At 43.7% G+C, this 57,671-nt stretch carries 47 protein-coding genes (2 of these 47 running past the window's edge); 6 read left to right on the top strand and 41 right to left on the bottom strand.

Going from position 1 to position 57,671, the window contains the following annotated elements; translation table 11 throughout:
* Positions 1-248 carry the 3' portion of a polysaccharide deacetylase family protein gene (locus tag EBB54_RS13710; protein ID WP_125127822.1) on the top strand. Its footprint begins 622 nt before the window's first position, so 248 of the gene's 870 nt are visible here — the last part of the coding sequence; the start codon falls outside the window, past its left edge; the stop codon is at positions 246-248.
* 87 nt (positions 249-335) lie between these two features.
* On the opposite strand, the gene EBB54_RS13715 is transcribed toward EBB54_RS13710, so the two are convergent.
* The 4 genes from EBB54_RS13715 to EBB54_RS13730 all read right to left on the bottom strand — a co-directional run bounded on the left by EBB54_RS13715 (position 336) and on the right by EBB54_RS13730 (position 5,861).
* A complete protein-coding gene (locus EBB54_RS13715) occupies positions 336-1,766 on the bottom strand; it encodes an MATE family efflux transporter (protein ID WP_125130796.1) in 1,431 nt (476 codons plus the stop codon).
* A gap of 236 nt (positions 1,767-2,002) precedes the next feature.
* Positions 2,003-3,499: an L-arabinose isomerase gene (araA, locus tag EBB54_RS13720; RefSeq protein ID WP_125127823.1), complete on the bottom strand. Its 1,497-nt coding sequence runs from the start codon at positions 3,497-3,499 to the stop codon at positions 2,003-2,005.
* 20 nt (positions 3,500-3,519) lie between these two features.
* The gene (locus EBB54_RS13725; protein WP_125127824.1) at positions 3,520-4,224 is read right to left on the bottom strand and encodes an L-ribulose-5-phosphate 4-epimerase; all 705 of its coding nucleotides are present in this window, start codon (positions 4,222-4,224) and stop codon (positions 3,520-3,522) included.
* 35 nt (positions 4,225-4,259) lie between these two features.
* Positions 4,260-5,861: a xylulokinase gene (locus tag EBB54_RS13730; protein WP_125127825.1), complete on the bottom strand. Its 1,602-nt coding sequence runs from the start codon at positions 5,859-5,861 to the stop codon at positions 4,260-4,262.
* A 155-nt stretch (positions 5,862-6,016) separates the two neighbouring features.
* Here EBB54_RS13730 and EBB54_RS13735 point away from each other — a divergent pair, with 155 nt between their 5' ends.
* Positions 6,017-6,883 carry a helix-turn-helix transcriptional regulator gene (locus EBB54_RS13735; RefSeq protein ID WP_125127826.1) on the top strand — a complete coding sequence of 289 codons (867 nt, stop codon included), beginning with the start codon at positions 6,017-6,019 and terminating at the stop codon, positions 6,881-6,883.
* Between the two features lie 8 nt (positions 6,884-6,891).
* Here the strand turns inward: EBB54_RS13735 and EBB54_RS13740 are convergent, their stop codons facing one another.
* The 5 genes from EBB54_RS13740 to EBB54_RS30550 all read right to left on the bottom strand — a co-directional run bounded on the left by EBB54_RS13740 (position 6,892) and on the right by EBB54_RS30550 (position 12,147).
* Entirely contained in the window at positions 6,892-8,085 is a 1,194-nt protein-coding gene (locus tag EBB54_RS13740; protein WP_004073778.1) for a dicarboxylate/amino acid:cation symporter, read from the bottom strand.
* 260 nt (positions 8,086-8,345) lie between these two features.
* Positions 8,346-9,266: a translation elongation factor Ts gene (tsf, locus tag EBB54_RS13745; protein WP_004073776.1), complete on the bottom strand. Its 921-nt coding sequence runs from the start codon at positions 9,264-9,266 to the stop codon at positions 8,346-8,348.
* Positions 9,267-9,360: 94 nt separating this feature from the next.
* On the bottom strand, positions 9,361-10,101 hold the full coding sequence (gene rpsB / locus EBB54_RS13750; protein WP_004073775.1) for a 30S ribosomal protein S2: 741 nt from the start codon (positions 10,099-10,101) through the stop codon (positions 9,361-9,363).
* 371 nt (positions 10,102-10,472) lie between these two features.
* Positions 10,473-11,693, bottom strand: a complete 1,221-nt coding sequence (locus tag EBB54_RS13755) for a coiled-coil domain-containing protein (protein ID WP_004073773.1) — start codon at positions 11,691-11,693, stop codon at positions 10,473-10,475.
* A 301-nt stretch (positions 11,694-11,994) separates the two neighbouring features.
* Positions 11,995-12,147: a hypothetical protein gene (locus tag EBB54_RS30550; protein ID WP_243127665.1), complete on the bottom strand. Its 153-nt coding sequence runs from the start codon at positions 12,145-12,147 to the stop codon at positions 11,995-11,997.
* 135 nt (positions 12,148-12,282) lie between these two features.
* Between EBB54_RS30550 and EBB54_RS13760 the strand changes: the two genes are divergently transcribed.
* Positions 12,283-14,142, top strand: a complete 1,860-nt coding sequence (locus EBB54_RS13760) for an IS1634 family transposase (RefSeq protein ID WP_125127827.1) — start codon at positions 12,283-12,285, stop codon at positions 14,140-14,142.
* A gap of 250 nt (positions 14,143-14,392) precedes the next feature.
* On the opposite strand, the gene EBB54_RS13765 is transcribed toward EBB54_RS13760, so the two are convergent.
* From EBB54_RS13765 to EBB54_RS13810, 10 genes are all read right to left on the bottom strand, one after another.
* Positions 14,393-14,917 (bottom strand): hypothetical protein, encoded by a 525-nt coding sequence (locus EBB54_RS13765; protein WP_125127828.1) that lies wholly within the window; start codon positions 14,915-14,917, stop codon positions 14,393-14,395.
* A 2-nt stretch (positions 14,918-14,919) separates the two neighbouring features.
* Positions 14,920-15,489 carry a DUF4430 domain-containing protein gene (locus EBB54_RS13770; RefSeq protein ID WP_125127829.1) on the bottom strand — a complete coding sequence of 190 codons (570 nt, stop codon included), beginning with the start codon at positions 15,487-15,489 and terminating at the stop codon, positions 14,920-14,922.
* Positions 15,490-16,059: 570 nt separating this feature from the next.
* Complete coding sequence (locus EBB54_RS13775) at positions 16,060-17,559, bottom strand: glutamate synthase subunit beta (protein ID WP_125127830.1); 1,500 nt, start codon at positions 17,557-17,559, stop codon at positions 16,060-16,062.
* Positions 17,560-17,571: 12 nt separating this feature from the next.
* Positions 17,572-22,107 (bottom strand): glutamate synthase large subunit, encoded by a 4,536-nt coding sequence (gene gltB / locus EBB54_RS13780; RefSeq protein ID WP_125127831.1) that lies wholly within the window; start codon positions 22,105-22,107, stop codon positions 17,572-17,574.
* 363 nt (positions 22,108-22,470) lie between these two features.
* On the bottom strand, positions 22,471-23,154 hold the full coding sequence (locus tag EBB54_RS13785; protein ID WP_162307134.1) for an SGNH/GDSL hydrolase family protein: 684 nt from the start codon (positions 23,152-23,154) through the stop codon (positions 22,471-22,473).
* A 63-nt stretch (positions 23,155-23,217) separates the two neighbouring features.
* A complete protein-coding gene (locus tag EBB54_RS13790) occupies positions 23,218-25,152 on the bottom strand; it encodes an ADP-ribosylglycohydrolase family protein (RefSeq protein ID WP_125127833.1) in 1,935 nt (644 codons plus the stop codon).
* The gene (locus EBB54_RS13795) at positions 25,142-26,872 is read right to left on the bottom strand and encodes a hypothetical protein (protein WP_125127834.1); all 1,731 of its coding nucleotides are present in this window, start codon (positions 26,870-26,872) and stop codon (positions 25,142-25,144) included. Before EBB54_RS13795 ends, EBB54_RS13790 begins: the two co-directional genes overlap by 11 nt.
* Positions 26,873-26,919: 47 nt before the next feature.
* Positions 26,920-27,759: a carbohydrate ABC transporter permease gene (locus EBB54_RS13800; RefSeq protein ID WP_125127835.1), complete on the bottom strand. Its 840-nt coding sequence runs from the start codon at positions 27,757-27,759 to the stop codon at positions 26,920-26,922.
* Between the two features lie 2 nt (positions 27,760-27,761).
* Positions 27,762-28,646: a carbohydrate ABC transporter permease gene (locus tag EBB54_RS13805; protein WP_125127836.1), complete on the bottom strand. Its 885-nt coding sequence runs from the start codon at positions 28,644-28,646 to the stop codon at positions 27,762-27,764.
* A gap of 87 nt (positions 28,647-28,733) precedes the next feature.
* On the bottom strand, positions 28,734-30,068 hold the full coding sequence (locus tag EBB54_RS13810; RefSeq protein WP_125127837.1) for an ABC transporter substrate-binding protein: 1,335 nt from the start codon (positions 30,066-30,068) through the stop codon (positions 28,734-28,736).
* 179 nt (positions 30,069-30,247) lie between these two features.
* Here EBB54_RS13810 and EBB54_RS13815 point away from each other — a divergent pair, with 179 nt between their 5' ends.
* Positions 30,248-31,006, top strand: a complete 759-nt coding sequence (locus EBB54_RS13815) for a response regulator transcription factor (RefSeq protein ID WP_125127838.1) — start codon at positions 30,248-30,250, stop codon at positions 31,004-31,006.
* 154 nt (positions 31,007-31,160) lie between these two features.
* The gene (locus tag EBB54_RS13820) at positions 31,161-32,954 is read left to right on the top strand and encodes a sensor histidine kinase (RefSeq protein ID WP_125127839.1); all 1,794 of its coding nucleotides are present in this window, start codon (positions 31,161-31,163) and stop codon (positions 32,952-32,954) included.
* A 234-nt stretch (positions 32,955-33,188) separates the two neighbouring features.
* Here the strand turns inward: EBB54_RS13820 and EBB54_RS13825 are convergent, their stop codons facing one another.
* The 21 genes from EBB54_RS13825 to EBB54_RS30780 form a co-directional block, all read right to left on the bottom strand.
* Positions 33,189-33,440 carry a hypothetical protein gene (locus EBB54_RS13825; RefSeq protein WP_125127840.1) on the bottom strand — a complete coding sequence of 84 codons (252 nt, stop codon included), beginning with the start codon at positions 33,438-33,440 and terminating at the stop codon, positions 33,189-33,191.
* 36 nt (positions 33,441-33,476) lie between these two features.
* The gene (locus tag EBB54_RS13830) at positions 33,477-33,719 is read right to left on the bottom strand and encodes a hypothetical protein (RefSeq protein ID WP_125127841.1); all 243 of its coding nucleotides are present in this window, start codon (positions 33,717-33,719) and stop codon (positions 33,477-33,479) included.
* Positions 33,720-33,797: 78 nt separating this feature from the next.
* Positions 33,798-34,994 carry a DegT/DnrJ/EryC1/StrS family aminotransferase gene (locus EBB54_RS13835; RefSeq protein ID WP_330554515.1) on the bottom strand — a complete coding sequence of 399 codons (1,197 nt, stop codon included), beginning with the start codon at positions 34,992-34,994 and terminating at the stop codon, positions 33,798-33,800.
* A gap of 733 nt (positions 34,995-35,727) precedes the next feature.
* A complete protein-coding gene (locus EBB54_RS13840) occupies positions 35,728-36,309 on the bottom strand; it encodes an acyltransferase (RefSeq protein ID WP_125127842.1) in 582 nt (193 codons plus the stop codon).
* The gene (locus EBB54_RS30175; protein WP_154677792.1) at positions 36,287-36,460 is read right to left on the bottom strand and encodes a hypothetical protein; all 174 of its coding nucleotides are present in this window, start codon (positions 36,458-36,460) and stop codon (positions 36,287-36,289) included. The genes EBB54_RS13840 and EBB54_RS30175 overlap by 23 nt, the downstream gene beginning before the upstream one ends.
* Positions 36,453-37,589: an alginate O-acetyltransferase AlgX-related protein gene (locus EBB54_RS13845; RefSeq protein ID WP_243127879.1), complete on the bottom strand. Its 1,137-nt coding sequence runs from the start codon at positions 37,587-37,589 to the stop codon at positions 36,453-36,455. Before EBB54_RS13845 ends, EBB54_RS30175 begins: the two co-directional genes overlap by 8 nt.
* Before the next feature lie 468 nt (positions 37,590-38,057).
* Positions 38,058-38,813 carry an MBOAT family O-acyltransferase gene (locus tag EBB54_RS31185; RefSeq protein ID WP_243127666.1) on the bottom strand — a complete coding sequence of 252 codons (756 nt, stop codon included), beginning with the start codon at positions 38,811-38,813 and terminating at the stop codon, positions 38,058-38,060.
* 418 nt (positions 38,814-39,231) lie between these two features.
* Positions 39,232-40,866: an asparagine synthase-related protein gene (locus EBB54_RS13855; protein WP_162307135.1), complete on the bottom strand. Its 1,635-nt coding sequence runs from the start codon at positions 40,864-40,866 to the stop codon at positions 39,232-39,234.
* Positions 40,867-40,964: 98 nt separating this feature from the next.
* A complete protein-coding gene (locus EBB54_RS13860; RefSeq protein ID WP_125127845.1) occupies positions 40,965-42,767 on the bottom strand; it encodes an aminotransferase class I/II-fold pyridoxal phosphate-dependent enzyme in 1,803 nt (600 codons plus the stop codon).
* A 22-nt stretch (positions 42,768-42,789) separates the two neighbouring features.
* Positions 42,790-43,686 (bottom strand): glycosyltransferase, encoded by an 897-nt coding sequence (locus EBB54_RS13865; protein ID WP_162307136.1) that lies wholly within the window; start codon positions 43,684-43,686, stop codon positions 42,790-42,792.
* Positions 43,683-44,825, bottom strand: coding sequence for a glycosyltransferase family 4 protein (locus tag EBB54_RS13870; RefSeq protein ID WP_125127847.1), 1,143 nt, complete (start codon positions 44,823-44,825; stop codon positions 43,683-43,685). Before EBB54_RS13870 ends, EBB54_RS13865 begins: the two co-directional genes overlap by 4 nt.
* A 20-nt stretch (positions 44,826-44,845) precedes the next feature.
* Positions 44,846-46,066: a CDP-glycerol glycerophosphotransferase family protein gene (locus EBB54_RS13875; RefSeq protein WP_162307137.1), complete on the bottom strand. Its 1,221-nt coding sequence runs from the start codon at positions 46,064-46,066 to the stop codon at positions 44,846-44,848.
* A 14-nt stretch (positions 46,067-46,080) separates the two neighbouring features.
* On the bottom strand, positions 46,081-47,490 hold the full coding sequence (locus tag EBB54_RS13880; protein WP_125127849.1) for a lipopolysaccharide biosynthesis protein: 1,410 nt from the start codon (positions 47,488-47,490) through the stop codon (positions 46,081-46,083).
* Between the two features lie 37 nt (positions 47,491-47,527).
* Positions 47,528-48,667, bottom strand: coding sequence for an N-acetyl sugar amidotransferase (locus tag EBB54_RS13885; protein ID WP_162307138.1), 1,140 nt, complete (start codon positions 48,665-48,667; stop codon positions 47,528-47,530).
* Between the two features lie 2 nt (positions 48,668-48,669).
* Entirely contained in the window at positions 48,670-49,698 is a 1,029-nt protein-coding gene (locus EBB54_RS13890) for a glycosyltransferase (protein ID WP_162307139.1), read from the bottom strand.
* A gap of 423 nt (positions 49,699-50,121) precedes the next feature.
* Entirely contained in the window at positions 50,122-51,222 is a 1,101-nt protein-coding gene (locus EBB54_RS13895; RefSeq protein WP_125127852.1) for an EpsG family protein, read from the bottom strand.
* Between the two features lie 34 nt (positions 51,223-51,256).
* Positions 51,257-52,582, bottom strand: coding sequence for a nucleotide sugar dehydrogenase (locus tag EBB54_RS13900; protein WP_125127853.1), 1,326 nt, complete (start codon positions 52,580-52,582; stop codon positions 51,257-51,259).
* A 31-nt stretch (positions 52,583-52,613) separates the two neighbouring features.
* Positions 52,614-53,702, bottom strand: a complete 1,089-nt coding sequence (locus EBB54_RS13905) for a Gfo/Idh/MocA family protein (protein ID WP_125127854.1) — start codon at positions 53,700-53,702, stop codon at positions 52,614-52,616.
* A 3-nt stretch (positions 53,703-53,705) separates the two neighbouring features.
* Complete coding sequence (wecB, locus tag EBB54_RS13910) at positions 53,706-54,827, bottom strand: non-hydrolyzing UDP-N-acetylglucosamine 2-epimerase (RefSeq protein ID WP_243127667.1); 1,122 nt, start codon at positions 54,825-54,827, stop codon at positions 53,706-53,708.
* Positions 54,828-54,865: 38 nt separating this feature from the next.
* Positions 54,866-55,060: a hypothetical protein gene (locus tag EBB54_RS13915; RefSeq protein WP_148099360.1), complete on the bottom strand. Its 195-nt coding sequence runs from the start codon at positions 55,058-55,060 to the stop codon at positions 54,866-54,868.
* Positions 55,061-55,074: 14 nt separating this feature from the next.
* Positions 55,075-55,365: a hypothetical protein gene (locus EBB54_RS30780; protein WP_148099361.1), complete on the bottom strand. Its 291-nt coding sequence runs from the start codon at positions 55,363-55,365 to the stop codon at positions 55,075-55,077.
* 165 nt (positions 55,366-55,530) lie between these two features.
* Between EBB54_RS30780 and EBB54_RS13920 the strand changes: the two genes are divergently transcribed.
* Complete coding sequence (locus EBB54_RS13920) at positions 55,531-55,860, top strand: hypothetical protein (RefSeq protein ID WP_125127856.1); 330 nt, start codon at positions 55,531-55,533, stop codon at positions 55,858-55,860.
* A 125-nt stretch (positions 55,861-55,985) separates the two neighbouring features.
* Here the strand turns inward: EBB54_RS13920 and EBB54_RS31910 are convergent, their stop codons facing one another.
* On the bottom strand, positions 55,986-57,671 hold the 3' portion of the coding sequence (locus EBB54_RS31910; protein WP_125127857.1) for an NAD-dependent epimerase/dehydratase family protein. The gene runs 489 nt beyond the window's last position; 1,686 of the gene's 2,175 nt are visible here — the last part of the coding sequence; its start codon lies beyond the right edge, outside the window; it ends in the stop codon at positions 55,986-55,988.

The raw sequence follows: 57,671 nt of genomic DNA on the forward strand, positions 1-57,671 counted from the left end.
ACCTGCAGATGGCAAAGGAGCTTGGATATCAGACGTTTTTCTGGAGCCTGGCCTATGTGGACTGGTACGAAAATGACCAGCCCACAAAGGAGGAAGCTTTTGATAAGCTGCTTGGGCGGATTCATCCGGGAGCCATCGTCCTGCTCCACAGCACGTCAAAAACCAACGCCGGGATTCTGGATGAGCTTCTCACCAAATGGGAAGAAATGGGATATACCTTCCGTTCACTGGACCAGATTGCTTCGTGACACAAAAAGAAGCCGGCATGGCAGGATTCTCCGCCTGAGGCTGGCCGCATAAGAAATTTCCTGTTAGGTAAAAAAACTGCCGGCAGCTTAATAGCATGCCGGCAGTTTTCTGCCTTTTTTTCTTTTTTTCACTTCCACCCGCTCCGTCTTCGGCGTTTCCTCCTGGGAAACTCCTGCGAACCGTTTCATATCATGCTTCATGATATAGAAATACATCCCGATCAGCAGCGCGCCTGCGCTCACCCAGGCCGCAGGACCCGCGAAGCAGACCCCGGCATAGCTTCTCTGGCTGGAAGCGATCCAGGAAGTGATCCCTCTTGCGGCCAGCTCTACGATCCCTGCCGTCATAGGCAGAAGTCCGTATCCCATCCCCTGAATGCCGTTCCGGTAGATATTCACCACCGCCAGCGGGATGAAGAAAATCCCGGTACATCTCAGGTAGGTGCCCACCAGCCCCAGAACTTCCGTCACGTTCTCGGACAGGAACAGGTAGGTCATATATTTTCCGCCGGTCAGAATCCATGCTCCCACCGCTACGGAGTAAACTGCAGAGATCAGCGTCGCCGCCTTAAATCCCTGGCGAATCCTCTGCACCTTGCCTGCACCCATGTTCTGCGCGCAGTATGTGGCCATGGTAGTTCCCAGTGCCACATACGCCTGGGTCACCACCTGCTCAATCTTGCTCGCCGCCGTAAATGCCGCTACCGCCGTGGAGCCCAGCAGATTCAATGAGGTCTGAACCATCATGGTCCCCACCGCCGTAATCGAATACTGCAGAGCCATCGGAAAGCCCACCCCGAGCTGCATCTTCAGCAGGGAAGCCCTTGGCCTAAAGTCCTCCTTTTCCATACGCAGCAAGGGAACCTTCTTTACGATATAAAGGAGACAGAGCACTCCCGATACCCCCTGGGCCGCCACCGTGGCATAGGCCGCTCCGGCCGCTCCCAGATTGAAGCCCACGATCAAAAGCAGATCCAGCCCGATGTTCAAAATCGCGGACAGAATCAGGAAGTACAGCGGGATCTTGCTGTTTCCAAGGGCACGCAGCACGCAGGCCAGAAGGTTATACAGCATCTGGGCAAAGATCCCCGCGCAGATGATCATGATATACGCATAGGCATCCGCGAATATATCGGAGGGTGTCTGCATGAATCTCAGCAGCGGCTTCATAAATGCCATGCTCAGTATGGTCAGCACCACCGAAACCAGTCCGGAAAGAATTGCCGCACCGCCTACGGTCTGCCGCATTGCCTTCATGTCACCGGCGCCGAACTTCTGAGCCGTCAGCACCGTAAAGCCTGCGGTCATGCCCAGAACAAAGCCGATGATCAGGAACATGATCGTACCCGTGCTGCCCACTGCCGCCAGGGCTTTCGTCCCTACGAATTTTCCTACAATAATCGTATCAGCCATATTATAAAACTGCTGAAACACATTTCCAATGAAGATCGGAAATGTAAAATTTAAAATGGTTTTTGCCGGATTTCCGGTTGTCATGTCCTGCTGCAATGTTTTCATCATTCATCCTCCTTTTCATATAATGCGCAGACGTCTTCTGTTTTCCATCAGAGAACCTGCGCACCCTTTTTTTACTGACTCGAACAGTCGGCATGCCTCCTGTTCTGACTTTCAAAAAGTGCATGGGTTCTATTATATGAAAGAAGGACTCTATATTCAATAAGGAAAACTCACAAAAATGCAGAACTTTTCAAACCTAAATCTGAAAAAATCACCATAGCAGGACAGCGGCTAAACTATTTTCTGTACGCCAGCGCGTTCCAGCGCAGCTCATTTTTTAACTGCCGGATGGTGGTGTCCTTGTCGATGTAAACCGCCTCAATTCCCATGGCTTCCGCCCAGTCTCCCATCTGCTCTGCCGTCAGGTCGAAGGAGAATGCGGTGTGGTGGGCGCCGCCTGCCAGTATCCATGCCTCTGCCCCGGTCTTAAGATCCGGCTTAGGCGTCCAGAATGCGGTTGCCACCGGAAGCTTGGGCATGGGCTTCTCCACCTTCTTGCAGTCCACCTCGTTGATGATGAGCCGGAAACGCTCGCCCAGGTCGATCAGAGACGCGGCAATCCCCGGTCCGGTTTTGGATGTAAATACCAGACGCGCCGGATCCTCCCGGTTTCCCATGGACAGCGGCTGTTCCTTGATGCTGATGGGGCCCTCCGCGATGCTCGGGCAGACCTCCAGCATGTGCGCCTGCAGGATTCCTTCTTTTCCGGGAACCAGGTTGTAGGTATAGTCTTCCATAAAGGAGGTGCCCTTCGCGTCCTTCATGCCCTGGGTCATGATCTTCATGATGCGCACCATGGCCGCGGTCTTCCAGTCCCCTTCTCCGCCGAAGCCGTAGCCCTTTTCCATAAGGCGCTGGATCGCCAGCCCCGGAAGCTGCTTCAAGCTGCCCAGATCCCCGAAATGGGTGACAATGGCCTGATAGTTCTTTTCTTTGAGAAAACGCTCGAACCCAATCTCGATCTCCGCCTGCACCGCCGCATGCTTACGAAATTCTTTTTCGTCCCGGCCCTCCAGGAGGATCTCATATTTGCTGTAATATTCTTCCACCAGGGCATCCACGTCCGCCCTGGACACGGCATGAACCGCCTCCGCGATCTCATTCACCGGATAGGCGTCCACTTCCCAGCCGAAGCGGATCTGCGCCTCCACCTTGTCCCCCTCGGTGACCGCCACGTTGCGCATGTTATCCGCGATCCGCATCACCCGCACATGGCTGCTCTCAACCACGCCTATGGCCGTGCGCATCCAGGAACCGATCTTCTTCTGGACGTCTTCATCGTCCCAGAAGCCCACTACCACCTTGCGCTCCACGCCCAGACGGCTGAATATATGGCCGTACTCCCGGTCTCCGTGGGCAGACTGGTTTTCATTCATAAAGTCCATGTCAATGGAGTCGTAGGGGATCTCCTGGTTAAACTGGGTGTGCAGGTGAAGCAGAGGCTTGCGGTACTCCTGCAGCCCCAGAATCCAGGATTTTGCCGGGGAAAAGGTATGCATCCAGGTGATGACCCCGGCGCAGTTTTCATCTGTGTTGGCCTCGTTGAAGGTTCTTCGGATCAGCTCATTTGTAATCAGGGTCGGCTTCCAGACTACCTCATAGGGCAGCCTGCCCGAAGCATTGAGTGCCTCCACAATGATGCGGGAATGCTCCGCCACATGGGCAAGGCATTCGTCCCCGTAAAGATCCTGTGATCCGGTGCAAAACCAAAATTGATATGCTTTTTGTTCCATGATAACTCTGTCCTCCTGAATTATGATTCTACGCTCTGTCCGTAATAGGCATTGGCGCCATGTTTACGGTAATAATGCTTGTCCTGCAGTTCCTGGGGTGCCGGGGCGATCTCCGGGTTGAGGTGTTCGCAGCGGAACGCCATCTTCGCCACCTCCTCCAGCACCACCGCATTGTGGACGGCCTCATGGGCGTCCTTTCCCCAGGTAAATGGCCCGTGGTTCTTGCAGAGTACGGCGGGAACCGCCAGATAATCCTTGTTCCTGCGCTGAAATTCCTCGGCAATGAGAATCCCGGTATTCCGCTCGTAAGCCTCCTCGATCTCTTCCTTTGTCAGGCTGCGGGCGCAGGGAACCTCCCCGTAAATATAATCCGCATGGGTCGTTCCGTAACAGGGAATATCCCTGCCAGCCTGTGCCCAGCTTGTGGCCCAGGAGGAATGGGTATGTACGATCCCGCCCACCTTCGGAAACCGCTTGTAAAGGATCTGATGTGTAGGGGTATCGGAGGAAGGATTGTATTTTCCCTCCACTTTATTTCCCTCCAGGTCTACCACCACCATGTCCTCCGGCTCCAGACGACCGTATTCCACGCCGCTGGGCTTAATGACAAACAGCCCCGATTCCCGGTCAATGGCGCTGACATTCCCCCAGGTAAATGTGACAAGCCCGTATCTCGGCAGAAGCATGTTCGCTTCATACACCTGCTCTTTTAATTGTTCCAGCATTTTGTAATCTCTCCCTTTCTGTTCTTTTTTTCCTGTCAGCGCAGGCTCTCAACCGCCGCGCGCTCAATCGGAAGTCCGGCCTTATAGCGTACCATAAACTCCTCGAATCCGGCTGTATCTTTTGCATCCGGTGAAATGCTTTCGCCCTCTTCCCCGTGGAAGACCTTCTGTGCCAGATATTCTGCAAGGGTCTCGTCCCCTTCCTTATTCTTCATATAGGAAGCCAGAAGGGCCATGCCCCATGCCCCGCCTTCTCCGGCCGTCTCCATCACGAACACCGGGGTATCAATGGACGCTGCCATGACCCGCTGCCCTACGCCTTTTGTCTTGAACAGCCCCCCGTGTCCCAGCATTTTGTCAAGCTGCACATGCTCTTCCTTTGTCAGGATGTCCATCCCCGTCTTCAAAGCCCCCAGGGAAGTAAAGAGATGTACCCGCATAAAATTGGAAAGCTGGAATTTGCTGTCCGGCCTGCGCACAAACAGGGGCCGCCCCTCTTCGAACCCGGTAATGTGCTCCCCGGAAAAATAGTTGTACGCCAAAAGTCCTCCGCAGTCCGGATCTCCTTCCAGTGCCTTGTTATAAAGGGTTCCGAACAATGTATTCATATCCACCTTTGTGCCGAAGGCTTCCAGACATTCTTTAAACAGGTTCACCCAGGCATTCAGGTCTGAAGTGCAGTTGTTGCAGTGAACCATTGCCACCGGGTCCCCGGTCGGCGTGGTCACCATGTCGATCTCCTCATAGGGCCTGGACAGAGCCTTTTCCAGAACCGCCATGGCAAAGACACTGGTTCCGGCGGAAACATTTCCGGTGCGCACCGCCACACTGTTGGTAGCCGCCATTCCGGTTCCGGCATCCCCCTCCGGCGGGCACAGCGGGATTCCTGCCGACAGTTCCCCGCTGGGGTCAAGCAGCCGTGCCCCTTCTTCTGTGAGTGTTCCGGCTTGCTCGCCTGCCACCAGCACCTTGGGAAGCAGTTCACGGATCTTCCATGAAAATCCCCGGTCCGCTACCAATTCGTCAAACTGCTCCAGCATCCCTGCGTCGAAATCTTTTGCGTCGGAATCAATGGGGAACATACCGGCCGCCTCCCCGATTCCGATCACCTTTTCCCCGGTCAGCTTCCAGTGGATGTAGCCCGCCAGCGTGGTCAGGAAACGCACATCCTTCACGTGCTCTTCCCCGTTGAGAACTGCCTGGTACAGATGGGCGATGCTCCATCTCTGGGGGATGTGGAAACGGAAAACCTCTGAAAGCTGTTCCGAAGCCTGTCCGGTGATGGTATTTCTCCAGGTTCTGAAAGGCGCAAGCTGTTCCCCATTCTCGTCAAAGGGAAGATAGCCGTGCATCATGCCGCTGAACCCGATGCTTCCCACCGTAGTCAGGGACACATCGTACCGGCTTTTCACGTCCTCTTTTAATTGTCCGTAACAGTCCTTTAAGCCTGCCCAGACCTCCTCCATGGAATAGGTCCAGATATTGTCCTCATAGTGGTTTTCCCAGTCATGCCCTCCCGAAGCGATGGGCGCGTTCTCCGTATCCACCAGGACGGCCTTGATCCGCGTGGAACCAAATTCAATCCCCAGTACTGTCTGGCCCGAGCGAATGGCTTCTGCTGTTTTCATTTTGTCCATAATTCAAAGACTCCTTTCTTTTGAACGCAAATTACTTCTGTTATATTTAGTATACTGTAAAACGGGTAAGATTGAAAGAAAATAGTTATCCAGTTATGGACATTTATTAATCTTTGGGATAAAATAGTAAGAAATGTGTGAAAAAAGGTTTTTTTATGTTAGCGAATTTTGAAAAAAGAAATTACGAAGGAAAAGAACGGGTGTGGACCGGCCGTTACCGGAACCTCCACAACCTCCCCCACTGGCATCTGGAAAGCGAATTGATCTACATAGAGAAGGGAAACGTCACTGTCTCCGACAACCACCGCAGATACACTCTGGATTCCGGGGACGCGGTCTTTCTGGGCAGCGGGGAGATCCATTACATCAAAAGCGGGGAGGACAGCATCGTGGAAATGGCTCTCTTTGACTCTGCCCTCATCCAGGACCTGCTGGGCCGGTATCAGCTCTGCCAGGCCAAGCTTACGCATCCCTATCCCATTTTGGAATGCCTGGCCGAAATCCGCGGGGAACTGGCGCAGCGCCGGCCTTTTTTTGAACTTCAGTGCTGTGAATCCATTGTCTCCCTGATGATCCGGATCTTCCGCGGGGAAGATCTGGAGGAAAGGGCCGCGGCCGGAGAAGGGTCTTCCATCTCCCACTACAAACGTCTGCTGGATGAGATCGAACAAAAATACAGCCGCATCACATTTTCTGAGGCGGCTGCGTTTATGGGGCTTTCAGAGCCCTATTTCTCAAAATTTTTCCGGAAGATTTCCGGCATGACCTTTTCCCAGTATCTAAACTCCGTAAAATTGAAGCACGCGGTGGAACTGCTCCAGGATAAGAATGCGGATTTCTCCATCACCGAGATCTCGGTCCGGTGCGGATTTGACACGATCAGGCATTTTAACCGGGTTTTCAAACAGCTTACGGGCATGTCGCCCCGGCAGCTTCCCCCGGATTACGTCTTAGACGACCGGCCCATCCGCACCATCCAGGATGCGTTCAATCCGACTCTGCAAAATTCCGAGCTGCTTTGACCGCTTTTTTAAAAGTCGATCCGAATCTCCTGCTTCTCGATCTTGTGGCGCTGGACGTATCCGGTCAGGATCATGGTCAGCGCCCCGTCTCCGGTTACGTTGCAGGCAGTTCCGAAGCTGTCCTGCAGGGCAAAGATGGTCAGCATCAGCGCCGTCCCTGTCTCGTCAAATCCCAGCACTCCCGTGATCAGTCCCAGGGAAGCCATCACGGTTCCCCCCGGCACTCCCGGCGCGCCGATGGCAAATACACCCAGCAGCAGGCAGAACAGGAGCATGGTTCCTGCCGGCGGGATCGTTCCATACAGGATCTTGGATACCGTCATCACGAAGAATACTTCCGTCAATACGGAACCGCAGAGATGGATATTCGCAAACAGCGGGATTCCGAAGTCTACCATGTCATCCCGAAGCGTGGGCTCGGATTTTTTCGCGCAGTTCAGGGCAACGGCCAGCGTGGCCGCGGAGGACATGGTTCCCACCGCCGTGATATAGGCCGGCCCGTAATTGCGGATCACATGGAATGGATTTTTCCCGGAATAGATCCCGCCTGCCGCATAGAGCACCGCCATCCAGATGAAATGTCCCGCCATGACAATGAGCACCACCTTGATGAATACCGGAAGCTGCTTTGTGATGGTTCCTTCATAGGACAGGGCGCAGAAGGTAAATGCGATAAAGACCGGCAGCAGCGGAATGACCACCCGCTTTACCACTTCCAGTACAATCTTCTGGAACTCATCCAGGATACGCGTGGTGGCGGACGCCTTTGTCCAGGTGGCGGCAAGCCCTACCAGCACGGAAAAGACCAGCGCGCTCATGACCGGCATGATCTGGGGGATATCCAGTTGAAATACCACCTCCGGAAGCTCTTTGAGCCCTTCCACATCGGACGCGATGGAAAGATGCGGAATCAGCCCGTACCCGGCCCCCATGGACAGAAACGCCGCCAGTATGGACGAAACATATGCGCAGACAACCGCCACGCCCAGAATCCGGGACGCGTTGTTTCCCAGCTTTGTGATCGACGGGGCGATAAATCCGATCACGATCAGCGGAACGCAGAATGTGATCAGCTGACCTAATATATACTTGATGGTTACGACCACGTTCATCACGGTCACATTTGCAAACTGACCGATGATGATTCCTGCCGCGACTCCTAACAGAAGCCTGAACGGCAGACTTTTTAAAATATTCTTCATGTAATGACCTCCCTCTTGCAGCCAACCTGCCTTCTTTTATACTATGCAGTATTCCTCAAAAGTGTGATTTTCTGCATGCAATCATAAAAAGGGTGCGCGGGCCGCATAAGCGAAATGTTTCCTGTAAAGTAAGAAAAATCCGCAGTCTTACGAACAACTGCGGATTTTCACAGAGCCTGCAAGCTCAATTTATCTGATATAATGACTGTCAAAGAAAACTGACAGGCAATCCTGCTTTTTCTGCACGGATTGTTTGGGTATTACATTCCTGCCTGTGCCGCTACCTCTGCCGCAAAGTCATCCACTTTCTTCTCCAGACCTTCGCCTGTCTCGAAACGGATAAACTTCGTTACTGTGACATTTGCATTGTTTTCCTTTGCAACCTTGTCAACATATTTTGCAACAGTCAGGTCGCTGTCCTGAACATATACCTGGTCTAACAGGCAGATCTCTTTCAGTTCCTTGTTCAGACGGCCGATGATCATCTTCTCGATGATATTCTCCGGCTTCTCCGGGTTCTCTTTCTTTGCCTGTGCAAGAAGGATCTCTTTCTCATGATCCATGTATTCCTGGGATACTTCCGCGCGGGAAACATACTTCGGATACATAGCCGCAACCTGCATTGCCACATTCTTAAGGCATGTCCGGATCTCGTCGTTGACTACGTCTGTGTCAGCCATAACCAGAACGCCGATCCGTCCGCCGCCGTGGATATAGGAAACCACACAGCCGTCTGTCTGAACCTTCTCAAATCTTCTGATATTCAGGTTCTCTCCGATCACTGCGATCTTCTCTACCAGCGCTTCCTTCACGGTCTTGCTGCCGTCTTCCTTCCACGCCTCTGCCAGGAACGCGTCGATGTCCGCTGCGTCTGTCTCTGCCGCCTGAGCCGCTACCGCCTCTACAAATGCCTGGAAATCCGCATTTTTAGCAACGAAATCGGTCTCGGAATTGACTTCTACGATTGCCGCAACCTTGTCATCCTTCACAACCGTGCGGACGATTCCTTCCGCAGCAATTCTTCCGGCCTTCTTCTCAGCCTTTGCCTGTCCGTTCTTTCTCAGGTATTCGATTGCAGCGTCAATGTCTCCGTTTGTCTCCGTAAGAGCCTTTTTGCAGTCCATCATGCCTGCGCCTGTTATCTCTCTTAACTCTTTCACCAAGCCTGCTGTAATTGCCATGATTCTTTTCCTCCATCTATATATAGTACAGACAGGATTCTCCCTATCTGTCCGGTTCCGATCTTACTTTATTCTGTTACTATTCACAGTAACTTTATTCTTCTACAGCCTCATCCGCTGCTTCTTCCGCTTCATCATAATATTCCTCAGCGGCTCCCTGATTCGCCTCGATCACTGCGTCCGCCATCTTGGATACGATCAGCTTCACTGCACGGATCGCATCGTCGTTGCCCGGAATCACATAATCCAGTTCTTCCGGATCACAGTTGGTATCACAGATTCCGATCAGCGGAATGCCCAGTGTATGTGCTTCCTGAACGCAGATTCTCTCCTTCTTCGGGTCTACGATAAAGATCGCGTCCGGAACTCTCTTCATCTCCTTGATACCGCCCAGGTTCTTCTCCAGCTTCGTCCATTCTTTCTTCAGCTCGATGACTTCCTTCTTCGGCAGTACGTCAAAGGTTCCGTCCTCTTCCATCTTCTCGATATCTTTCAGTCTCTGGATACGGCTCTGGATTGTCTTGAAGTTGGTCAGCATACCGCCCAGCCATCTCTCATTTACATAGAACATACCGCAGCGCTCTGCTTCTGTACGGATCGCATCCTGCGCCTGCTTCTTGGTTCCTACGAACAGGACTGTACCGCCCTCTGCCACGATGTCAGCTACAGCCTGGTAAGCCTCGTCCACCATGCCCACGGACTTCTGCAGGTCGATGATGTAGATGCCGTTCCTCTCCGTATAGATGTACGGAGCCATCTTAGGATTCCATCTTCTTGTCTGATGTCCAAAATGAACACCTGCCTCTAAAAGCTGCTTCATTGAAATAACGCTCATGTTTCTTTCCTCCATTGGTTTTAATCTTCCGTATGCTTCTCATTTTCCAAAACCGTCCTGCTCTCACAGACTTAGGCACCTGCGGAAAACCCGGCATACGTGTTTTTTGCAACGTTAGTAGTATAGCACAGAAACCCCGTCCGCGCAAGGATTTTTCCAGCAGGATTTCAAAAGAGTTTGACCCGCTTTTGCTGCAAAAAGAATCCCTGACTGTATATGCAGAACAGGGATTCCTTTTCTTTTGTACTTCTTTTGTACTTTATAATTCTTATGTACTTATATAATTCCTTTGTACTTTTATGGTTCTATTGTACTTAATGATTCTTTTGTATCTTATAAACTTCTTTTGTATCTATATGATGAAATTTTCTTTAGTACCGCACATAGATCATGCCAGCCTGTACAGGACCGACAACAACGCCTACGCCTTCTGTCGCCGCATGAATCATCTGGCCTCCACCGATGTAGATCCCGCAGTGTCCTGCGTTGACACATACATCACCAGGCTGCGGATCTGAAACCTTCGGCCACGCAAGGAACGTATATGTAGTTCCCAGACGGGAATAGCTGCCTGTCAGACAATAGCTTACAAAACCGGAACAGTCAAATGCTCCCGGGGAACAAGCCCCCCATACATATTCTGCATTGCCCACCCAGCCGTATGCACGGTCTACGATAGAATTGCCTGTAAACACATCATAGCTTGGTTCCGGAGTGGTGGTCGTTGTATCTTCTACAACCGGTGTATCCGTGGTATTCTCCTGATTCTCTTCTCCTGGTGTGTTCTCACCCTCACCTGTTGTATTGGTGTCCGTATGATCTGCTGCCGGAGTATCCGGTGTTGTCTGTGTCGTTGTCGGCTGTGAAGCCGGTGTCTGTGCCGCACGGGCCGCTGCACGTGCTCTCTCTGCTTCTGCCGCACGGGCTGCAGCCGCTGCTTCCTCTGCCGCACGGATACGTGCCGCTTCTGCTTCCTGGGCAGCGATCTGGATCATCTCATCCAGATTCTCAACCTCCGCGCGCTTGGATTCGATTGTAGTAGAGAGTTCGCTGGACTGCACCTGATACTCTGCTTCTATATTCTTCAGGGTAACGGTCTCCTCTTCCAGAGTAACTTTCAGATCTTCTACTTCTGAAACTGTCTGCGCATACTCCTGAAGCTTCTCCCTGTCGTAAGTATGTACTTTTTCTACGTATTCACCCTGCTTGAGCGCTTCTGCCATGCTTCCGGAAGTTATAACACGCTCCAGCGCGGTACTGTCACCTTCTTCATACATGTACTTGATACGCAGCTTCATATCTTCGTACTGCTGCTGCTTCTTCTCCTCAGCAACCGCCAGATCCTGCTGCGCCTGCACTAACTCCTGACCTTTGACGATCAACTGCCCCTCCAGTTCATTCATCTTGATCATCAGTGTATTTAACTGCGTCTGTAAATCATTTACTTCACCTTCAACTGCTGCTTTCTGATTCTCCAGATTTGCCTGCTTCTCCTCTTCAGGCGAAGCATTGGCAGGAAATGCCGGAGTGACAACCATGGAACAAGCCAACGCGATTGCCAGCAACAGACTGCGTACTCTTTTAAATTTCATCTTGTCACCTTTCCTTATTAATATTTAATTATTTATATGTCCCCACATATAAATATCATTATACAACATCAATCATCCTTTTTCAATCTTTTTTAAAAAATTTTGACAGAATGATTCCAATGACATTATCAATTTTTAATGATACAGTCGTATTATAAAGTATATCCGGAGAATTTGCAATACCCTTTTAACATTTTTGTAATATTTTGTTCCTACAGTAAAGAAAAAAGTTGACAAGGTCTCATTATTGATACCTGCCAACTTTATACACAGTACCTGAAGCACCCATAGTACGCGGCCTCTAATCCATGCCCTCCGCTACGCTCCCCTCCGCCAGCCGCAATGCCGTAATCACCGGCACGATCAGGATTCCGCAGAAAAAATTGCTGACGCCGTGTATGAAATCAAAGGGCAGCCCCGCTATGATCCAGGATACCATCCCCTGAAAACTCACGGGTTTTCGACAGTTTCAAGTATGAAAAATTGTTCTAAAGCCTTATTGTAGGCGTATTTTTTTGTCAAATTTTTCTTATTTTTATGTTGTATGTGCTGTATGTTTGTGATATAATGTTTTTGAGGTGATGTTCTTATGAAGCTTTACTTTGATAAACGTCTCAAGGATCCTACCTATTACGCACAGCAGGGAATCCGAAATGGGAAAAAAACTACCACTCGAAATGTCAAAAACTTCGGGAAGCATTCTGAACTTCTCAAAATAACAGATGATCCGGAAGCATATGTCAGAGAAGAAATCAGAAAAATGAATGAAGAGTACCGCGTTGGTAAAGTCACTTTTAATCTGACTGCCGATTTTAACGAAAAGGTGAAATCTACAGAGCTTGAAGCCTCTTCCTCCAACTGGGTCAACATCGGATATTTCTTTCTTCAGAATATTATGAAACATCTCAGCCTTAAAGAATTCTTTCGCCAGAAAACGGACACCCGGAGAGTTACATATGACTGTTTTACAATCTCACGTTTCCTTACCTACGCGAGAATCCTGGATCCCAGCTCTAAGCTTGCCACCTGGAACCGCCGGGATTCCTACTACGAGCAGCCGGATTTCGATTACCAGCACATCCTCCGGTTTATGGATCTTTTAGAAAATAATTATGACGATTACCTGATGTGGCTTTTTAAGTATAGCAATTCGATCGTCAAACGTGATACTTCTGTCCTTTATTATGACTGTACGAATTTCTACTTCGAGTGCGAACAGCCCGACGAAGATATCGTGGATGAAGTGACCGGTGAGGTGATCCATGGATTGAGAAAATATGGCCTGAGCAAAGAACACCGCCCGAACCCGATTGTAGAGATGGGACTTTTCATGGACAGCAGGGGCATTCCCATCACCATGTGCCTCCATTCCGGTAATACCAGTGAACAGCTTACGGCAATCCCTTTAGAAAAAGAAGTCCTTAAAATGATAGATGGTTCCAAATTCATTTATTGTGCGGATGCCGGCCTGGGTTCCTATAACATCCGCAAATTTAACAGTATGGGGGGCCGGGCCTTTATTGTGACCCAGTCCATCAAAAAACTTAGTAATGCACTCAAACAAGCGGTATTCAATGACTGCGATTACCGGCTGCTGTCCAACGACACCTTGATAAAAATAGAAGATATGAAGGGCTTTGACAGACACAAGAAAGAAAACCTGAAACTATATAATGATTTCGCGTATAAGGTAGTCCTTGCAGATAAGGTCATTGATCTTGGGCTGTACGAAGAAAAAATATTAAAAAATGGCAAAGTCAAACGCGTGAAAGCAACCGGCACTCTCAAACAGCGCCTGATCATAACGTTTTCAAGAAAAATGATGGAATATCAGAGAACTGTACGTGACCGCCAAATCGAACGTGCACGAAAGCTGTTAGAGAAAAAAGATCCGGAAGAAATAAAAAAAGGGCCAAATGATGTAAAACGATTTTTGAAGCGGGTCGCTCATACAAAATCTGGCGAAAACGCAACCATTGAATATGTTCTCGACGAATCGAAGATTGCAGAAGAAGAGAAATATGACGGATATTATGCCGCAGCAACAAACCTTTGTGACCCGGCCAAGGAAATTCTGGCAGTTTCACACAAGAGATATCAGATAGAGGATTGTTTCAGGATCATGAAAACGAATTTCACCGGAAGACCTGTAAACCATCGATTGCCGAATCGTATCAGGGCGCACTTTCTGATATGCTATACGGCATTGCTGGTATATCGCTTGCTTGAGGCCAGGCTGGATGATCAGGGGACACATGTCACTCCGGAGAATCTGATCACCACATTGAAAAACATGAATGTAACGAATATACATGATGTCGAGTATATGGCACTCTACAATGGCAGCAAAGCACTTGATGCACTGAACCAATTAACATCTTTAGATTTGGATAGACTTCATTACAAACCAACGGAACTGAATAAAAAAATAAAAAAAATTTTAGGATAGCGATTACATACAACATTTTTTGCCAAAGAAAACTCCGGCAATCCCAGTATTTATAAGGATTATCGGAGTTTTTAAATTTTCAAAGTGTCGAAAACGGGGTATTATAAAGTATATCCGGAGAATTTGCAATACCCTTTTAACATTTTTGTAATATTTTGTTCCTACAGTAAAGAAAAAAGTTGACAAGGTCTCATTATTGATACCTGCCAACTTTATACACAGTACCTGAAGCACCCATAGTACGCGGCCTCTAATCCATGCCCTCCGCTACGCTCCCCTCCGCCAGCCGCAATGCCGTAATCACCGGCACGATCAGGATTCCGCAGAAAAAATTGCTGACGCCGTGTATGAAATCAAAGGGCAGCCCCGCTATGATCCAGGATACCATCCCCTGAAAACTCATCCCAAACAGAAGCGCCTGTGCCGGCGCGTACAGCGTCCCGAACAGGAAACCGTGGCCGGCGCATACCGCCATATATACGAGAGCGCGGATTTTTTTCGGCAGATGCTTTGGAAGGAGCATGACCGCGCCCCAGAGCACGGTCCACACATAGAGGTACGGAACCCACCAGACCGCAAAACCGCTGAAAATCCCGTTTAAAATTACATATATATAGATAGGATACAATGCCTTTTTTCGATAGACTACCGTAAAGGCGATGGTAAATACGCCCAGCAGGTGGATGTTGGGCGCTACCTCCATCAGGAGCTTGGACGCGTACATCACCGCGCCCAGCATCGCAAATATGGTAATTTCCCTTGTTGTCGGCTTCACGTTTATTCCACCTTAAAAGCGTAGGCGTCTCCTTCCGTAATCTTCGTGGAATCCACACCTTCCGCCGCGTATTCTCCGTTGACATAAAATGCCCAGTAAACGCCGTCCTTGTCATAGTCCGCCGTAATGCCGTTGACTGTCTTGACAAACAGGCCGTACTCCCCTTCTTCGCCTTCGATCAGTCCCACATCCTGCAGCGCTTCCCCGACGGTTTCTTTGTCCGTATGGATCTCAAACAGGGTTTCCTCCCCTTCCTGGTTCACTACGGTGAAGGGAAACTGTGTCTCGCCCTCTCCCAGTACATTGCCCTCGGTATCTGCCTGGTCATCGTCCGCGGCCTCACTGTCCGTTTCATTCGGATTTTCGTTCTTCGCCCCATCCGAATCTTCACCCTTTGGTTCGTCCAAATTCCCGTTTTCTGCATCCGATTCCGTCTGCTGCTCCGCGGCAGAGCCACCCTTTGACTGATTTTCCTTGCCGCCATTACAACCCACTGCAGACAGTGCCATAGCCACAATCAGCACGATGCAAAGGAAGAATGACCATTGTTTTCTCATGCATTTCTTTCGCATAACTTCAATTCTCCTTTAATTTGTATTTCCTCCGTCAGCCGGCGCCCGCGGCTTTATATTGCGTGAGGATCGTCCTGTCCGGATATTTCGACTCGGCATGGCTGCAAAAGGGCTGCCGCAGATTCTAAAGCTTCTGTGCCTTCGCACAGTTTATGCTGCGGCAGTTCCTGACCGGCCTTCTCAGATTGATGATTCGCCTGCCGAAAGAGCTCTTTTCCCTTTCCGGCTCCTGTTCGAATCACAGATTCCAATGGCTTTTCCCTGAATTGTGGCGTTCAGGTATGTATAGCGGCACATCCTTTTTCCGGAAAATGCATTCCCAAAAACGTGCCTGTATATCAGGTCAGCAGTCTGTATTTCGCTGCGGCCCGCTGTCTGTCTGGCGGGCCGGGGCTGTTTTATGCCTCACGGCGACGGGCTCGTACAGGATTTGCACCTGTTTCCCCGGGCAGTCCTTTACTATCATAAGCGTTTGCCGAACTTCCGTCAAGTGAGAAAAACAGGACTAACGAAAAGGAACTTATATGCCATTTCTCGTCAGCCCTGTTTTCATAAAATTTCAGCTTTACTTCACTGCACCGACAGATTCGTATACCCCATCAAGCTCAAGTCCACTTCCCGGGCGGCCTCTCTCCCTTCCCTTATGGCCCACACGACAAGAGACTGCCCCCGGTGCATGTCCCCGGCAGCAAACACATTTTTCACATTGGTCTGGTATTCCCCCGGAGCGGTCTTCACGTTGGTCCGGCCATCCTGCTCCACGCCGAATGCCTTGGCCACATAGCTTTCACCGCCCAGAAATCCGGCCGCAATAAGCACCAGATCCACCTCTACCGTATATTCGCTTCCGGCCATCTCCGTCATCACCATGCGCCCGGTCTTTTCATCCTTCTTCGGCTCCAGCTTCACCAGGACCGCCTTGCAGACATTCCCCTTCTTGTCCTTGATAAATTCCTTCACCGTGGTGGTATACACCCGGGGATCACGGCCGAACAGGGCGATGGCTTCCTGCTGCCCGTAATCCGTCTTGCATATCTTGGGCCACTCCGGCCAGGGATTATCCCAGGCCCGCTGATCCGGCGCTTTGGGCATCATCTCCAACTGCAGCACGGACTTCGCACCATGACGGATAGCCGTACCCACACAGTCGTTGCCGGTATCCCCGCCGCCGATGACCATGACCCGCTTTCCCTTTGCGGAAATGTACCGGCCATCTTTTAATTTCATCTCATTGGCCCAGAGCGCCTTTGTGGTGGATTTCAGGAAATCCACCGCGAAATGGATTCCTGCCGCGTCCCGGCCTGGCACCTTGATGTCCCTGGGATTGGAAGCCCCGCAGGCCAGCACCACCCGGTCATACTCTTTCAGGATGGCCGCGGCCTTCACGTCTTTTCCTACGTCGCAGCCGGTTTTGAATACCACCCCTTCCGCCTCCAATATGGAAATCTTCCGGTCAATGATCTGTTTTTCCAGCTTCATGTTGGGAATGCCGTACCGGAGCAGGCCCCCGGCTTTGTCCTCCCGCTCGTAGACCGTCACCAGGTGGCCCCGACGGTTTAACTGGTCCGCCGCAGCCAGGCCGGATGGGCCGGAGCCGATGACCGCCACCTTTTTTCCGGTCCGCACTTTCGGCGGGCGGGCATGGGCGTATCCCTTTTCGTAAGCATTTTCAATGATGCCGTACTCATTGGCCTTGGTGGACACCGGCTCCTCATGAAGACCGCAGGTGCAGGCATTTTCACACAGTGCCGGGCACACCCGGGAGGTAAATTCCGGGAAATTGTTGGTCTTGATGAGCCGGCGGTAAGCTTCCTCCCAGTTGCCGTTGTAGATCAAATCATTCCACTCCGGCACCAGATTATGAAGCGGGCATCCGCTTGCCATGCCGTTTAACATCTGGCCGGACTGGCAGAAGGGCACGCCGCAGGCCATACACCGGGCCCCCTGGATTTCCTGCTCCTCCCTGGAAAGAGGCGTGTGAAATTCCTGAAAATGCCGGATTCTGCTCTCCGGCGCTTCTGCTGTTTTGTCCTGTCTTTTATAATCCATAAATCCTGTTGGTTTTCCCACTCTTTCCGCCTCCTATCTTCCATTCTTGATCTGGTTGAATGCTTCGATCTTCGCCTGCTCTGCGCTTAATCCCTTTTCCTCCATCTGCAGGATGGCGGACATCATCTTCTCGTAATCCTCGGGGATGATCTTCTTGAACTTCGGCAGGTAATCCTTAAAATGATCCAGGATTTCTTTTCCGATCCCGGAGTTGGTGTATGCCACATGCTCCTTGATCATGCTTTTCAGTTCCTGCACGTCGTATTTGTCGGACACCCGCTCGATCTTCACCATAGACTTGTTGACCTTCTTGTACAGGTCGCTGTCCAGATCCAGCACATAGGCGATCCCGCCGCTCATGCCGGCCGCGAAGTTCTTGCCCGTAGTGCCTAAGATCACCACCCGGCCTCCGGTCATGTACTCGCAGCCGTGGTCGCCCACGCCTTCCACCACGGCCATGGCTCCGGAGTTACGGACGCAGAACCGCTCTCCCGCCACGCCGTTGATAAATGCCTTTCCGCTGGTGGCACCGTAGAAGGCCACATTTCCGATGATGATATTTTCATTAGGCTTAAACTGGATTCCCTGGGGCGGGCATACGATCAGCTTGCCGCCGGAAAGCCCTTTTCCGAAATAATCGTTGCTGTCCCCGGTCAGCTCCAGTGTCAGTCCCCGGGGAATAAACGCGCCGAAGCTCTGGCCGCCTGCGCCCCTGCACTTGATCACATAGGTATCCTCGGGCAGTCCTTCCGGATATCTCCGGGTGATCTCGGAACCGAAGATGGTGCCGAAGGTCCGGTTGATGTTGGTCACGTCCAGTTCCATGCTCTTCTTCTGCTTCTTTTCCAGGGCCGGAAGGAACTGTTTTACAAGTACCCGCTCATCCAAGGTCTTTTCCAGCTCGAAGTCAAAGACTTTTTTCGGATTGAAGATCATGCCCTTCTTTTTCCCTGCATAGGGGTTATACAGTACATTTCTCAGATCCAGCGCGGCCGCCCGGTCGGAAACCGGAACGTCCTTTACTTTCAGAAGGTCGGTCCTGCCCACCAGTTCGTCCACGGTGCGCACGCCCAATTTTGCCATGTATTCCCGCAGCTCCTGGGCAATAAATTTCATGAAATTCACCACGTATTCCGGTTTTCCCGCGAAACGCTTCCGAAGCTCCGGATTCTGGGTTGCCACGCCCACCGGGCAGGTGTCCAGGTTGCACACCCGCATCATGACGCAGCCCATGGTCACCAGCGGAGCCGTGGCAAAGCCAAATTCCTCGGCGCCTAAGATGGCCGCAATGGCCACGTCCCGGCCGCTCATCAGCTTTCCGTCGGTCTCGATGCGCACCCGTTCCCGAAGGCCGTTCTGAATCAGGGTCTGGTGGGTTTCCGCAAGCCCCAGTTCCCAGGGAAGTCCGGCATTCTGGATGGAACTTCTGGGGGCTGCCCCGGTACCGCCGTCATATCCGGAGATCAGGATCACGCCTGCCCCGGCCTTCGCCACGCCGGCCGCCACGGTGCCGACCCCGGCCTCGGAAACCAGTTTCACGGAAATCCTGGCGTCTTTGTTGGCGTTTTTGCAGTCATAAATGAGCTGCGCCAGATCTTCAATGGAATAAATATCGTGGTGGGGCGGCGGGGAAATCAGGCTCACCCCGGGCGTGGAATGACGGGTCTTTGCGATCCACGGATACACCTTTCCGCCCGGCAGATGGCCGCCTTCCCCGGGCTTGGCCCCCTGTGCCATCTTGATCTGAATCTCCCTTGCGCTGACCAGATACCGGGAAGTCACGCCGAACCGGCCGGAAGCCACCTGCTTAATGGCGGAGCACCGGTTGGTATCCAGCCGCTCCATGTCCTCTCCGCCCTCGCCGCTGTTGGATTTTCCATGGATCTGGTTCATGGCAATGGCCAATGTCTCATGGGCCTCCTGGGAAATGGAACCGTAGGACATGGCTCCGGTCTTGAACCGGGTCACGATCGCGTCCACAGGCTCCACCTCTTCGATGGGAATGCTTTTTTCAGGCCATGCAAAATCCAACTGGCCCCGGAGGTTGATCTTCTCCCCTTCCGCGTCCACCATCCGGGTATACTGTTTGAACATGTCGTAGCTGCCCCGCTTTGTGGACTGCTGCAGCATGTGGATGGTCTGGGGATTGTACAGGTGCTCCTCCCCGCCGCTCTTGGACTTGTGTTTTCCTACGCTGTCCAGGGTCATATCCACCTCCAGACCCAGCGGGTCAAACGCCTGGGAATGGAAGGCAATGTAATCTCCGGCAATCTCCTCGATACCGATGCCGCCCACACGGCTCACCGTGTCGGTAAAATACTGGTCTATAAATTCGGTTTTCAGGCCGATGGCCTCAAAGATCTTCGCCCCCTGGTAGGACTGGATCGTGGAAATCCCCATCTTGGACGCGATCTTGATGATCCCGTGGAGGGCCGCCCGGTTGTAGTCATTGACAGCCGCATAATAATCCTTGTGGAGCAGCCGGGAATCAATGAGCTGGCGGATGGATTCGTGGGCCAGGTAGGGGTTGATGGCGCAGGCTCCGTATCCCAGCAGGGTGGCAAAATGATGCACCTCCCTAGGCTCCCCGGATTCCAGGATCATGGCCACCGAGGTCCGTTTCTTGGTCCGTACCAGATGCTGCTGTAGGCCGGAGATGGCAAGCAATGACGGGATCGCCACATGGTACTCATCCACCTCCCGGTCGGACAGGATCAGGATGTTGGCCCCCTCCCGTATGACACGGTCCACTTCGATGAACAGGTATTCCATGGATTTTTCCAGGCTGGTATTCTTATAATAGGTGATCGGAATCTCCGCCACCTGGAAGCCGTCCACTTTCATGTGTTTTATTTTCAGCAGATCCGTATTGGTCAGGATAGGGTTGCTCACTTCCAGCATTTTGCAGTTTTCTTCTTTTTTCTCCAGAAGGTTACCATCCTTCCCCACATAGATCGTGGCGGAGGTCACCACTTCCTCCCGGATGGCGTCGATGGGCGGATTGGTCACCTGGGCGAAACGCTGTTTGAAATACCCGAACAAAGGCTGGTTTTTCTGGGAAAGCACAGCCAGGGGCATATCGATTCCCATAGCCGAAATGCCTTCCGCCCCGGTTTTCGCCATATTCAATATGGACGTCTTGACCTCCTCGTAGGTGTAGCCGAATGCCTTCTGCAGCCGAGTGCATTCCTCCCTGGAATAGATCGGCACCTCCTGGTTTGGGATCTTCAAGTCGTTCAAATGGATCAGGTTGCTGTCCAGCCACTCCCCGTAGGGCTCTTCATCTGCATAGCGGGCCTTTAGCTCCTCGTCGTCGATGACCTTGCCGGCAATGGTATCCACCAGCAGCATTTTGCCCGGATGAATCCGCTCCTTGGCCACGATGCGGGTGGGGTCGATATCCAGCACGCCCACCTCGGAGGAGAGAATCAGCTGGCCGTCGTCCGTGATATAGTACCGGGACGGGCGCAGGCCGTTTCGATCCAGCACCGCCCCCATGCAGTCCCCGTCGGAAAAGAGGATGGAGGCCGGGCCGTCCCATGGTTCCATCATGGTGGCATAATAATGGTAGAAATCTTTTTTATCCTGGCTCATGCTGCGGTTGTTTTCCCAGGGCTCCGGAATGGAGATCATCACGGCCAGAGGCAGCTCCATACCGCTCATGACCATAAATTCCAGCGCGTTGTCCAGCATGGCGGAATCCGAGCCGGAGGTATTGATGGCTGGAAGAACCTTGTGCAGTTCCCCTTTCAGATATTCGGAGGACATGGTTTCTTCCCTTGCCCGCATCTTGTCCGCATTTCCCAGGATGGTGTTGATCTCCCCGTTGTGTACCATGAACCGGTTCGGATGGGCCCGCTCCCAGCTTGGATTGGTGTTGGTGCTGAACCGGGAATGAACCATGGCGATGGCGGATTCGTAATCTTTGTCCTGCAGGTCTTCGAAGAAGAGACGAAGCTGTCCTACCAGGAACATGCCCTTGTAGACAATGGTCCGGCTGGAGAGTGAGACAACATAGGTGTCGTCGCTGCTCTGCTCAAAGATCCGGCGGGCCACGTACAGGCGGCGGTCAAAGGGCAGTCCCTGTTCTGCCTTGCGGGGGCGTTCGATGAATGCCTGCATGATGCAGGGCATGCATTCTACGGCTTTTTTTCCAAGCACCTCCGGGCGGATGGGAACCTGGCGCCAGCCGAGGAAGCGCAAGCCTTCCTTGGCTACGATGACCTCGAAGATTTTTTTCGCCTGGTTGCGCTTTAATTCATCCTGGGGGAAGAAGAACATCCCCACTCCATAATCCCGCTCTTTGGGCAAAGAAAAACCGAGGGGTGTACAGACCTTGGAGAAAAACCGGTGTGAAATCTGCAACAAGATTCCAACTCCGTCTCCAGTCTTACCCTCGGCGTCCTTGCCTGCTCTATGTTCAAGATTCTCTACGATCTTCAGGGCGTTTGCCACGGTGTCATGGCTCTTGATGCCCTTGATGTTCACCACCGCGCCGATTCCGCAGTTGTCATGCTCAAACTGGGGACGGTACAGACCGGGGTGTGGGCTTGCTGATTGAATATTCATGATGGATGTCCTTTCTGCATTGATGTGATTTTTGGACAGGGTGGAAAAGCGGAAAGCTGTGCGATACGGTACGCTGTCAGCGGATGCAGGCATCCTGGTGAAAGTGCGGGTATCGTTATGGAGAGCAGCGACGCTTTGACACTCTGCTGTTGTAAACTGGTATATTACGTTTTTTAATATACAACACTTTTGGGGATTTGTAAATATAGAAATTTAGAAAAGTTGTCAGATAGTTTAGCAATTTAGATGTATTGCTTTTATTGTCAGAATATCAAACCGTACAGGTGGGAATTGTTTCTGCTCATTTTTAAAAAAAGATGTGGATAAAGCGAAAGTTTCTCTCGCTCTTATCCACATCCTGCGTCAGGTATACAGTGAATCCTTAATAGTTCCTGACCGGCCGAAATCCACTTCCTGCTTCAAAATCTCAGCCATTTTATCATACCCGAATACATTGGGATGCAGTCCTTCCAGGCTCCACTCACGCTTTAAGGAGCAGCCGTCTTTTTCTGTAAATGCCGGATAAAAATCCACGAAATGCGCCTCATATGTTTCAGCCAGACTTTTCAGCCCCCTGTTATAAAGCTGCACATAACGCTTACGTTCCTGCTCATGATTCGTCCAATCCATGCACGTCGGCAAAATCGAGCACAATACGGTTTGGAACGCTTCCTTTGACGCAATTTGAAGAATCCCTTCCATATTAGAGAACGCCTCCTCTAAAATTTCCTCCAAATCTCTTCCCTGCTCCTGTTTCCAATTGTCAAACTCCAGATCCCATGCATCGTTGATTCCGGCCATCATAACGACCATTTTCGGTTTCAATTGAACCGCGTCTGCCCGAAAACGGTGAAGAAGCGAAGCGGTTCTGTCCCCTCCGATTCCCCGGTTCAAAATCCGCAGCGGGAATTGATGAAAATATGCGGACAATTCCCACATCTGTATGATTGAATCCCCGATAAATACGATGTCTACCGGGCATTCCTTCTGTACGACAATCTGATTCCTGCAGTCAAACTCCATCCTTCTCTCGTCCGCACGTATCACCTGAGAAAGATATCCGGGTCTTATATATGGTTTTATATACGGTTTTCTATCCATCTGTTCACTCTATGAAACCTCCCATAAAAACCGGGTTCTGGAAAGCCCCAGTACCGGCATGCCATGATTTTTTACACACACAGTACTCATTCCTCCGATCGTAAAATGAGCCTCCTGGGGCAGTTCCTCCGCCTGAAGTTTGATCAGGATCTGGTTCCAGCCCTTCAGCAATTTTGTCACTTTATAATTCGAAAGGTCGCCCAGCGCCCCGCCGTTCCCAAGATTGGGCCGCAAAGCTGTTTTTTGAACCGTTGTATGGATCAGTTCTCCATTCAGATATAACTTCATATACCCGTTATTCGGCACTCCCAGGACGACCGCCTTTTCTTCCTCCGAATAAAGCTGGTGCAATGCATATACAACGCCCTTTTCCTGGAAATGTTTCCCTGTCTGCAGATCATTTCCCCCGTTCCATTGTTCTGTAAAGCCTTCCGGAGGACGCACAAACCATGCATGCTCATCCAGGCCGCAGTCATCTTCGATGGTTTTGTCCGGATAACATCCGGAGATCATCCAGCGGTTTCCTCCCAGCAATACAACAGGAATCGCGGGAACGGCCGGTTCTCCCTTTATCTTCATTTTCAACCAGCAGAGATTTGACTCCTGAATCCGCCCTGACTCTGCCTGAATGATATATTCTGTTTCCGCTTTTTCGTTTGCCTTTAACCGTAGGGTTCGTTCTCCTGCCTGCGGGGCATTGAAGCCTTCCGGCAGTTCCAGAGCAATCCGGATTTCCTTTTCGATGGGGTGGGGATTTTCCAGCGTCACGCATATTTTGGAACTGCGGTTTCCCAGAATCGCCGCATCCGATTCGTACCGCACGGTTTCTTTCAATCCGCCCATAGAATAGACGAGACTGTCCGCCGCATACTTTTCCAGGAATTTCAGCTCCGGCGCCGCAGGTTTTTCTTCTTTTTCCGCAATTCCGTCATCAGAAAACCAAACCTCTTTTCCCCAATACGAAATGACACGCTCCGCCTCTGTACAGACTGCCTCTGTCAATTCTCTGATGTCTGTAGGCGCTGTCAGATTCCGAATCCCTCCGTTGGCCATATTGGTGGCGATTTCATAGCCCAAGGGGGCGATCCACTTTTCCGGCAGAGAAGAGGCTCCGCCGATGATCCCCAGGATCGCTCCCAATGTGGCCGCTGTACAGTCGGTATCCCATCCGCAGTTCACAGCCTTGCAGAGCGCATCGCCGAAATCCTCCCCATACAGCCATCCGATCGTTTGAAATCCCAGATTCAGCGGGGAATACTGTGCCACGGGATGATAAAAACGTTCCGCCAAATCGTTCCGATTCTCCTCATATCCCATGCCTGCATGGTAATTGTCAATGCTTTGCTTCACACATTGATACGTTGTACACGTAGAAGGGATGGAAGCCAGAGCCGTTTCCAGCAGTACGAATTTATCCCCGTTTACAAACGCGCAGGATTCCAGAACCGCGTTAAAAATCTCTCCATAAACAGATTCCCCTCCGCCATGATCTACAATCCCGTCCTGAAATGCATACCATGCCGCGATTTCCGGACATCCCGGGGCAATGCAGGCCCAAATTTCCGATCGGATGGGGCTTCCCATGCAATCCCGGAAAGCGTTATTATGCCAGCCGCATACCGGCGGCATCAATCCCTTCTGCATATTTTCTTTGCAGAGTCCGTACTCATCAAAATTATACGCCACACAATCCTTCCATGCCTCCGTCAGATCCGCCGCCGTCAATCCCGGCCCTTTTTTCTGCAGCTGCTGGAGCCAGATGAGCTGAAGCTCCAGGTCGTCATTCGGGATTCCTCCTTCCGGCAGAGACGGATACCAGTCCACATGAAACATTTCCTTTCTGCCGAATTTTTCTTCCAGGGGCTCTCCCAGGGTTCCGCCCGCATTTTTCCCCAGCCAGCATCCCATGACCTGATCCCGGAAATGCTTCCGATCAATTTTCAACAGACTCCACCTTCTTTCCCTCTCTAAGCATTCTTTTCAATGCATTTGTATAAAATTCCACCCTTTCCGGATTTAACTGTGCATCAAACGGATATTCCTTGATAAATGACGTCTCCATGAGACCTTCCCGGTACTCTTCCAGCTCCCGGATCGTATTCAAGAGCAGCTCTGCGGCTGTTTTCCCTTCGGCCAGAATATCCGTTGTATTCTTTTCAGCGACGTATCTTCCGAAGCAATATCCCCTGGCTGTAAGCCGGAATCCCCGTACATACCAGCGCATAAACGAAAAATGCATTTTCATTTTCTCATAGGCTTCTGCTGTCAGTCCCATATTTCCTGCTTCCACCCGATCCACCAGCTTTTCACACTGCTCATAAGCTTCTTCCTTATCGGCGATGATTCTTCCGATATTTTCCGGGGACATTTCCAGGGCATCTTTCTTATCCGGGTCCCATTCACTCAGGCTGTGGTGCGTCCCGCCGATGAAGGTAAACTGCTCCGGAGTCAGATGCATGCAGCTATCATTGGAAAACAGACATCCGTTTACAAAATTCGTCTTTTCGACGATGGGCCATGTGGCGTCCATAATTTCTTTTACAGCGCATACACATTTTTTCAATTCTCCCGGGCTCAGCCTGTCGCTGATCAAGTGCTCCCCCTGCAGCCAGCGCAGATAAATTTCCTCCTCGCTGATCTCCTCCTGCTCTGCATATGCGGCAATGGCGTACAGGTTTACCATATTCAGATTGTCAAAGCAGGTCCAGTCCTGAACGCCCTCCCAGTCGGTTCTCGCCAAAAATCCCGTCACCTGGTGTTCCTTTCCATATCGAAGCCTTCTCCTGATATCTGAAAGCATTGCCGACGGCTGGACTCCCCATCCGAAAAACTGCCCGTTTACATCGTACTCTGTAATCTGCGGATGACTGCCCACATGGCCCATCAGCGGATTATCCGGAAACGTGGGATAAAAATCATGAGGCGTATTCTTCAGGGACAGCACGATCTCCTCCGGCATATCTGTAAATGCCTTCTGAAACCGCTCCTGTTCTGCCTTCGTATAAATGAAATCTCTTATGATCAATTTTTTCCCGGCTTCCTGAAACGGCTGATACATGGCCATGATCATATTTTTGTACCATTCTACAGGATCCAGATTTTTACACCTCTCACACCCGCAGGCAAATGTATTGCTGATCGCAAGCCTTGCTTCTCCGGTTCCGATGGAGCAAACGATTCCCGCAAGGTCCGGCAGCGCCAGGAACAGTTCCTTGTATTTGTACGGCAAAAATTCTTCATGCCAGAATGGATCGCTGGGACAGATGGTTCCGTCCGGCTGCATCAATTCTTTTTTATATTTCAGTACAAAATCCGAAAACCATAGTTCTTTATTCTCGAAATAAATATCAACCCCGGCTTCTTTTGCTTCCTGGATCACATGGTTGATGTAGTCCCTCCTGTTCAGGTTCAGGTTTTCCCGCAGGGCATGATTCAGAATCGGGTGGTCTACTTCCAAAAATGCGTCATAATAGCTTTTTGGATTGCCTGTCCCTCCTAAAAATTTCGCCGGAAATACAATTTTATCTTCAATTCCGGGTTCGTGAAACACCATCGCGTTCATATGGTTTTTCACCATAAAGTCCAAACGTCTCCTGATCTCATCCAGATTCCAGATCTGTGTAAAATCATGGATTTCCATTGCTCGAAATGTATAATTTCCCATACTGATTTACTCCTTCTATGTAATCGGTTTATTGGTAACAATTCTGATCATCCTTTCAGCCCGGATGACGCAATCCCCTCCACAAAATATTTTTGCAGACAGAAAAACAAAATGACCAGAGGCAGGATCGAGACGCATGCCATGGACATAATTTCATTCCAGTTTGTCGATGCGGCCACATCCAGCCCCATTCTCAATGCAAGCGACAGCGGATACTTCGAGACGCTGTTTATGTAAATCAACGGATTCATAAAATCATTCCATACCCAGATTGTCTGAAAAATACATACGGATATCATGGACGGTTTCAAAATCGGCAGCAGAATCCGAATGAAAATCTGAAAGGAATTGCACCCGTCTATTTTCGCCGCTTCATCCAGTTCTCTCGGAATCCCTCTCAAAAACTGTACTTCCTGGTAGATAAAAAACGGATAACAGGCAAACAGCGCCGGCATCCAGAACGGCATATAGCTGTCCAGCCATCCGAAGTCACGGAACAGCAGATATCTGGGTATGATCAGCACGGCGTTCGGCACCATCAGGGTAGACAGCATCACTCCGAACAGCAGTTTATTTCCTCTGAAGGAAAATCTGGCAAATCCGTAGGCAGTGACGGTACAGGAGATCACGGTAAACAATACGGTCGGTATCACCAGCATAAACGTATTGAGAAAGAAATCTGTAAACGTATACTGTCCGGAGGATTGCCACCCTTTGATGAACCCGGACCAGTCAAAGCTTTCCGGCAGCAGCCGCGCCGCAAGGTTGATCTCATGATTTGTCTTAAATGACGCGAAAAACATCCATACCAATGGATAAATCATGCAGATTCCGATTCCAGTGATGAGCAGGAAGGAGATCCAGTGCATCACCCTTTTCTTTTTCATTCTCATCGCCCTCCTTCATCCCCATAAAATACCCAGTATTTTGAGGTCAGAAAAATCAGTCCGCTCAGACCCAGTAAACATACAAACAGCAACCAGGATTGTGCGCTCGCATACCCAAGGTCTGATTTTACAAACGCATCCTGGTATATTTTCAGCGCCATGATATTGGTGGACTTCAGCGGGCCGCCTCCTGTCACCACATAGGCGGATGTATAATTCTGCAATGCGTTGATCGTCTGCATCACAATATTAAACAGCATGACCGGGCTGATCATCGGGAATGTAATTTTAAAAAATACTCTTACTTTCCCCGCCCCGTCAATTTGGGCCGCCTCATACAGATCCCGGGGAACCTGCTTTAACGCCGCGAAAAACAGAACCATGGATGAGCCGAATTGCCAGATGTCAATCAGCCCGATGGTGAACAGCGCATATTTCGGGTCTCCGAGCCAGTTCACCTCTGTTCCCAGAAGGTGGTTGATGATTCCGGTTTTCATAAACATCACCCGCCACAACGCGGAAATCGCAACGCTTCCTCCTAAAATCGACGGAAGATAATACATCGTGCGGAACACCCGGATTCCTTTTATTTTCATACTTAATATCAAAGCCACAATCAAAGCAAATATCAATTTTGCCGGAACCACCATCACAATATATTTGATAGTCACCCACATGGAATGAAACAAATCCGTGTCTGCCGTAAACATTCTTATGTAGTTTTCCAGGCCGATAAACCGATATTCCCCTCCCAGTTTAATATTCGTCAAAGAATACCGAAATGAATTTACCAGCGGGATCAATTGAAACATCAGAAATCCAATCATCCACGGAAGAATATACAGATATCCTTCCGCCTCTCCAAGCGTTCTCCTCGTCCTTTTCATAGCGTCATCTTCCTGCTTTCCGGAGGATTGGCAGTTCTGCCAGCCCTCCTGTGTTTGTTCGTATTCTGAAAAGCTGCTTATTGTTTTTTATTTCTGCAGGCGTCCAAGAGTTTCTTCCAGAAGGCTCATTGCATCATTTGTTATACTCTCCACATCTCCCTGGTCGTACGCAATTTTCTCTACCGCGTCCTGGAGGATTTCCACCACCTCTGTGGGAGTGTAAAGGTTTTGATGGATCGTACCCGTTTCCCCTGCTTTCGTAATTGCGGATACAAGCACCGGGTCCGCATATCCCTTTTCCTCACAGATCTTCTGTCCTTTCTCTGTAGGGGGAACAGAACGGCAGGTCTTCAGGGTATTGATGGCTGTCTCATCATTATAAAAATAATTCAGGAAATCCGCCGCCACCTCCGGATGCTCGCATTTCGAGGAAACAGCCAGCATCTGAGGCGGTATATACAGGATTCCGGATTCCTCGGCGTCTTCAAATTCCGGCATACTCAGTGCTGCCGCGGTCTCCTGAAAATCATAATATCCTTCAAATATATTGGATGTGGCGCCGTAAACAACTGCCAGCTCATGATTGATCCATTTTGGATTTGTATTCAGTTTTAATGCATAAGGCGCGCTGTCTGCCGCAGGTTCAATCACATCATTCGCATACATTTCATGGATCAGGGTAAATGCCCTCTGCAGGTCTTCTTTTGTAAAATTCATTTCCATAGTATCTTTATTCACCAGATCTTCTCCGGTGATCTGCGCCATGATGGAACCCAGCAATTCTTTTCCAAGAGTCTCAATGTCAATGTTAAACAGATAACAGGACTCATTGGCCTGATGGATCGCTTTTCCGGCTTCTATAAAATCATCCCATGTCCGGATCTCTTCTGCATCCACATCCGCTTCTTCGAATAACGCAGTATTGGCAAGCCAGATTCCGCCGTTGATCCCGGTCGGTACCGCAATCATTTTTCCGTCATAATAGGAAAAATTCTTGATAAACTCCTGGTTGAAATCGGATGTATCCAGCACGTCTGCGTAATCCTCCAGATTCACAAACACATCTCCGATGGCCATCAGATCTGAAACCGTATTCGCATTGTACTGAATGATGTCCGCCACAGTCCCTCCTGAAAGCTGGGTAGTCAGTTTTTCAAAATATCCGTCATAGCCTCCGTACTCTGCTTCAATTGTCACATTGGGATGCTCCTTCTCATACTGCTCTATGACATCCAGCGTGGCCTGATGCCGAACATCATCTCCCCACCACATGAACCGGAGTTTGATTTTCTCATCTGAACTTTCAGCAGTCTGTTCTTCCTTTTTTGCTTCCTGTCCGGCAGTACCGCATCCCGGGACTGTAAAAACAGATGCAGTGACCAGTGCTGCGCACAGCAGCCTTGCAAGACACTTTCTTTTCATAGTAATGTTCCTCCTTTTTCGTCTGTCTGTTTTTGATATAACCAAACTAACATAAACACATTTTTCGTTCCAGGTACATTTCTTGACATTTATTCTGACATTATGATAATATGATTCCCATAAGTATCATTTTTTAATATTTCTACTCTTTTTATGTCATAAACGAGGGAGGGAGCAGGTTGCTGAACTTAGTGATTGTGGAAGATGAATCGAATATCCGCGAATGCCTTGTCCATCTTTTTCCATGGGATTCCCTGGGGATTCATGTGGCTGCCGCTTTTTCCAACGGGCAGGATGCCTTTCACTATCTGTCTGCAGAGCATGCGGATATTCTTTTAACCGATATCCGCCTTCCGAACATTTCCGGCCTTGATTTGATCCGGATGCTCCGGGAAAATAAAAATCCCATCGAGGTTGTAATTCTCACTGGATATAAGCATTTTGACTATGCAAGGCAGGCAATCCGGTATAAGGTACATGATTTTCTTTTAAAGCCAATCAAGTATGAAGAACTCACCGCCGCAATGCTGCGGATCAAAGACCTGCTTGAGAATACAGACGATCCTTCGGTGGATTCGGCTGGCGAAGCAGACAACACGTATCATCAGAAGCTCATTGCAATGGCAAAAGAATATGTAGAAAATCATTTGTGTGATGCCTCTCTGGAAAATACTGCCGTATACGTTCATCTGAGCCCCGGTTATTTTTCAAAGTTATTCCATAAAATAACACAGTCCACATTTTCAGACTATTTAACCCGGTGCAGGATGGAACGAGCGGCCCAATTATTAAATGATGTGAAGTTCAAAACCTATGAGATCTCATTGATGGTAGGATATGATAATCCAAAGAATTTTACCCGTGCTTTTAAACAATATTTTAAAGTCACGCCGCGAGAATACAGAAATTGTATTTCCGGAGACCGGGAGAAAAGCTGACCGGCTGCATCGCTGACTGACTCCGGCGCAGCGATGGAGTGAACAGCGGGCGGTGCTTGCCCGGTGATTCATACCTTATGAAACGGCCGAATGGCCATAATGGGGTGCCCTTGAGTATACAATTCTTTACCAGAAAAGGCTAGGTGTTTGTTTTATGAAGCAAAAATATTTTATCCACAAATTTACCCGCTATTTTTTTATTTTTTCTCTGCCTGTAATCATCATCGGCCTTTTATTAACCGTATATTCCTTTTTTCAAATCCGCGAAAATTCCAATACTCAGGCCCAAAGCTCGTTTCAGGCCAGCAGCCAGCTCATGGAAGAAATCCTCACAAAAGGGGACGATATTGCTGATATGATGAATACGAACAGTGGGATTTCCATGTCCATGTACCGGATTTTGAATCAAAATTCAATGAATTATAAAGAAAATGTAACGAAAAATATTATGTTCAATATTCTTGAAAACTTAAAATCCAGTTTTTCCTACATTAATTCTGTATATGTCTACTTTCCGAATGAGAAAGATTACTTCTTTCAGACCACTGAAAAGCTGACCTCCATCCAGGATTCTGCTGACCGGCAATGGCTCAGCGACTTCAAGGAGCACACCCCGGATGAGGATAAATGGATCGTTCTGCGTTCCTTCCAGAATTATCATTTTGAAAAGGAGCATCCGGCGATCACTATTTACAGAAGAATCCGCTATTATGGCGGTGTTCTTGTTGTGAACTTAAATCAGTCTGTTTTGTCCGAACTTTTGTCCTCTCTTGAAAACTATCCCAATGAGTCCATATTTGTCACAAACTCAGAGGGCCATGTGCTGTTTTCAAATGCAAATGCGGACAAACTGCATTTCAAACCGGATCAGGGGATTCATGAACAGCTTTCCCTTCCGCTGACAGATACAGGACACTATCTGTCTTCTGTAAAATACAACAAGCATTCCTATGTGTTGACGGAATTTACCTACCCCGATTATGACCTGCATTTTTTATCCCTTGTTCCTTCCCGGGACATTTACCGCCTGCTGTACAATATTCTTTATTGTGTGGTCATCGGATGCCTCGCCGCCGCGGTACTGTGTCTTTTATTCAGCCTGTATCTGACCAATAAAAATTTTCATCAGATTGAACGACTGCTGGATATACTCTGGTGTGCAGAAAGGGGAACTCTTTCTCTGGATGACAGCGGGGAATTTATAGATGCGGAAAAACTGGATGAATACAATTTGATTTTAAACCGGGTCATCTTTACTTTTGTCCGGAATAATATGCTGACCATGCAGCTAAAAGAATGGCAGTTGAAAAAGACAATCAGCGAATTGAAGGCACTCCAGCTTCAGATCAACCCGCATTTTTTCTTTAATACCCTGCAGTCGATTGATATGGAAATCGTAAAGAATGAAGGATACCTTGCTCCTGCGAGCAGGCTGGTCCATGCGCTTTCTGATATCCTCCGGTATGCACTCAGCGACTCTAAAACTTCCGTTTCTTTAAAGGACGAAATTCAGTCCTGCAAAGAATACATGGAAATCCAGAAATTCCACCACCCCGGGCAGATTGTGCTGTTGTGGGATTATGATGATTCGATTTTAAACTATCGCGTGATCCGTCTGCTGTTTCAGCCTCTGCTTGAGAACAGCATCCATTACAGCATCCGCTGCCCTTCGGATTCTCTGGTGATTCGGATTAAGATTTTTGAGAAAGGGGAGGTTTTAAAGTTTCATATTTTGGATAATGGGGTGGGGATTGAAAAGAATAGACTGCAGCAGATCCGGGAATCTCTGCAGTCTGCGGAAGAACAGGAACATCATATCGGGATGAAGAATACGCATAAGAGGCTTGTGCTGACTTATCCTGGGAATGAAGGGCTGACGATTGTCAGTCAGGAGGGGAAGGGGACTTGTGTTCGGTTTGAGGTCCCGAAGGAGGGGACACACAAATGATTTATTTAATCACATTTTTGGGCGGCGTATTCAAGAGGCTGGAAAGTATACCCTTTTTTAAGGTTTTCCCGTATTCCTAACCGTCATTTAGAGCCAAAATCAATCATCATTCATTAAAATACTGTCTTTAAAGGATCATTTATCAAGAATAAGCCAATCCGATTTAGGATTGGCTTCATAAAACAACAGTTTTCACGGATTCAGGTTTTAGAAAATGTAAAAACGATAAGTTATTCATCGCTTACTTTCCTTGCACTTGCTTACGATCAGTTCCCGGTTATGTTCTCCGTCCCGTCCTTTCTTCAGTTCGTACACATATGGCAGCCCTGTTGCCGTATGGAATGGGTAATTCTGAAATGCAACAACGGTATTCCAAAGGCTCCTCTCATTCTTCCTTTTCATCAAAGCTCGCACAGCCTTTTTCTGCTCACAGAACAGATTGATCAGCTCCGCATTCAGCGAAACCTCATCCGGTTTATAAGTCATCTTTGTGTATGGCAGAAACCATTGACGGATGATTTCTTAAGCCCTGTGATCATCTGGATTTTCTCTAGCATCTTGCCCTTCGAGAGGAGCAGACTGTTCACTGTTGTACACCCCATCTTTGATTAGCAGTTTACGAATCTTGATTGTTGACATGAAAAACTCTTCCGCTGTCCGTTTCAATTCCTTTGTTTCCAAATAGGATTCCGTTACTGCCTTCAGTAGTTCTGTCATGATCTTCTCAGGATCATATTTCGTTTTTTCTTGGTTTTTCCATTCCACTCCTTTATTTTCATTTCAATCCAATTTGCTATTTGCAAATTTCAAGTAAGGTGGGGGACACAGGGGACTGACGAATGCTTATAACGCCGCTTTAAGTTTCTCTGCTATAAATTCTACCTCTCTATATTCCAAATAAGGATGTATCGGTAAGCATAAAACAGTACTACAGAGCTTCTCAGTCGTCTGACACTCAGCATCCGCACTTCTGGTTCCCTCAAATGCACCCTGCAGATGCATAGGCTTGATATAATAGATATTTGTTGGAATACCATCCGCTTTCAGTTGAGTCTGCACTCTCTTTCTATACTCAATCTGTTCATTATCAGAAGGCTGCTCAGGTAACTGTACGGTGTATTGAGCCCAAGAACTATACATAGCTTCTTGTACCGTTGGTAATCCGAGACCTTCTACATCAGATAATAACTCTGAATAATGATTCGCCACACGATTCACTTTATTCAGTTCTTCATCTCTGAACACATCAAATTTGCCAAGCAAAACACCTGCTTGCAATGTATCAAGACGGCTGTTCATGCCAAGTCTAATATTATTATATTTAGCATTTGGATCATTGAGATTCTGCGTATCCTTACCATGCACGGCGATTGAACGGCAGAGTAAAGCAATCCCATCATCGTTTGTGAATATCGCACCACCATCCCCATAGCAACCTAGCGGCTTTGCTGGGAAGAAAGATGTGGTTGCGATGTCACCTAGAGAGCAGGCCATGTGTACTTTTCCAGTTGAATCTTTATAACTTCCACCGAAGCCCTGCGCTGCATCCTCTAATAAAAGTAATCCAAACTTATCACAGATTGCTCGGATCGCCGGGACGTCGAACGGCTGGCCGAAAAGATCCACAGCAACAACGGCACGAGGTTTTAATTGACCTTCGCTTATAATCTTCTCTACCGCTGATTCAAGTGATAAAGGATCAATGTTGTAAGTATCCTTCTCTACATCCACAAAAACAGGAGTCGCTCCGATAGTTGCTGGACATTCTCCTGAACTGAAAAAAGTAAAGTCTGGAACGAATACAGCATCGCCGGCTCCTACGCCGTGTGATAATAATGCGACACTTATAGCATCTGTTCCATTGGCACATGATATGCAGTGTTTAACGCCCACATAGGATGCCAGTGTTTGTTCTAATTTTTTTACCTCTGAGCCGGAGATGAAATGAGCAGAAGATATTACGGATTGTATATTCTTATCTACTGCATTCCTTATATGTTTATATTGTATTTGTAAATCTCTGAATTGAATATTTCCCATTTTATTTGTCTCCTTTAAAATTCTTTAATGAACATCCCCGGGGCAGAGCCATCAAACGTCCACTGGACGTTTGCCTCACTGTGCGAGCTGGGTATCGCTTCGCTACGCCCAACGGATTTGCACCTTTTCGCATGATGCTCAAAGACGCAAACCGTCCGCATAAATGCGGCTTCTCGTCGCAAGCGTCAGGGAATTAGCCCCCATTGAGATTAAATCACAATACGATGATAACTCTACTATACGACTGGCTCTCTTTCTAATACCTTTTCAACTACCTCATTGATATGTTTGCATTCGACATCGGGTTTTACGCAAACATAGGAATAAGAAACCTCCTCTATATTTGAATTTGCTTCTAAATCAATTATTGTTGCTTGCAATTTTGAAATAGCCTTCTTAATTTCATCTTCCTCGTTAGAAATCTGTCCTTCTCTAAGAAGATTTACGGCATAAAAAAGCTTACCATTTATAGAAAAAAAATCGAAACATAGTATTGTGGTGTTTCTGCAGTTCCTTAATCAACCCATCGTGATAATTGTATCTTAGTGGATCATCGTCAACCTTCAACTCTTCTATCGATCTTACTTTTGATGCCATGATAGTTCCACAGTGAATACTCAAACCCTCATTCTGCCCATCTACTACAGAATTCATGAATTCTGTATCATCAGATATTGATCCGAAAACTCAAACAATTTTCTACTGTCATCATAAAGAACACAATAAAAACTTCTCATATCGCTTCTACCAATTCTCCATCCACAGCCTTATACCGTCTTCCACAGTTCGGACATATGAATATCCCTTCATCATTTTCTCGCAGAACCTGCCCACACTCACAGACCCACCCGATCTGCTTTGCGGGAACACCGGCCATTAGGGCATAAGGCTTCACATTACTTGTCACTACAGCCCCTGCAGCAATTGTGGCATGATGACCAATCTCATGACCACAGACGATAGTGCAGTTCGCCCCTAATGTCGCATCGTGACGGATGGTAGTAGGGAGATATTTATGGTTCTTAGGATAACGTGAACGCGGCGTTAGATCATTTGTGAAAACACAACTGGGTCCGCAGAATACATAATCCTCTATTGTCACCCCCTCGTAAACAGATACATTATTCTGAATCTTTACTCCATCGCCAATCGTTACATTATTGGATATGTTAACATTCTGGCCAAGGGCGCATGAAGATCCTATCATAGCTCCAGATTGAATGTGAGAAAAATGCCAAATCTTTGAATTGTCTCCAATTATGACGTTATCATCTATTATTGCTGTTTCATGCTTAAAGTAATTGTTTGTTTTCATATCTACCACCTTTGCTATTAAGCATAAAAGCCGGTTCATAATTCCAAATTCCAAATAATATGTTTTTCATACCAAATGCCAAGTAAATCGGAATTAAATACACAATTGCTCTTAATCCTTTCATTTGAATCTTTTTCTGTTTCTCATTCATTACTAAAGTATCTAAATGATTTCTCCATTCCAAGATTATTTGCTGGTGAATGTATTATTATCATTGCATCAGGCGCCAATCCATCTAAACTATTTCTTGATATCAATTCTGATTGATAGCTTGAACTCCAAATATATTCTTTGCATGTAAGAATGAAGTAGGGATTAACCTCTCTACTAAAACTATCTCCTATAATTAGTATTCTTGTGTCATTGTTAACACTATTATTAATTGTCGGGGAATAGTTCGGATAAAATGCATCATATATAAATTCTGGTTCTTTGCTATCCAATAAAGACATATTCAGCAATATGTCTTCATATCTACCTGTAATATTTCCGACTGTTAGAGAAGTATCATAATTAGGATAATAGACAACAAAATCATCTGGACATGTAAAATATTTTCCCGTCCTCTGTCCATATGAACCGAGCAATTTGTTATTATATACTTTTACGGTATAATTTGATTCATCTGCACAAGTATCTTCATAGTCAATTCCATTTTCATCCATCCAACACCGTATTTTGCTCCAGACATAAAATCCACAATAGCCATTCCAGTGGTGATCCGTTCGTGAAAACATTAAATATTGATTTATTCCATCATTGTGTAATTCCTTCCTTATGTCAATAAAAGGAATACTCAAATTCTCAATGTATTCCAAAAAACGGTCAATATTTGAATTGCTATAATCTTCAACTCCGGCGGGTAATTCGGAATCCCATGGAGAAATTTTGTCAGGTGCAGCAATATATACGAAAGGAACTCCCTTTTCTTGGCAATACTCATTTACCATTTTTATATTTAGAGCATTTGCTTCTAATTCTTCATCCGATATATACTCCATTTGCCAGATCAAATGTCCGTTATTAAGCTTTGTTACTTGATTCATATAACGTTGTCCAAGAATACTTCTAATACCACCATTGACATCTATAAATATTCGTTTTCCAAAGAAAACCTTACTATATTCCGTTTCATTTTTTCTTCCTAACTCTGGATTAAAATATTCATTATAGATCACGTTATTAATATAATAATCTGCAAGTTTAAAATCACTGCAAATCCCAAAGACAAAAATCAACAATAAAAATATAACTGCTTCAGTTCTATACTTCAATACCATCACACTTTAATCTCCATCAAAAATACTCAATTTATCCAATTATGTATCAGAAATTAAAATATATAAATGGGTTGTACGCTCCCAAAACCAAAAAAGACACCGCCCATAAAAAGCTGAAAACATACCCTATCGACGCAACAATTTGGTATACATTCTTCATGGTTGCATTCACAGTTATATACTCCGAAAAAAAACTCGCTACCGGAAACACAAATAATAGTGCAAACGCATAATAAATCCAATACTCTCTAAGCACATAGTACACCTCTCCATTTATGCCTATGTATGAACCACAGCCAAATGCAGCAAGAATTATTTTTTTTGCTTGATGTAAAGACATTGAGTTGAAAATAACCCAATCAAATGTAATAACAAATAGTGTGATAATTCGCCAAATACTTACTACTGATCTTTTCCTTCTCTCTGGTTTAACTAAATATTTCTCAAGTAAGATGAAAAGAAAATATATCATTCCCCATACAAGAAAAGTGTAATTTGCACCGTGCCATAAACCAGTAAGGAACCAAATAACAAATAGATTTCTAACATGCTTTTGCCCCCCCTATTTCCACCAAGAGGTATATAAACATAATCCTTAAACCATGCGCTTAACGAAATATGCCAACGTCTCCAAAAATCCGTAATGCTTTTTGCCATATATGGATAATTAAAATTTTCATCGAAATCAAATCCAAACATTTTTCCAAGCCCAATAGCCATATCTGAATATCCTGAAAAATCATAATAAATTTGCAATGCATAACCTATTATCGCAAGCCAAACTACTATTATGGATGTTTCAAAAAGCGAAGACGCACCAAATATCGATTCTGTGATAAGCGCAAGATTGTTGGCAATTATAACCTTCTTAGCAAAACCACACATAAATCGCTCAGTTCCTGCTCCAAATTTCTCAAAACTCTCTTTTCTGTCTCTTATTTGTTCTGATATGGTATTGTATCTAACTATTGGTCCAGCTATAAGTTGTGGAAAAAAAGAAATGTACAAAGAAACATTAAGGATACTTTTTTCTTGCTCAACTCTTTCCTTATATACATCTATAACATAAGAAATCATCTGGAATGTAAAAAATGATATTCCTATTGGCAACGTTATACCAATAATAGTTATGTTTCTTCCTGTAATTCCTTTAACTATTCTCAGAAAAAAGCTCAAATATTTGACAACAAACAAGAAGCCTAAATCTATTGCTACAGCTGTCATACAGACTATTCTTCTTATTGTTCCATATGGGTGTATACACATCCAACTCACTAAGAAATAATTTACAACTATTAACCCCAACATAATATATATGAACTTTGGTTCACCATATCCGTAGAATACAAGACTTGCTATCAATATGATGAGATTTTTTAGTTTTCTATTCCTTACACTATAATACACAAGTATCACAATCGGTAAAAAAAGGAATGTAAAGTAAATACTTGAAAAAACCATATTGTTTTTCTATCCAACCTTTTTATAATTTTCGATTTTCCCAATGCCAAGGATACCATTTGGTATTTAAGAATGGCGCAAGTCGCCGGAATCTTATCGATCTTAGGTACTTTATGCATTAGTTTTGTCTCAAGCATCACAACTATCTAAATAAAAACCATCTATCTGCGAATCATTCTTTTCAGGTCTTTCTAATAATTTTCATGACATCTCTTCCCCATTGTCTACCATATCTTTTTTCCATCAAATAAGCAGTTAATAATAACGTGAATGCTGCATGTCTTTTAGCTATAACATATTTCTGAGATAATTCTTTATATAATTTAACTTCTAATGTGCTAAAATTATTTATGTCTGACTTCCGTTTAACAGGTATACCCAAAGGATAACAAATACCAACAATCATGCCACCTACATTTCTTCTAATAAACTTAGAAACTTTTGACCTACCTTCGTTATTTGTGTACTTTTTTTGGCCAACTCCGTATTTCTTTCCAAGGAATTCTGTTATGTATTTTTCATACAAATATTGACTTCTCCTAAGATCTGGTGACAACGAATACCAAAAATCAAGCAATTCTTTATCCCAGCACGGCAATGCCCATTCATATCCATAAAACTCATGTACCTTATTCATATTTAAAAAGCATCTCGAATGAGAAAATCCAGCATCTAAACAATCATATGCCCTTATAAAACTCATATGGTCATTTACATTCAGATCATAAAATTCCATCATGCTTATTACTTCATTTTTTAAATACTCTCGATAAGAATTTATCGGAGCATATCTTGCAAATCGTTTGTCTACAATGAATTCTGCTAATCCATTTTTATTAAATCCGTATTCAGCGGCCACATTTATTGAAGGTGTATAAAGCCCCGTATGTATATCATTACATAGCCCCGTAATAACAATAGAATTTGCTGGAACAAGTTTATTATCAAATATTTTTTTTACTGCAGTAAAGTTTTGAATGTATACCATATATTCATGATTGTAGCAATAATTCATATATTTAATTCCTTCAGGTGAAAGAATCAAATCATTATCCTCCTCATCATACTCAATTTTTATCCATTTATAACCCACAGCCTTAGCTACCTGCTCCGCTTGCACTAATTCGAAAGATCCTTTCCTTCCATACGAATAGCAAACGACATTCGAAAAACCATTTTCTTTTAGAGTACACACTATATATCTCGAGTCATATCCTCCACTTAATGAAACAAGAAGCGGTCGATCATTAATCAGATATTTTAATCGCATCACCATGTTGTTTGACGCTACTCTAAGCTTTTCCATGGCTTTGTTCTCATTATCAACAAATCCCTTGGAATAATGCCTAAAATAATAGTTCTTTCTTATTGTTCCATCATTTATACGACCAGCACATCCTATTTCCAATTGATGTATATCACTATAAATCGTATGGTCACCTATTATATAGGAAGTAGTAAGCAATTCAGCCGCCTTCTTTATATCAATTGAACTTGTTTTAATATTAAGGAATTTACGAATCTCCTCCGCATTATCTGATATAATCGATAAGCTGGTGTCGTAGTATAATGGCATACTTCTCGCTACATCAACTGCCAAATAGCATTCATTATCATGTACTAGTATAACTGAAAAGCATCCATATATATTTTTAACCTTTTCTAAAAACACATTATAATCTTCGCAAAAAAAATAGTCTATTGCATCGATACCTCTTAAGCATTCTCCGCTGTTTTTTTGAATATATCCCCTAAAATAGCATCTTTTATTAACAGTCCATGGATATACATCCCTTTCTGTGACAACAATATTCATAATACACATCTTTCCTTATTGAAGTTGGTAAAAAATTTTTCTTGATTCTATTTGTTGTATTTTATTGAAAAATATCAGAGTAATATCATGAAAAGCATTTATAACTCTTCTTTAAGTGCAACTAACAGCTTATCATTATCCTTAGTATTTCTAACCGCTAATCTCAGATAATTCCTATCTTTAATCTTTCCAGTAAGTTCCTTTATGAGGATATTATGTTTTAACAGCAATAACTTTTTAAGTTTCTTAGGACAAATATCTTTATCAAGCTCAACCATCACATAATTTGCCTGTGAAGGAATAACTCTGATACCTTTTATCTTAGCAAGTTCAGCTTCATATCTCTTTCTTTCAGCCTTAATTTGCACCAATCCGGTAGCATATGCCTTCTCATACTTCTCCTCTATCTGCATATAGAACTCACCAAAAGAATTAATATTCCAGATAGCCACATCTTTCTTCATAAAATCAATAGTTTCTACATCCCCAGAAGCAAGAATGCCAAGCCTAAGTCCTGGCACACCATAAGACTTTGAAATACTCTTCATTATATAAAGATGTGGATTACTATCAATTATCTCCTGCTCGATAATCGAACTATTCTCTTCATCTGCGAAATCAACAAATGACTCATCAATAACAAGCTTAATACCCTTACCTTTACTCCATTCAACAAGTCGTAATACATCAGCCTTTGGAATATAGTTTCCGCTCGGATTGTCCGGGTTAACCACGACAAGGTTATCAATCTCTTTATCCGCAAAGAATGTCATAAGATCATCAGCAGTATATGAGAAATCTGCATTACTAGGCACATAATTTACAAAATCCTCTTCTACATATCGGTTCAGGTACTCCTCAAATGTTGGTCTTACAAATCCCGTCTTGCCTTTCAATACCCCCATCAAACTCTTTATAAGCTCAGCTGCACCGTTGCCCACAAGAATATTTTCTTGATGAACATCAAAGTTCTTTGCTGCCAGAAGACTATTCACTCTCATACCCGAAGGGTACTCTGTTAATAATGTATCAAAACCCGCCTTTATCTCATCCTTCATCTTCTGCGGAGGATAGTAAGGATTCACCAGATAGCAGAAGTCCAGGAGTTTAGGGTAACGCCAGTATCCACCATAACGTCCTTGCAACATCTTTACTCTCTCATCATCAGGCGCAAACAGAGACTCAGCTATATCAAGATCCTGAATATCGTCTATCTCATACCATCTCTGTCCATCAAGTCGCTTTGCTTTTATAACTGGCTCATCAAGCATAGCGATAACTCTTAACACCTGCTCATAGTATTCATTCTCTCCTAACGCAGTTTGGTATGCCTCAAGAAATGGAACATAATGTGTCTCACAGAAACGCTTGCTGAACTTATAAATATTTACTGTTTTAAACAGGTCCTTTGTATCATTAAAATTGAACTTCTTTCCCGGAACAAAATCAATGATATCATCCTCTTCATTGAGTTTTACACATGTTCCATCCATCCAAGATTCGTATTTATCAACCAAAGCAAGTGTGTCACGAGGATCTGTAACAAGCATATTAAGAACTTCATCGTCAAATATAATGTCAGACTCAAAAAGGATCGTATCATCCTTAACAAGCCAATCTTTTGCAAGTGCCAATGAATAAATGTTATTGGTCTTATCATAGATAGGGTTATTAACATAAACTATTGGCGTCTGGATGTTAAGTGCTCCGATATAGTCTATAAGTTTCTGCCCTTCGTATCCAACAACGATTACTATACGTGAAAGATGTTGATTTTCAATTTGGTGGAGCATACGGTCAATCAATGTCACTCCGCTAACTTTAACCATACATTTTGTATTATTTTGGGTAAGTTCCTTAAGTCTTCTGCCCATTCCTGCTGCTAATATAATTGCTTGCATAAATCTTATCCTCCGCCAATGGTCACTTCTTTTTTATAACCAGATTTATAAGTACATCTTCCCAGAACCTAAAGAAAGAAAACACTACATATACTGCTCTCTCCAATTTATTTGCTTTAAGATACTCTTTTAAGTAATGCAACACACTTTTTTTAGTGTATTTATATATTTTACTTAACTTTAGAAAGCTCTTTTTTTTGTTAGAATCCTCATCATGAATTATCGTTTCGTTAATCACAATGGATTTATACCCTTTTTCTTTTAGCTTAAAACCTAAAATCTTTTCTTCGCCATAGAGAAATGTTTGCTCGTCAAATCCTCCAATATTACAATATGCATCAACGCTCATTGCAAAAAAGCATCCTGACACACATCCGACTTCACATTCATTATTCTTTATAACTTCTTGTTCTGATGCATAAAAAGGATTTTTGCTAATTTTTTTACGAATTCTTGATAGAAAAATAAAACTATTCCAATATATATCAGACAATTCTGGAACTCTATATGCAAATGCTGAGAATATCCTTAGTTTCCTATTCGAATCATAATTTTTTATAAGCCCAGTTGTCACAGCAACTTGAGAATCTTTCCTATTTCTTTCTATTATGGATTCTATACTTGTCTCACTTATTATTATGTCGGGATTAGAAATGATTACTATGTCCGATCCAAACTTATCAATAGCACATCTCACACCTAAATTATTACCTGCAGCATAACCTCTATTTATTTTTGCTTTCACAAAAGTTACACCATTTAGTTTACAATAATTTTCAAACCTTTTTATTCCTTCTTCCGTTGAAGCATTATCGACAATAATTATATTATCTATGCACTCATAGCACTTAATGCGCTCAATATACTCTATACATAACTGTGATGTATTATAATTGAGAATAACTATAGAACTATTCAATCTGATGTCCCTTCCTTATCTAAACGATGTTTTTCTACACCTTTATAAATTTCAAGATATTCTACAACTATTCTTGTCCAATTAAAACGATTAGAACCTCGTAATGCGTTCTCTTCATACCTTTTGTAATCCTCTGTGATCTTCAAAATTGCATTCACTATTTCATTTGGTCTATTGGGATCCACAGACCAGCCAACCTCTCCGTCCGGAAACCATTGGTCAAATCCTTGTCCTCTAGTATAAACTACTGGCAATCCTTGTGACATTGCCTCTGCATAAACCAATCCAAAGGACTCATAGAATGAAGGCATCACAAATACATCTGATGCGTCATAGAGCCCTTTTACTTCTTCTTTTGCTAGAATTCCTTTGTAATTGCAGTATTTTTTTTGCATCACCTGTTTAAAAAGTCTCTGGCTTTTAATCTTTCCAGCAAAGTTATACTGAATTTCCCATCCTTGTTTTTTTAGAATGTCTAGTGCCTTGATAGTTGTAAGAAGATTTTTATTTTTACTTACTTCACCCACATAAGCAATTCGTAATTTCTTTTTTTCAATATCGTGCTCTTTATGTTTTGTTCTATCTATATCAAACCAGTAATTGTCAATGCCATTAGGAATCACCTTACATTTATGCCTTAAACAATTGTAATAATACCCATGTAAATACTTGTTAAACAGATAATCCCGATACGGCGTTGAAAGAAAAAAAACATTCTCCGCATTCTTCACCACATTTAAGCCATACCTTTTCAGCCAAGGGCGATATTTAAAAAAATAATTTATATCAGTATTTCTTACCGCAACTACATATGGTATATTATATTTCTGTGACAACCTTCTAGCACAATAACCATCGGTAAATAAAGTATATGCATGTATACAATCGAATGCTTTTACATCGATTTCCTTTTCAATCATTTTAAAGATTTTCTCTTGCTTATGAAAAAAAAGTAATCTGTCTCTCCTCTTTATACACTTCGAAACAATCTCTTTATCTCTCAAAGATATTACTCCAGCACTATCATCTACTACCGCAACAAACACCGTACAGTCTACTCCATTTGATTCAAGATGTACGATCATATTCTGATGAAGTCTTGTTAATAAATAATTACAATTAATATGCAATACCTTCAAATCTTCTAACCATCCTTTTATCAAATATCATTAATAATAGCCTCTACTATTCGGCTTGTAGAATTCTTCCCGTGCTCATCCATACGGAATTGTCGTACAAACTCCATTCGCTCTTTAACTGTAACATCTTCTCCACAGGTTAATGCCTCTATCTTATTTCTAAGATCATTCCAAGAATCTACTTTATACGATAATTCTATCATCCGATAAACAATGTAGTTGTATTCATCCATATTCCCACAATACAGTATGGGTTTTCCTGTCAAAAAATACTCAACCACTAGGGATGAGAAGTCTGAAATCAGAATATCTGATTCATTAAATGAAACTATATAATCCGCCGTCTCATCTAGTGTAACATTTGAAACATCTGCTATTTTTCTTTTGATTTGTATCACTTCTTCTTCGGTAAGAGCTTTATTTTTGACGAAATTATTGAACATAGATGGATGCGGACGAATAATAAGCCTTATGTTTTCATGTTCAGAAAAATAATCCATTAGCTTATCAAAAAATAGAAAAAAACTACTACCATCGTTTTTTTCAGAATCGAGCGACCATCGCGGCAACCATAAATAAACCTTATATCTATCTCTGTATTTCTCTATATCGGAAATATCGAATCTCGGAAAACCATAATCATAGCATTTTATATCTGCAGTATATCTTGATCCAGCAATAGTATTTTGACAATACTCCATTGTGCACGAGTTATCACAAAAAACTGCTGACAAATACGGTAAAAAGTGATTGTTATACTCTATTTCCAAATGTTTTAATGGTGATGGCTCGTATGAATATGGTATATAGCAGAGTCTTGATACTTTGCTTATATTTTTTGCCGAATAACACTTGGGATACTCATCATTATAAGGTGTTTGTCTAATAACAATATCAGGTTTTAGTTTTCTCAAATCAATTATCTTTTCATTTGATGAAATAATTGCATTATAATCAATGCTCTTCCAATACTCCCCCGTATTACCCGGATACGGGTATCCTGTCCATGCAAGAATCATAACCTCAATCCCGCCAATTTGTTTCATTGATTCATAAACAGTTTTTAGAGAATTCCAACCTTGTGGATATACTGTTAAGAAAACAATTCTCTTTCTTTTCGTTATTTTTCCTTTATTTCTTTTTCTATAACGATATCCCTGCATATATATTTGCATCTTTCTTATGGCAACATAAATGCTTAGTTTACTGGTTATTTTACTCTTAATTCTTCTGATATCCATATTATTATGACACCTCATCTACTAAATCTTGACATATATTTTATTACCGTTTGTTTATTCTTTAATGCAATAATAAGCAGTAGTATTATAATAATTACAATAAGCGCATACCTTATTACCAACAAGGAATACAAACTCATCATAATCAAACATATTATTGCCATTAAAACGATACATAATAAATTGAACGGTGTGCTATACACTTTAGAATAGCCCTTTTTTCTACTGTATAGATAATGCAAAAGCATCTCTAAAAAGCAACTTATTAATGTTGTATATGCAGCAGCTATGTATCCGAAGGTCGGTATGACGACATAATTCAACGCAACATTTATCAACGCGCATGTCCCTCCAATAAATGGAAATATTTTTTGTTTTTTATGGTATCTTTCTAATCCACCATAAAGGCTGTATATCATAGAACAGTAATATGCTAGCACAACAGGAGGAATTACATACATCGCTTCTCTATAACTATTTCCTCCCATAAGCATTAGTGCTTCAGGTGCAACAGAAACCAAACCAATACATAACAAGGAAAATAGTGTAATATATGGATAACTATATCTCTTAATTTCAAATCCCCTTTCTTTATTCATCATTTCAAAAACCCATGGATCCCACGCAGATTCCATAGAGTTTCTAATTAAGTTTACAATCAACGCCCCAGAATAAGCTACACTGTATAATGCGACTGATTCAGAGTCACAAAACTTTTGAATCATTATTCTGTCTGATGAATGCATGATATTACTAGATAAATGATGAATCACCAGAGGGAGTGAAATAACAAGAGCATATTTACAATACTCTATTGATAATTCTTTTCCTCTTATAATTAATGAAACCGAAATAAGAAAATCTATTATAATGATGGGCAAATAGTGACCAATAGACCTTGCAAAAAATCCATCTTCCAGGCTAACAACCAATAATAATGCCAACAATAATGATGTACAGAAACTTATAAAAGTCATGATAACTGTAGGCTTATATTGCATCTCAATGCGCAATTTAGCTTGAAGAATTTCCATTCCCGGAGATACAATCAAATAGATCATAACAATATATAAAGCATAAACTGGCAATCCAACAAATGTAGAAATGTAATTCCTGAACACAAAAACAATGGTTGAAAACAAAAATGTACATGATATGCTAAATAATGTTATGGACGATATGAACCCGTCAAAGTTTTTTTTATAATCGTATCTTGCCAATGGAACCGAATTAGCCAGATTTAAGGTAACCACAACACTCAATATGCTAATCCATGAACCAAGTGTTGCAAAATCACCAATCTCACCTTTTGATAGAAGCCGTGTAAAAATTGGCGTAGTCAAAAATGCCATTCCTTTGATAAGAAATGAACAAACAGTATACCATACACCGGCTTTTAATACTTTACTGCCATTTTCCTTCATATTAATTCGCTCACTTATATTACTACATCATCTAAGCTTATTTGCTCTTATTCATAGACTTACGATGTATTCTTCTAACCATTTTTTTCACTCTGCTTCCCATAGCTATAACACCATAGTACAACCTATCTGTTTTAAACTCCTCATGCAAATGGACTGGTGCGTTCATAATCTGATCAAACTCATTATCATCTATACGTAAATTCTCTTTAATTTCGTTGAAATACGAGTTCATCATTTTCTCGTCATACAATGGTTGTTTTAAGACGTCTAATGCCTCACTTCTTGTAAGTTGGTCTGAAATAATCATACTAGATAGATGACTAGTACGTTTATCAACGCCAAATTTTTTAGTAAACCAAACCAGCTGAATAAATGCTGTTAATTTATTTTCCAAATGCTTAGCACCATAATATTGAAATCCGCAAAATTGCTCCAATTCTTTAAACGCTCTATTACGATTATAATCAATATAATTTAATGGTTTGCGTTCTTTGATTCCTAATTCAAACCTCGTTGCAAGAATTCTCCAATTAGACGTAAATCTAAGTTTATCAATCCCTTCTTCCCCATATTTATGATATATATCCATAAGATTCACTTTATCCCTTGCCGAATGCGTATTTCCTGCCTGTAAAATGCATTCCAAAGCAAAGTTCTCCCCCGATAAAAAATAAGTCGTTCGATACTTCTTCGCTTCAGAATAAAGAAAAGCAAACAGAATGTTATCCTGTGGCGCTGCAACATTAGGTACACCTGCCTTCATATATGCCTTAATAAGACCATTAAATTGATCTTTGTCTGGAACTATGTTATGAATATCGATACCTGTAGCTTTTGATAGTTTAGCAATATTAGATTTAGAAATATCTGTATCATACCCATCGTCAACATGTATAGCTAGGATTCTTAATCCCCACTTATACCCAAGGTATAACAAATACGATGAATCTAAACCACCACTAATCCCCATGATACAATCATATTTTTTCCCTTTTCCATCCTTCTTGATCTCCTCAACCATCCTTTTGATCATTAACTGACCTTCCCCATTGGGGAAGTATATATGCTTTTTCTTTATCAATGCATTTGTGCAGTAATTGCAATACCCATTACCGTCAAAAGTTATTAACTTGTCAGAAGAATCATTCATAACGCAACGTTTGCATACTCTCATTTTCATGCCTCCCTAAGATACTCTATTAAACCGCTTAGAGCTTTACTCATATTTAATTCATTTTCAGCGCATTCTCTTATTTCTTGTATCATTGAAACAGATGAGTCATTATGAACGTATAGTTTTTCGTAAAAACCTATTATTTCATCGAAATCAATGACACTGTCATCATTTGGAAACTCAAGTATGTATTTATTTAATTTGTCATTATCCATTACATCAAGACGAACGCCCGTTATTATCGGTAATCCTACTGTTAAGTATTCCCGTGACTTCAACTCACAGGAATAAAAAAGGTCTTTTCTATATGCCCCTAAGCTACAAACCCCAATGTCGCTATTGTCATAAACCTCTAGAATCTTTGCCTTTTCTAACAGCCCTAGGAATTGTATATGCTCGTGTAAACATAAATCATTTACTAATTTCATATATTTATTCTTTTCAGGTCCTTCTCCCACAAAGAAAAGAGTAATCTCTTGCTCCCCCCCCTTATCATAGTATTCCCTCAATCCATGAATCAATCTATCATAACCATGCCAATAATCGAACATAGCTGCAGCTACAAGGTTTATTGATTTAATTTCAGCTCTTGGTTTTCGCTTCCTAGTCTCTATTACGTTGTACCCATTTAGTATCTTTATAGTTTTGACTCCGAATATTTCCTTCTCATTTCCCACAACTGTTATCCTATCCACATATCTGTTTATTCTCTTTCGAGTAATCATATCCTTGATTAGTAATGTATAATTAGTCCTCTTCTTTATTATTTCTTTATCATAAGGATAGGTCGGGATTTCCATAACTACTTTTGTGTTATGATTATTCTTTTTCACATTCTTGAGAAAGATCAAGAAAAAAACATTCATGAAATATGGCCGTCTCAAATATATAAAATCATATTTTTTTAGTGTCGCATCATATTTCCAGTTTGGTACAATATTTGTAAAGGGCATTCTATATAATATTTTATATCCACATATATAATTGGGCTTCATTAACAATGTATCAACTTTTAGACCATTATCATTCATAGTGCAAATTTGATTATGGATTTTTATATTCACTCCACCCGAACTTTTTAAATCATTATATATAATGAATAGTCCTCTTTTCATTTAAAAACGTGTAGGTAATTCATTGAAATCAAAACATTACCTCACTTCCTCCCTTCTGTAATAAAGTGTGCAAAAAACACTGGTTTAATGCATTGATACTATTAATGGATTTTGACATGATGTAGTTAAAAATATCGTATAAATACATTTTTCAACCAAGATAAATACTATGCATTTATGAAAAACCAAATTTCCAATCCTCGTTGATACGGGTTTTTATTACCGCATCACACCAAAGAATCGTTAGTAAACTCATCTTATACTCACAAATGACGTTTTTTACATCTCTTTATTACACTTGTCACCAAATCCTAATTATTATGTAAATTATTACAATCTTCAATAAATTGCCACAACCTGAATTGCTATCATCCCTAGAGTTGCTAATAAAGCTGCATATCTTGTAACACTATTTCTTTTATGCTCTTCCATATTTACGTATATTACCGGAACTGAATATACAAATAAATAATCAACGACTCTACTAAAAGCCCTAAACGGGTATCCAAAACAAAGTAATACCATTCCACACGTCATTGACATTTTTAGATTCATCTTACGATTATTCTTATCTTCAGAAAAATATATTAGAATAACGCTTATAATCCACATAAGCCAGTCCCTTAATCCTACTCGATAATCTGCATCATTCACTTTGGTTGAGAAACCTACTAATGGACTCCAAGATAAAAACCTAAGTAATAATTGAGCAATAACTGGTGTTACAATACTACCGATATTAAATAGAAACCACACAAATACAAAAGTAAGAACGATCATAGCATTTTTTCTTGATATTCTAATATCCCTCATACATATAAAAACTGGAATAATATTTAACAAGCCCATTGATTGTACACTCATAGATAGAGCCAATAGTAGTATTATCAGCCATAATTTCTTTTTCTTTTTCATTGACTCTGCCACAGCGCAAATACCTAAGCCAATGCTGAGTCCTCCTCTAAGTACAATCGCCGAATAATGAAATCCATACATTATCATAAACAGCATTGCGACTCTTAAAATATCCACATTTACTTTTGTTTTTATCTCATTACATAAGCTATTAATTCCCACAATAAATATAGTAAGCGATATTATTGAATTAACAAACACAAAGCCCCGAAATGTTATTCCCAAGCCTTTTATAAAAAACATATATAATACAAATCCAATGTCCAATCCCATATAACGATTCCCATATCGAACATCGTAATTATTAATTATGTATTGCAATGAATGATTTGACCCAAAGACTTCTAGATATCTCGCAGTATCCTTTACTTCCATTGGTTTGAAAGAAACAAAAAAAGAACTACTTACCACAAAAATCAACAAGAGAAGCCTTTTATGCTTTACAGATATCTTCCCATTTAACAACATCATGTACGTAAATATTGAAAACAGGATGAAAACACAAAAAAAAATGTTATATGTCATATACTTTCACCTATTCCATTGGTGCTTAATCCACTTACAATCTCCACCACTGTAAACCGCTCTTCTTCAAATCTTCAATCTTGTAAAGTCCTTTTACATCAACAAGTACCTTTCCGTCATTAGACACATCAGTTCTGTATAGCTTCTTGATATCATCAAGAGACAACGCCTTAAACTCATCATGTGCTACAGCAACTATCACACAGTCAGCATCATGAACATCTTCAAGCTTAGTGAGTTCGACACCATACTCGTTTCTTGCATCTCTCTCGTTAGCCCATGGATCAACAACAATGGGCTTGATTCTGAATCTGCCCAACTCGTTAATAATGTCATCCACCTTACTATTTCTTATATCTGGGCAGTTTTCTTTAAAGGTTAAGCCCAGAATAACTACTTTACTCTTCTTAGGTGCCTGACCTGCTTTAATCATCTTACGGATAGCAGCATCAGCGACATATGCACCCATGTGATCATTAACAATACGTCCGTTCAGGATAATCTGTGAATGATACCCTAACTTCTCAGCCTCATACGTAAAATAGTACGGATCAACACCGATGCAATGTCCACCAACTAATCCTGGTCTAAAGCCAAGTGCATTCCACTTGGTGTTCATGCCATCTACAACTTCGTTTGTGTCAATGCTCATACTGTCAAATACCATTGCCAGCTCATTCATGAAAGCAATATTTATGTCTCGCTGAGAATTCTCTACAACTTTCACAGCTTCAGCTGTACGAAGATTAGAAACTGGATATGTCCCAACTTCGATAACGATGTCATAAACAGCTTTAATTGTTTCAAGAGACTCTTTGTCGATACCAGATACAATCTTACGAATGTTCTCAAGTCTATGAACCTTATCACTGGGGTTGATTCTTTCAGGACTATATCCTACTTTAAAATCTTCACCACACTTTAGTCCTGACTCCCTCTCAAGGATAGGAATACACACATCCTCAGTGCAGCCTGGATAAACAGTGGACTCATAAACAACTATGGCACCTTTTTGAAGATTTCTGCCAACAATCTCAGATGCTCCGATAACTGGTGTAAGATCCGGCGTGTGATCAGTATTTACAGGAGTAGGAACAGCCACAATAATGAACTTTGCTTTCTTAAGCTCTACTTCATCTGCCGCAAACTGGATCTTTGTTTTCTTAATCTCTTCGTTACCAACTTCATTTGTAGGATCGATTCCTGACTTGTAGAGTTCAATCTTCTCTTTATTAAGGTCGAAACCGATAACATTGATCCCTTTTTTTGCAAAGGCATGTGCTATAGGCATGCCAACATATCCCAATCCCACGAGTGCTAAATATTCTTCTTTTGCTACTAATCTGTTATAAAGTGTCATAAGTCTATTCTCCCAAAATTCTTTTCTTAATTTATTTCATTACTTTTCTCTCGCCAAATCTTCCAACAAAATCCATTGTTGAACACTCTTTTAATGGTAGTTTCACCGGCTGTCCCTCGGCTGCTGATTTATACACGGCCAGAACTAATTCTAATGCCCTCCTTCCATCCACTCCCGTTACGTAAGGATCTCTATCACTACTAATCGCATCAATTACATCCTCATAAAGAGGTGTGTGGCCGAAGCCATACACATTAGGCGGATTTTCATGGAACTGACGCATTACCTCTTCCGGATCATCAAGCTGATCAGAAAATCTCCATTCTTCAATCCGGTTAACACTTGTACCGCCTGCTTTCACCGTGCCTTTCTCACCGAAAAGGTATAACGTCTCTTCAAGGTTTTTAGGGTAAATATCCGTTGTACCCTCGAGAATTCCATAGCTTCCATTCTTAAACTTGATAAGTGCCATACCAAAGTCTTCCGCCTCAATGTAATTATGATTGAGCTTATCCGTCATACCCATTACTGTGTCAATTTCATCGCCCATCATCCATCTGAGAAGATCTGTGTTATGTATACATTGATTCATGAGAGCACCACCATCCTGCTCCCATGTACCACGCCAGTCCGCTCTAGAATAATAATTCCAATCTCGACACCAACGGATGTGCGCGGTTCCGTAGAACATCTTTCCAAATCTACCCTTGTCAACAGCGTCTCTAATTTTCTGAATAGACTTATTAAATCTGTTCTGATGATTAGCGCAAACCTTAACGCCCTTCTCCTTACCACGTCTTATAATCTCGTCAGCATCAGCTAATGACAGTGCTATAGGTTTTTCAATAATCACATTACATCCGGCATCTATGCAATCTAAAGCGATAGCCGCATGCTTACCAGATTCTGTACAGATAGCCACAAGTTCCGGTTTCTCAACCTCAACCATCTGCTTATAATCTGTGTATGTATGGATTGGATCCAGTTCAAACTTAAGAATCTTGTCATGCATGTTTTCTGGATTGACATCACAAATTCCTACAAATTCCAGATTGTTTGCTTTTGCCGCTGCAATGTGATTAGGACTAATCCTTCCACAACCAATTAATGCGTACCTCATTTTTTATCCTCCTGTTTTTTCTATGATTTCACATATTTTTTCAGCTGCATGACCATCACCAAATGGCTTATAGTCAGAATTAATAACTTGCTTCTTACTCAGTTTTTCAAGAATATCCTTATGATCCGCCTTTGCAAGTTGATTTCTGTTATCGACCATCGTTTCCGGCCAAACAACATAATCCAATACGAATACACACTGCACCCCAGCGTAAAATGCCTCGCACTGTAATCCTCCTGAATCCGTGACGATCTTCTTCGCATGCTTTGTCAAGTGAACCGAATCAGAATATCCAACAGGTTGTGTAAGAATAATATTTTTAAAGTTCTCTCTATTTACCATCCTCTCGGCCCTATCATGATTCCTTGGATGAACCGGATAAATTGTCGGTGCGTCCAAACCGTTCATTGCAAGCAGAATTTCTGTTAAGGGTTCATTTGAATATGTATTCTCTTGCCTATGACAAGTCATATAATAGAATTCATTCGGTATACTTACCGGGTTGTTGTTAAAATCAAGTATATGCGGTTCATCCCATGGCTTATCCGCAAAGTATAAGAATGAATCATACATAATATTCCCAACACAATAAGACCGTTCCCCTAAGCCTTCTTTTTTTAACTTGTCCAGGGCATCTTCAGTAGCACAGAAATTCAATGTAGCCAAATGATCTGTTGTAATGCGGTTGACTTCTTCTGGATTATCCAATGTCCCAAGTCTGTTACCTGCTTCTACATGAAATACAGGAATACGAAGTTTTACAGCGGCCAGTCCTGCAGCTAAAGTGGAATTTGTATCTCCATAAACCAACAGTGCATCCGGATTCTCCTTCTGAAGAATCTCCTCAATCCCTATCAACATCTTTGCAGTCATCTGCGCATGAGAACCACCTGAAACTCCAAGGTTATAATCCGGCTCAGGTATTCCCATCTCCCGAAAGAATACAGCAGACATATTGTCATCGAAATGTTGACCTGTGTGTACGAGAATCTCCTGATGATGTTTTCTGATTTCTCTTGAACCTGCTGCAGCTTTAATAAACTGAGGCCTAGCTCCTACTACAGTAAGGATTTTCATTGATTTCTCCTCTAAAAGAGAGGGTTTTTCAACAGTTTTCAGCTTCAACTACGAAATTCCCCCATCTCTTCTACAAAATTCTATTTTTATATATTTCTTTCCTCTTCTAATGCAGTCGTAAATAAAGTTGCCGTACGCATCAGGCATTCCTTTTGTCCAAACTGCATCTGACGATACAGCCTTACCAGTTTTATCTCACTCACCGACAACGTATCCACATTGATATCCTCATCCCTTCCTGACAGCAGATAGTTTGACGTCACTCCCAAGAATTCTGCCATCTTTATGATATGGATCAGGAAGGATTTATGTTATCAATTTCCAATGTGTAAATGCTCCGTTCCCAAAACCCAGATACTCTACCATTTCTTTTTCTGTGATTCCCTTTTCTTTCAACAACTCCAAGATCCTTAATTTTTCGGTAGCGATGTTCTATATGATGAAGACCGGCGCCGAGTTCACTTACGCTCATTACCATTCCATCCGAAACATTGATGTGTTCGATATTCCTGTAGAAGATCTTATTCTCATTAACCGCGATTTCAAGCGCTATATCCGTATACTCAAGGAGAACATATCCATACAACCGTTGATCTGTCTATTGCGTACATTACATGCTCACTAGATTCATGCCTTGGTCTTGGAAAGAAGTTCTTCGGACTTCTTAAGGATTTCCTGGGTCATCATGTCACCTACAAGCAGATGTACGATGAGATACGAGAAAAACGAAATCACAAGGAGGATGAAATCCATGGATCAGCGTAATACCAAAACAAACTGCAGCCATGCGGCGCACGGTCTGTCACTCAGTGGAACCGTCATTGACAGAACAAGACGGATGGTTCCCCATGATCATCCGACAACGGAAATCGTGACATACACCATTCAGGACGGATACAACCGCAAATTCTATGTCAATGACTATGCCTCCGACGGATACCACGGCCTCAATTCCAGCGTATGCTTTATCGTTTACATCAAAGCGTACAACCACAAAAATGGAGCTTTCACGCGGCGAGCATTTTTAATCAATCAACACACTTCTTGCACTATAGGCTGTGAAAATATCATTGTTTTATGATGTGTTCATGGTCTTTTCCTTTCTTGTCGGTAATCTTTAGGCTATCAATACCACTTTTATATCTGACTTACAGACACGACTTAGTGTCTAGTTGGCTCCATTTTTCTATCCGATTATAAAGTCTTCTACAAAAGAACTTCTACAAGTTTATCTGTCAAAACCCGTAAGTCATGGAATGCCTTTGTCTGCTTCATCCCGTTAATCCCATATTCTCTTCTAGAATTTTCTGTCATTACATATACAGCTTTTATTTTTTCAGCAAAGTCTCTTGAATTGTAGGGCTCAACCAATATTCCACCACCGCTATCAACAACTTCATTATCTTCATACCTAAAGCCGAACAACGTACATGTGCCTGAATACAGATAATCATTGATCTTATTCTTTGATATTCCGTATTTAAATACTGTTTCTTTACCCTGATACTCCATATGAGCCATACAGACATCGCTATTCGAAAGCAACGCGGGAACAAGTTCTTTTGAAATTCGATCACCTATGAGAACATTGTTGAGCTTATTTTGCTCCACGTATCTCTCCATCTCACTTTTTGCTTCACCACTGCCAACAAAAAGCATCTTCACATTGATTCCTTGATCCCGGAGAATCTTCTGTGCCTCAAGCATTACCATTACACCTTCATACTCCATGAAATATCCTGTGAAAGTGCAGATGAACCCTTCTTTTATAAAATCTTTAATATTCTCCGGAATTTCATCAAGTCGTTTACGATTCTCATCATATCTCTCACAATCCATAGGTTGCCCTATAAGGGTGACCTTGTTTCTAGGCACCCCCTTAACATCACATATGTATCTGTCACCATGGGAAAGAGAATATATGATATGATCTGCATGTTTATAAGTGAAATCTTCAATTGTTCGGAAGAACACACACATTGGCGAAGATTCTTTCTTTTCACCGCTATCAATCCATATCTGCGGCCAAAAATCCCTCACCTCAGCAACAAATCGTACTTTATATTTTCTACTTAATCTATATGCCGCTATCCATGCTAAGGGATGCACTGATGCTCCTTCTATGACATCAGGATTCCCATATTGTTTTGCAAACTTAGTTGCATACTTCAAAACCTGTGTCATAAAAGTGATCATGTTCAATGCACGATCCTTGCCATTGTTCGCTCCATATGAATGCGTTTTAACATATACATATCTCACATGTTTAAACGGCTTAGATATGTACATACCTTTCTCAGAAATATAAGTGTGGGTATAATGTGAAAATCCAGATGAAAAAATAACTACATTATATCCACGCTTATCTAATTCTTTTGCAAAATCATATTGTCGAGAAATACCACCATACTGTGGTTCAGAACTGTAATGGTCTATGATCCAAATGGTCTTTCTTTTACTATTTTGTTTTATGTCATTATTAAGCTCATTTTGCGGCATTTCTGTCCTCTTTATTGATGTTCTTAAATCTACATCCCTATATTCGAAATCATAAACTGACAAGGATTGATCATAGGTGAGATTTCCAAACGCCTTATTAGCCAAGCCATTTATTTTCCCGGGAATATGCGATGCTAACGCTACAACCCAATTGAATGTCCTGCTGACTAATATCTTTTTCCCATTTGCTGAAGCAATCAACTTAACAACCTCGCTCGTTCTACTATACTCTGCATTCTGTGGCCAGAAGATTCCTCCCAGATCTCTTATCATCACTTGGGCAAGAAACTCACAGAGGTTTTCTATATAAAGCATTGAGCGTTCATTCTTAACATCCGGGAAAATAGGCAACTTCTTCGCCACCTTCGCCAATGTAGGATAATTTCCTTTGGA

This window comes from Schaedlerella arabinosiphila (genome assembly GCF_003885045.1).
Classification (GTDB): Bacteria; Bacillota; Clostridia; order Lachnospirales; family Lachnospiraceae; genus Schaedlerella; species Schaedlerella arabinosiphila.

Bases quoted from the DNA above. Each gene is read 5' to 3' on its own strand.
- EBB54_RS13890 (WP_162307139.1), bottom strand. From the start codon at position 49,698: ATGAATGATAATGGTCTAAAAGTTGATACATTGTTAATGAAGCCCAAT.
- gltB (WP_125127831.1), bottom strand. From the start codon at position 22,107: ATGAATATTCAATCAGCAAGCCCACACCCCGGTCTGTACCGTCCCCAG.
- rpsB (WP_004073775.1), bottom strand. From the start codon at position 10,101: ATGAGCGTTATTTCAATGAAGCAGCTTTTAGAGGCAGGTGTTCATTTT.
- EBB54_RS13835 (WP_330554515.1), bottom strand. From the start codon at position 34,994: ATGGGAAATATTCAATTCAGAGATTTACAAATACAATATAAACATATA.
- EBB54_RS13810 (WP_125127837.1), bottom strand. From the start codon at position 30,068: ATGAAAAGAAAGTGTCTTGCAAGGCTGCTGTGCGCAGCACTGGTCACT.
- EBB54_RS13855 (WP_162307135.1), bottom strand. From the start codon at position 40,866: ATGAATATTGTTGTCACAGAAAGGGATGTATATCCATGGACTGTTAAT.
- EBB54_RS31185 (WP_243127666.1), bottom strand. From the start codon at position 38,813: ATGACAGCTGTAGCAATAGATTTAGGCTTCTTGTTTGTTGTCAAATAT.
- EBB54_RS13795 (WP_125127834.1), bottom strand. From the start codon at position 26,872: ATGGGAAATTATACATTTCGAGCAATGGAAATCCATGATTTTACACAG.
- EBB54_RS13805 (WP_125127836.1), bottom strand. From the start codon at position 28,646: ATGAAAAGGACGAGGAGAACGCTTGGAGAGGCGGAAGGATATCTGTAT.
- EBB54_RS13825 (WP_125127840.1), bottom strand. From the start codon at position 33,440: ATGACTTATAAACCGGATGAGGTTTCGCTGAATGCGGAGCTGATCAAT.
- EBB54_RS13875 (WP_162307137.1), bottom strand. From the start codon at position 46,066: ATGGATATCAGAAGAATTAAGAGTAAAATAACCAGTAAACTAAGCATT.
- EBB54_RS13860 (WP_125127845.1), bottom strand. From the start codon at position 42,767: ATGCAAGCAATTATATTAGCAGCAGGAATGGGCAGAAGACTTAAGGAA.
- EBB54_RS13920 (WP_125127856.1), top strand. From the start codon at position 55,531: ATGGATCAGCGTAATACCAAAACAAACTGCAGCCATGCGGCGCACGGT.
- EBB54_RS13820 (WP_125127839.1), top strand. From the start codon at position 31,161: ATGAAGCAAAAATATTTTATCCACAAATTTACCCGCTATTTTTTTATT.
- tsf (WP_004073776.1), bottom strand. From the start codon at position 9,266: ATGGCAATTACAGCAGGCTTGGTGAAAGAGTTAAGAGAGATAACAGGC.
- EBB54_RS13725 (WP_125127824.1), bottom strand. From the start codon at position 4,224: ATGCTGGAACAATTAAAAGAGCAGGTGTATGAAGCGAACATGCTTCTG.
- EBB54_RS13740 (WP_004073778.1), bottom strand. From the start codon at position 8,085: ATGAAGAATATTTTAAAAAGTCTGCCGTTCAGGCTTCTGTTAGGAGTC.
- EBB54_RS13800 (WP_125127835.1), bottom strand. From the start codon at position 27,759: ATGAAAAAGAAAAGGGTGATGCACTGGATCTCCTTCCTGCTCATCACT.
- EBB54_RS13760 (WP_125127827.1), top strand. From the start codon at position 12,283: ATGAAGCTTTACTTTGATAAACGTCTCAAGGATCCTACCTATTACGCA.
- EBB54_RS13755 (WP_004073773.1), bottom strand. From the start codon at position 11,693: ATGAAATTTAAAAGAGTACGCAGTCTGTTGCTGGCAATCGCGTTGGCT.
- EBB54_RS13715 (WP_125130796.1), bottom strand. From the start codon at position 1,766: ATGAAAACATTGCAGCAGGACATGACAACCGGAAATCCGGCAAAAACC.
- EBB54_RS13730 (WP_125127825.1), bottom strand. From the start codon at position 5,861: ATGGACAAAATGAAAACAGCAGAAGCCATTCGCTCGGGCCAGACAGTA.
- EBB54_RS13885 (WP_162307138.1), bottom strand. From the start codon at position 48,667: ATGAGAGTATGCAAACGTTGCGTTATGAATGATTCTTCTGACAAGTTA.
- araA (WP_125127823.1), bottom strand. From the start codon at position 3,499: ATGGAACAAAAAGCATATCAATTTTGGTTTTGCACCGGATCACAGGAT.
- EBB54_RS13840 (WP_125127842.1), bottom strand. From the start codon at position 36,309: ATGAAAACAAACAATTACTTTAAGCATGAAACAGCAATAATAGATGAT.
- EBB54_RS13845 (WP_243127879.1), bottom strand. From the start codon at position 37,589: ATGGTATTGAAGTATAGAACTGAAGCAGTTATATTTTTATTGTTGATT.
- EBB54_RS30175 (WP_154677792.1), bottom strand. From the start codon at position 36,460: ATGAATGAGAAACAGAAAAAGATTCAAATGAAAGGATTAAGAGCAATT.
- EBB54_RS13915 (WP_148099360.1), bottom strand. From the start codon at position 55,060: ATGGCAGAATTCTTGGGAGTGACGTCAAACTATCTGCTGTCAGGAAGG.
- EBB54_RS13735 (WP_125127826.1), top strand. From the start codon at position 6,017: ATGTTAGCGAATTTTGAAAAAAGAAATTACGAAGGAAAAGAACGGGTG.
- EBB54_RS13905 (WP_125127854.1), bottom strand. From the start codon at position 53,702: ATGAGGTACGCATTAATTGGTTGTGGAAGGATTAGTCCTAATCACATT.
- EBB54_RS13880 (WP_125127849.1), bottom strand. From the start codon at position 47,490: ATGAAGGAAAATGGCAGTAAAGTATTAAAAGCCGGTGTATGGTATACT.
- EBB54_RS13900 (WP_125127853.1), bottom strand. From the start codon at position 52,582: ATGACACTTTATAACAGATTAGTAGCAAAAGAAGAATATTTAGCACTC.
- EBB54_RS13895 (WP_125127852.1), bottom strand. From the start codon at position 51,222: ATGACATATAACATTTTTTTTTGTGTTTTCATCCTGTTTTCAATATTT.
- EBB54_RS13770 (WP_125127829.1), bottom strand. From the start codon at position 15,489: ATGCGAAAGAAATGCATGAGAAAACAATGGTCATTCTTCCTTTGCATC.